The 56,945-nt window shown below is 70.3% G+C and carries 47 protein-coding genes and 1 tRNA gene (2 of these 48 running past the window's edge); 26 read left to right on the top strand and 22 right to left on the bottom strand.

Translation table 11 applies throughout. The features are described 5' to 3' along the window. Positions 1–245, bottom strand: partial view of a hypothetical protein gene (locus WME79_RS28090; RefSeq protein ID WP_437520864.1) — the 5' portion only. Its footprint begins 190 nt before the window's first position; only the first 245 of its 435 coding nucleotides appear in the window; the start codon lies at positions 243–245; its stop codon lies beyond the left edge, outside the window. Between the two features lie 374 nt (positions 246–619). Beyond that, positions 620–2,671 carry a B12-binding domain-containing radical SAM protein gene (locus WME79_RS28085; RefSeq protein ID WP_437520861.1) on the bottom strand — a complete coding sequence of 684 codons (2,052 nt, stop codon included), beginning with the start codon at positions 2,669–2,671 and terminating at the stop codon, positions 620–622. Between the two features lie 409 nt (positions 2,672–3,080). Between WME79_RS28085 and WME79_RS28080 the strand changes: the two genes are divergently transcribed. From WME79_RS28080 to WME79_RS28065, 4 genes are all read left to right on the top strand, one after another. Further along, on the top strand, positions 3,081–3,563 hold the full coding sequence (locus WME79_RS28080) for a DUF6484 domain-containing protein (protein ID WP_437539971.1): 483 nt from the start codon (positions 3,081–3,083) through the stop codon (positions 3,561–3,563). Between the two features lie 51 nt (positions 3,564–3,614). Then, positions 3,615–4,646 carry a synaptic vesicle VAT-1 family membrane protein gene (locus tag WME79_RS28075; RefSeq protein ID WP_437520859.1) on the top strand — a complete coding sequence of 344 codons (1,032 nt, stop codon included), beginning with the start codon at positions 3,615–3,617 and terminating at the stop codon, positions 4,644–4,646. Between the two features lie 499 nt (positions 4,647–5,145). Next, positions 5,146–7,044 carry a protein kinase domain-containing protein gene (locus tag WME79_RS28070; RefSeq protein ID WP_437520856.1) on the top strand — a complete coding sequence of 633 codons (1,899 nt, stop codon included), beginning with the start codon at positions 5,146–5,148 and terminating at the stop codon, positions 7,042–7,044. A gap of 3 nt (positions 7,045–7,047) precedes the next feature. Continuing rightward, positions 7,048–8,310, top strand: a complete 1,263-nt coding sequence (locus WME79_RS28065) for a sigma 54-interacting transcriptional regulator (protein WP_437520853.1) — start codon at positions 7,048–7,050, stop codon at positions 8,308–8,310. Positions 8,311–8,312: 2 nt separating this feature from the next. Here WME79_RS28065 and WME79_RS28060 read toward each other — a convergent pair whose 3' ends face one another. From WME79_RS28060 to WME79_RS28040, 5 genes are all read right to left on the bottom strand, one after another. Next, entirely contained in the window at positions 8,313–8,912 is a 600-nt protein-coding gene (locus tag WME79_RS28060) for a hypothetical protein (protein WP_437520850.1), read from the bottom strand. Further along, positions 8,909–9,859 (bottom strand): nucleotidyltransferase domain-containing protein, encoded by a 951-nt coding sequence (locus tag WME79_RS28055; RefSeq protein ID WP_437520848.1) that lies wholly within the window; start codon positions 9,857–9,859, stop codon positions 8,909–8,911. The genes WME79_RS28060 and WME79_RS28055 overlap by 4 nt, the downstream gene beginning before the upstream one ends. 683 nt (positions 9,860–10,542) lie before the next feature. Next, positions 10,543–10,614 (bottom strand) — tRNA-Thr (locus tag WME79_RS28050). 48 nt (positions 10,615–10,662) lie between these two features. Then, positions 10,663–11,604 carry an alpha/beta fold hydrolase gene (locus WME79_RS28045; protein WP_437520845.1) on the bottom strand — a complete coding sequence of 314 codons (942 nt, stop codon included), beginning with the start codon at positions 11,602–11,604 and terminating at the stop codon, positions 10,663–10,665. Positions 11,605–11,730: 126 nt separating this feature from the next. After that, positions 11,731–12,495, bottom strand: a complete 765-nt coding sequence (locus WME79_RS28040; RefSeq protein ID WP_437520843.1) for a peroxiredoxin — start codon at positions 12,493–12,495, stop codon at positions 11,731–11,733. A gap of 78 nt (positions 12,496–12,573) precedes the next feature. Between WME79_RS28040 and deoC the strand changes: the two genes are divergently transcribed. From deoC to WME79_RS28025, 3 genes are all read left to right on the top strand, one after another. Then, entirely contained in the window at positions 12,574–13,527 is a 954-nt protein-coding gene (gene deoC / locus WME79_RS28035) for a deoxyribose-phosphate aldolase (protein ID WP_437520840.1), read from the top strand. A 64-nt stretch (positions 13,528–13,591) separates the two neighbouring features. Next, positions 13,592–15,145, top strand: coding sequence for an aldehyde dehydrogenase family protein (locus tag WME79_RS28030; RefSeq protein WP_437520837.1), 1,554 nt, complete (start codon positions 13,592–13,594; stop codon positions 15,143–15,145). 131 nt (positions 15,146–15,276) lie between these two features. After that, complete coding sequence (locus WME79_RS28025; RefSeq protein ID WP_437539970.1) at positions 15,277–16,116, top strand: aldehyde dehydrogenase family protein; 840 nt, start codon at positions 15,277–15,279, stop codon at positions 16,114–16,116. Between the two features lie 48 nt (positions 16,117–16,164). On the opposite strand, the gene fmt is transcribed toward WME79_RS28025, so the two are convergent. The 3 genes from fmt to WME79_RS28010 form a co-directional block, all read right to left on the bottom strand. Next, the gene (gene fmt, locus WME79_RS28020) at positions 16,165–17,100 is read right to left on the bottom strand and encodes a methionyl-tRNA formyltransferase (RefSeq protein ID WP_437520835.1); all 936 of its coding nucleotides are present in this window, start codon (positions 17,098–17,100) and stop codon (positions 16,165–16,167) included. 118 nt (positions 17,101–17,218) lie between these two features. Continuing rightward, on the bottom strand, positions 17,219–18,001 hold the full coding sequence (locus WME79_RS28015) for a formylglycine-generating enzyme family protein (protein WP_437520832.1): 783 nt from the start codon (positions 17,999–18,001) through the stop codon (positions 17,219–17,221). A 3-nt stretch (positions 18,002–18,004) separates the two neighbouring features. Next, positions 18,005–18,193 carry a hypothetical protein gene (locus WME79_RS28010; protein WP_437520829.1) on the bottom strand — a complete coding sequence of 63 codons (189 nt, stop codon included), beginning with the start codon at positions 18,191–18,193 and terminating at the stop codon, positions 18,005–18,007. Between the two features lie 248 nt (positions 18,194–18,441). Between WME79_RS28010 and lon the strand changes: the two genes are divergently transcribed. Next, complete coding sequence (lon, locus tag WME79_RS28005; RefSeq protein WP_012237635.1) at positions 18,442–20,895, top strand: endopeptidase La; 2,454 nt, start codon at positions 18,442–18,444, stop codon at positions 20,893–20,895. A gap of 264 nt (positions 20,896–21,159) precedes the next feature. Continuing rightward, positions 21,160–22,314, top strand: coding sequence for an FHA domain-containing protein (locus tag WME79_RS28000; RefSeq protein ID WP_437520826.1), 1,155 nt, complete (start codon positions 21,160–21,162; stop codon positions 22,312–22,314). Positions 22,315–22,327: 13 nt separating this feature from the next. Here WME79_RS28000 and WME79_RS27995 read toward each other — a convergent pair whose 3' ends face one another. Continuing rightward, positions 22,328–23,518: a hypothetical protein gene (locus WME79_RS27995; protein ID WP_437520823.1), complete on the bottom strand. Its 1,191-nt coding sequence runs from the start codon at positions 23,516–23,518 to the stop codon at positions 22,328–22,330. Positions 23,519–23,622: 104 nt separating this feature from the next. Then, positions 23,623–24,333 carry a hypothetical protein gene (locus WME79_RS27990; RefSeq protein WP_437520820.1) on the bottom strand — a complete coding sequence of 237 codons (711 nt, stop codon included), beginning with the start codon at positions 24,331–24,333 and terminating at the stop codon, positions 23,623–23,625. A 146-nt stretch (positions 24,334–24,479) separates the two neighbouring features. On the opposite strand from WME79_RS27990, the gene WME79_RS27985 reads away from it, so the two are divergent. Further along, positions 24,480–25,187, top strand: a complete 708-nt coding sequence (locus WME79_RS27985) for a hypothetical protein (protein ID WP_437520818.1) — start codon at positions 24,480–24,482, stop codon at positions 25,185–25,187. Positions 25,188–25,244: 57 nt separating this feature from the next. On the opposite strand, the gene tssG is transcribed toward WME79_RS27985, so the two are convergent. The 5 genes from tssG to WME79_RS27960 all read right to left on the bottom strand — a co-directional run bounded on the left by tssG (position 25,245) and on the right by WME79_RS27960 (position 29,786). After that, positions 25,245–26,378, bottom strand: coding sequence for a type VI secretion system baseplate subunit TssG (gene tssG, locus WME79_RS27980; RefSeq protein WP_437520816.1), 1,134 nt, complete (start codon positions 26,376–26,378; stop codon positions 25,245–25,247). After that, positions 26,342–28,111 carry a type VI secretion system baseplate subunit TssF gene (gene tssF / locus WME79_RS27975; protein WP_437520813.1) on the bottom strand — a complete coding sequence of 590 codons (1,770 nt, stop codon included), beginning with the start codon at positions 28,109–28,111 and terminating at the stop codon, positions 26,342–26,344. Before tssF ends, tssG begins: the two co-directional genes overlap by 37 nt. 73 nt (positions 28,112–28,184) lie before the next feature. Next, positions 28,185–28,604 carry a type VI secretion system baseplate subunit TssE gene (gene tssE / locus WME79_RS27970; protein ID WP_272093900.1) on the bottom strand — a complete coding sequence of 140 codons (420 nt, stop codon included), beginning with the start codon at positions 28,602–28,604 and terminating at the stop codon, positions 28,185–28,187. A gap of 46 nt (positions 28,605–28,650) precedes the next feature. Further along, positions 28,651–29,136, bottom strand: a complete 486-nt coding sequence (gene tssD, locus WME79_RS27965) for a type VI secretion system tube protein TssD (protein WP_437520809.1) — start codon at positions 29,134–29,136, stop codon at positions 28,651–28,653. 137 nt (positions 29,137–29,273) lie between these two features. Then, positions 29,274–29,786, bottom strand: coding sequence for an Hcp family type VI secretion system effector (locus WME79_RS27960; protein WP_437520806.1), 513 nt, complete (start codon positions 29,784–29,786; stop codon positions 29,274–29,276). 517 nt (positions 29,787–30,303) lie between these two features. Between WME79_RS27960 and WME79_RS27955 the strand changes: the two genes are divergently transcribed. Further along, positions 30,304–31,221, top strand: a complete 918-nt coding sequence (locus WME79_RS27955) for a hypothetical protein (RefSeq protein WP_437520803.1) — start codon at positions 30,304–30,306, stop codon at positions 31,219–31,221. A gap of 402 nt (positions 31,222–31,623) precedes the next feature. Here the strand turns inward: WME79_RS27955 and WME79_RS27950 are convergent, their stop codons facing one another. Both WME79_RS27950 and WME79_RS27945 read right to left on the bottom strand, forming a co-directional pair. Continuing rightward, entirely contained in the window at positions 31,624–32,316 is a 693-nt protein-coding gene (locus WME79_RS27950) for a hypothetical protein (protein WP_437520800.1), read from the bottom strand. Between the two features lie 90 nt (positions 32,317–32,406). Next, positions 32,407–33,699: a type VI secretion system-associated FHA domain protein gene (locus tag WME79_RS27945; protein WP_437520798.1), complete on the bottom strand. Its 1,293-nt coding sequence runs from the start codon at positions 33,697–33,699 to the stop codon at positions 32,407–32,409. Between the two features lie 259 nt (positions 33,700–33,958). Here WME79_RS27945 and WME79_RS27940 point away from each other — a divergent pair, with 259 nt between their 5' ends. The 11 genes from WME79_RS27940 to WME79_RS27890 all read left to right on the top strand — a co-directional run bounded on the left by WME79_RS27940 (position 33,959) and on the right by WME79_RS27890 (position 51,495). Beyond that, the gene (locus WME79_RS27940; protein ID WP_437520796.1) at positions 33,959–35,833 is read left to right on the top strand and encodes a transglycosylase SLT domain-containing protein; all 1,875 of its coding nucleotides are present in this window, start codon (positions 33,959–33,961) and stop codon (positions 35,831–35,833) included. A 36-nt stretch (positions 35,834–35,869) separates the two neighbouring features. Further along, positions 35,870–38,575: a type VI secretion system ATPase TssH gene (gene tssH, locus WME79_RS27935; RefSeq protein WP_437520794.1), complete on the top strand. Its 2,706-nt coding sequence runs from the start codon at positions 35,870–35,872 to the stop codon at positions 38,573–38,575. Between the two features lie 73 nt (positions 38,576–38,648). Then, positions 38,649–39,440 carry a type VI secretion system lipoprotein TssJ gene (tssJ, locus tag WME79_RS27930; protein ID WP_437520791.1) on the top strand — a complete coding sequence of 264 codons (792 nt, stop codon included), beginning with the start codon at positions 38,649–38,651 and terminating at the stop codon, positions 39,438–39,440. A 181-nt stretch (positions 39,441–39,621) separates the two neighbouring features. Continuing rightward, the gene (tssK, locus tag WME79_RS27925; RefSeq protein WP_437520788.1) at positions 39,622–40,983 is read left to right on the top strand and encodes a type VI secretion system baseplate subunit TssK; all 1,362 of its coding nucleotides are present in this window, start codon (positions 39,622–39,624) and stop codon (positions 40,981–40,983) included. A gap of 34 nt (positions 40,984–41,017) precedes the next feature. Next, complete coding sequence (locus tag WME79_RS27920; RefSeq protein ID WP_012237618.1) at positions 41,018–41,695, top strand: DotU family type IV/VI secretion system protein; 678 nt, start codon at positions 41,018–41,020, stop codon at positions 41,693–41,695. A gap of 41 nt (positions 41,696–41,736) precedes the next feature. Then, a complete protein-coding gene (tssM, locus tag WME79_RS27915; protein WP_437520784.1) occupies positions 41,737–45,453 on the top strand; it encodes a type VI secretion system membrane subunit TssM in 3,717 nt (1,238 codons plus the stop codon). Between the two features lie 353 nt (positions 45,454–45,806). After that, positions 45,807–46,781 carry a type VI secretion system-associated protein TagF gene (tagF, locus tag WME79_RS27910; RefSeq protein WP_437520781.1) on the top strand — a complete coding sequence of 325 codons (975 nt, stop codon included), beginning with the start codon at positions 45,807–45,809 and terminating at the stop codon, positions 46,779–46,781. A gap of 142 nt (positions 46,782–46,923) precedes the next feature. Then, positions 46,924–48,603 (top strand): type VI secretion system protein TssA, encoded by a 1,680-nt coding sequence (tssA, locus tag WME79_RS27905; protein WP_437520778.1) that lies wholly within the window; start codon positions 46,924–46,926, stop codon positions 48,601–48,603. 160 nt (positions 48,604–48,763) lie between these two features. Next, a complete protein-coding gene (gene tssB / locus WME79_RS27900) occupies positions 48,764–49,264 on the top strand; it encodes a type VI secretion system contractile sheath small subunit (protein WP_437520775.1) in 501 nt (166 codons plus the stop codon). Between the two features lie 3 nt (positions 49,265–49,267). Continuing rightward, the gene (gene tssC, locus WME79_RS27895) at positions 49,268–50,752 is read left to right on the top strand and encodes a type VI secretion system contractile sheath large subunit (protein WP_437520773.1); all 1,485 of its coding nucleotides are present in this window, start codon (positions 49,268–49,270) and stop codon (positions 50,750–50,752) included. A 152-nt stretch (positions 50,753–50,904) separates the two neighbouring features. Next, positions 50,905–51,495 (top strand): TIGR00730 family Rossman fold protein, encoded by a 591-nt coding sequence (locus WME79_RS27890; RefSeq protein ID WP_437520771.1) that lies wholly within the window; start codon positions 50,905–50,907, stop codon positions 51,493–51,495. Positions 51,496–51,545: 50 nt separating this feature from the next. Here the strand turns inward: WME79_RS27890 and WME79_RS27885 are convergent, their stop codons facing one another. Next, positions 51,546–52,022, bottom strand: coding sequence for a hypothetical protein (locus tag WME79_RS27885; RefSeq protein WP_437520768.1), 477 nt, complete (start codon positions 52,020–52,022; stop codon positions 51,546–51,548). Positions 52,023–52,088: 66 nt separating this feature from the next. Next, entirely contained in the window at positions 52,089–52,649 is a 561-nt protein-coding gene (locus tag WME79_RS27880) for a helix-turn-helix domain-containing protein (protein WP_437520766.1), read from the bottom strand. Positions 52,650–52,739: 90 nt separating this feature from the next. On the opposite strand from WME79_RS27880, the gene WME79_RS27875 reads away from it, so the two are divergent. From WME79_RS27875 to WME79_RS27860, 4 genes are all read left to right on the top strand, one after another. After that, on the top strand, positions 52,740–53,552 hold the full coding sequence (locus tag WME79_RS27875; RefSeq protein ID WP_437520763.1) for an SDR family NAD(P)-dependent oxidoreductase: 813 nt from the start codon (positions 52,740–52,742) through the stop codon (positions 53,550–53,552). Continuing rightward, positions 53,549–54,574 (top strand): S-adenosylmethionine:tRNA ribosyltransferase-isomerase, encoded by a 1,026-nt coding sequence (locus WME79_RS27870; RefSeq protein ID WP_437520761.1) that lies wholly within the window; start codon positions 53,549–53,551, stop codon positions 54,572–54,574. The genes WME79_RS27875 and WME79_RS27870 overlap by 4 nt, the downstream gene beginning before the upstream one ends. Positions 54,575–54,788: 214 nt before the next feature. After that, positions 54,789–55,346 (top strand): chlorite dismutase family protein, encoded by a 558-nt coding sequence (locus tag WME79_RS27865; RefSeq protein ID WP_437520758.1) that lies wholly within the window; start codon positions 54,789–54,791, stop codon positions 55,344–55,346. A 131-nt stretch (positions 55,347–55,477) separates the two neighbouring features. After that, complete coding sequence (locus WME79_RS27860; protein WP_437520755.1) at positions 55,478–56,353, top strand: peptidoglycan recognition protein family protein; 876 nt, start codon at positions 55,478–55,480, stop codon at positions 56,351–56,353. A gap of 228 nt (positions 56,354–56,581) precedes the next feature. Here WME79_RS27860 and WME79_RS27855 read toward each other — a convergent pair whose 3' ends face one another. Beyond that, positions 56,582–56,945, bottom strand: partial view of a hypothetical protein gene (locus WME79_RS27855; protein WP_437520753.1) — the 3' portion only. The gene runs 1,322 nt beyond the window's last position; the window shows 364 of its 1,686 coding nt (coding positions 1,323–1,686); the start codon falls outside the window, past its right edge; the stop codon is at positions 56,582–56,584.

The following is a 56,945-nucleotide window of genomic DNA, read 5'->3' as shown; positions in this document are numbered from 1 at the left end:
GAGATGCCGTTGAGCGGACCGGTGTACATCGTGCCGATCGTCGCTCCGCCGGGCTGGTTGCGGAGCGTGAGGGACTCGGCGCAGGCGGCGTTCACCGCGCCGTTCGTCACCGCCTGCTCGGCGACCTCGGTCTGCTCGTCGACCACCGCGTCGTCCCCCAGCTCCGATGACGAGTCCACATCGACGACGCACCCCGTCAGCGCGAACACCGAACCCAGGATTGCGAATGCATTGAAACTTTTCATTCTATGATGCCTTTGAACTCGACCGCGTGACGACCCGCACGCGGCTTCCCCAAGAAAGCGCGCCGAAGGCGCATGCCCTATCGACTCCCGGAGCCTCCTCCTGTGATTCGCTGACTCGGGGGCTCGGGGCGACGGACCTCCAACGACGGAACTTAACCGATCATGAAGGTTTGTGGGAAGCCCATTTGATTCGTCTTTAATTCAGATTCATCGCCTGTGCGACGAGAGGTCGCTCTCACCTCACGTCGACGACATCGCCGTCGCGGCGTGGCCAGGCAAGCAGCAAAAGTGCATCCTCGGCTGATCCACGCCTCGATGCGCAACGGCGAGCCATCGCGTGATGCGTCGATCGCCGTTCCCGTTCGGGCCGAGGCTCAGCGTGCCGCGCTGGTCGCGTGCGACGGCCGTCGCCCCGACGTCACGGCCGGCGCGGCGCCCGCGACGAACCTGACGCGCACCGGTCTCGGCCGGAGCGGCGGCAACGATCGGGCGAGCTGCTCGTAGGCGTCGCGCCCCACCCGCCGCTCCTCGTGGACGAGCGTCGCCCAGATCTCCGCCTCGCGCGCCTCCGCGTGCTCGGCGGCGCGCGGATCGAAGCGCAGCCCGCGCTCGAGGGTGCTGGCTCCGGGGATGCTGTCGTCGGGGCGGCGCGCCGCGCGATCGCGGAAGACGCCGGGGCCGAAGCGGTCGTACTGGAGGATCGTGTGTGCGGTCGACACGGCGCCGGCCCACGGATAGCTGCGCAAGGTCCAGCCGCGCGACAGGTCGGAGAGCCGCGCGTCGACGTCGGCGCGCTCGGCGTCGGTCTTCCACGGCTCTCGCGGGACGAAGAACAGGCCGAGCCCGAGCTCGTCGCCCTCGAGCGCGAACACCTCGTCGATCCCGAAGCGCTCCGGGGTCTGCGCGACGAGCGAGCCGTGCGTCAGCCCGAACTCGCCGACGATGTACACGGCGAGCGCCTCCCGCCGCGCGCGCAGGAAGTCGAGCGTCTCGACGGCCTCGGCGTGCGTCTCGGTGGGGAAGTCCGTGAAGCACATCGCCTCGGCGGCCACGCCCGCGGACGCCAGGTGGTCGATGACGTCGGAGACGACCTCGACGGGCGCGCCCTTGTCGATGAGGCCGAGGACGCGCGGCGACGCGGACTCGACGCCGAGCGCGCACGCGACGGCGCCCGCGCGGCGCAGCACGTCCGCGCGCTCCCTGGTCAGGTACTTCTCCGGCTTGAGGTCGGTGGCCCACCGCACGTCGAGGCCGGCGTCGAGGATCGCCTGCGCCATCTTCACGAGCGTCTTCGGCGCGACCGAGTCCTGCGACAGGTAGAAGTGGCGCGTGCCGTGCCGCGCGGCGAGGGCCGAGAGGTGCGCCACGATGGTCTCGACGGCGCGCTCGCGGTACGCCGCCGTGCCGACCTCCGCGAGCCCGTAATGGCAGAAGGTGCATTTACCCCAGTAGCAGCCCCGCGTCGGGTCGTACGGGAGCACGAGCGCCGGCGCGAGGTACGCCTCGAGCGGGAGCCCATCGAAGTCGGGCGCGGGGAGCGCTTTCAGGTCCTCCATGCCGTGACCGGACATCCAGCGCGCGCCCATCAGGCGATCGCGCACGACGATGTTCGGCACGTCCCGGAGCGGCCGGCCCTCGTCGAGCGCGCGCGCGAGCGCGAGGAGGGTGTGCTCGCCCTCGAACAGGCACGCCGAGTCGAACGGTCCGAGCGCGCGCGCGAGCCGCTCGCCCGACAGCCGGAGGAGCAGCTGCGTGACGCCGGGGCCGCCGCACGTGACGTGCACGCCGGGCAGCGCCTCCTTGATCTTGTGCGCGAACGCGTACGCGGGCTGGAGCTGGCCCGGGAAGCACACGGAGAGGCCCACGATGTCGGCGCGCGCGTCGCGGAGCCGGGGCACGAGCGTCTGCTGCACCCAGGCGTCGAAGGGATCGTGCTCCGGCCGGCTCGACCGGGCGATCTCGGCCATCGACGTCAGGCCGAACGGCGTGCGGTAGGCCGTGAAGTCGAGCTTGAGCGGGTGGTGCGTGGCGGACACGACGCCGAGCGCCGCGTCGAGCGTCGCGACCGCGCGGGCGTAGGCGTCCGGATCGTAGAAGGCGTCAGGGGAGCGGAGCGTGGCCTTGGCGAGGTCCACCGCCTCCGGGACGGCGTGCGCGTCGCCGCGCGCGCGGGCGAGGGCGAGGTACTCGAGCTGGTCGGCGTGCGGGAGCGCGGGGCGGCGGTCGAGCTCGCCGAGGCGCGCCTCGAGGCGGTCTCGGAGGTCGGCCATGCGCAGCGGCGTGAGCAGCGCGTCGAAGGCCTCGATATTCGCGTCGACGGGCAGGACCTCCACGCCGTTCGCGCGGAGGAAGCCGGTCAGCATCGGCACCGCGAGGTACGGGGCCGTGGGATCGCAGGTCGGCGGATAAACGAGCGCGATGCGCATCGGGGCGGCGGTCTAGCACACCCGGGGGCGGGGCGTGGGGGCGGCGCCAGGTGGGCCAGTCGTGGGAAGGCCTGTGCGGAAAGCTCGACTCGACCGACTCGATCCCCCCGAGGGTTGCCCCGTTTCAACGAGAAATACCGGAGAGCGCTCTGGTAACGTGGAGAACAAGGGGAGCAACGTGGGGGTGAACTGAGGCCGACGGGGGGTTCACGGGCGCGTCGGGGATGAGCGGGAGCAGAGGAGCAGGGCAATGAGGGACGATGGACGGACACCGGCGGCGGAGACGAGCGGCGAGGAAATCGTGATCGAGGAGGGGGAAGGGGAGGCGGCGGCCGCTTGCGGGGAGGGGGCGGACGAGCGAGAGGGGGACGGGGGAGCGATCGAAGGTGTGGAGGGGCTCCTCGAGCTGGTGGTCGCGGCGCACGAGGAGCGCGTCCGGGCGGAGGCCGAGAAGGCTGGGCCGATCGACGGGGTCGTGGTGGGGCGGATCGTCGGGTTCGGCGAGAACGGCGAGCCGCTCGTGGAGGCTGCGGTCCTCGGAGATGGGGCGCGTGGGGGTATTCCGGCGCGGGCGATGACGGCGCTCGGGCCGGAGGACGAGGGGCGGGAGGTGGCGCTGCTGTTCGAAGGGGGGCGGCGCGACAGGCCGGTGGTGATGGGGCGGATGCACGTGGCGGGGGAGAGCGCGAGCGCCGTCGAGCGCGCCGGGGCGACGGCGACGGCGGACGGCGAGCGGCTGGTGTTCACCGCGGAGAAGGAGATCGTGCTCCAGTGCGGGAAGGCCAGCATCACGCTGACGCGCGCTGGGAAGATCTTGATTCGAGGCGCTTACCTGCTTACCCGGTCCTCCGGCGTGAATCGGATCCAGGGTGGCTCGGTGCAGATCAATTGAGCTCCGCGGTGTCCGATCCGCGGTGAGGCAGCGTCAGCAGAGCAGGTATCCATGCGCAAGATCGTCGTCCACGAGCCCGGCAGCCACGACAAACTCCGCGTCGAGGAGCACCCCGATCCGGTCCCTGCGCGCGGCGAGGTGCTCGTCGACGTGCGGGCGGCTGGCGTCAACTACGCCGACTGCGTCGTTCGCATGGGCCTTTACGAGTCGGCGAAGAAGTACGTCGGCTGGCCGATCACGCCCGGCTTCGAGTTCTCCGGCACCGTCGCCGCGCTCGGCGAGGGTGTCACCGATCTCGCGCCGGGGGCGCCTGTCTTCGGCGTGACGCGATTCGGCGGCTACGCTTCGCGCGTCGCGGCTCCGCGCCATCAGGTCTTTCCGCTGCCGGCGCGGCTCACGCCGGAGGAGGCGGCCGGCTTCCCCGCGGTGTTCATGACGGCGTACTACGCGCTCTTCGAGCTCGTGCGGTTGCGGCCGGGCATGTCGTTGCTTGTGCACTCGGCCGCCGGCGGCGTCGGCAGCGCGCTCGTGCAGCTTGGCAAGATCGCCGGCTGCCGGGTGGTCGGCGTGGTGGGCGCGGCGCACAAGGTCGAGACGGCGAGGCGTCTCGGTGCGGACGCGGTGATCGACAAGAGCAGCGAGCCGCTCTGGGCAGCGGCGGAGCGGCTCGCGCCCGATGGCTACGACGTGATCCTCGACGCGAACGGGGTCGAGACGCTGCGGCAGAGCTACCGGCACGTGGCCTCGGCCGGCAAGCTCGTCGTGTACGGCTTCCACACGATGCTTCCGCGGCAGGGCGGACGCCCGAGCTACCCGAAGCTCGCTGTCGACTTCCTCCGGATGCCGCGCTTCAACCCGCTCGATCTCTGCAACGACAACAAGAGCGTGCTGGCCTTCAACCTCTCGTATCTCTTCCACAGGACGGAGATCCTGCGCGAGGCCATGGAGCGGCTCATCGGCTGGGTGGAGGAGGGGCGCCTCTCGGCGCCGCCGGTGAAGACGTTCCCGCTGGCGAGCGCCGGCGAGGCGCACCGGGCGATCGAGTCGGGCAGCACCGTGGGCAAGCTCGTGCTGACGATGTAGGGCGGGAGCACCGGCGGCCGCCGGAGGCCGGCGGGAGAACTGAAGCTCAATCCCGAGCGGCTGCGGCTGGGCCGCGGGCGGGCACGCCGGTAAGGACGGCGAAGTGGGAAGGGGCGGCCGCCGTCATGGCGGCTGTGACGGCGGAAGAGCGGTTGGCGAGGACGGATCCTGGAAGCGGGCGAAGGCCGGCGCCGGCGTGACGGCGACGCGTGCGGCGCTTTCTCGGACGAGGTGGGCGCTGGTCGTGGCGTTGGTGCTCGGTCTCGTGCCGCTCCGTGCCGTTCTCGTGGTTGCGCTCGTGGGGGTAAAAGGCCTTACCATGCCAGCGATCCGCCGATCCACGATGGCCAAGATCAGCGACAGCGGTCCGGTGGTTCTCGCAGGCGCGCTATCTACCGCGCCGGAGGGGGAGGTGCGCAGGCCAGCGGAGGGGGCCGTCATTCTCGTGGCGTGGGGCGAGCAGCTGGCAACGCGGCCAGCGCCCGGGTGAGGGGGCAGCGTGCGGCTCCGCGCAGGCGATCGGGTCGATCACTACACGCTGGTGAAGCCCCTTGGCGAGGGTGGGCAGGGCGCGGTGTGGAAGGTCATCGACCCGCGCCAAGGCGGCGTGGTCCGGGCGCTGAAGCTCGTTCGCCTCGAGGACGCCGGGCGGCAAAGCTTCGATCGCGCCCGGCGCGAGGCCAAGATCCTCGCGTCGGCGAAGCACCCGGCGCTCGTCGCCTGCCACGGCTTCTTCGAGGATCTGCACGCTGGGCTCGTGGGCCTGGTGATGGACTTCGTGCGGGGCCGGCCGCTGGCCGTGGCGGCGAGCGACGGGCAGCTGGACGGCGAGCGCGCGCTGGCCGCGCTCGAGCAGATCGCCTCGGCGCTCGCGTACGTGCACGGCGCGGGGCTCGTGCACCGCGATCTGAAGCCGGACAACGTGCTGCTCGCGGACAGCTTCTGGTCCGACCCGCGGCGGCCTGGCGCAGTCAAGCTGCTCGATTTCGGCATCGCGGCGTCGGCGGGCAATCCGCGGCCGTTGACGTCGTTGGGGGCGGTGGTGGGCACGATCCCCTACATGGCGCCGGAGCTCGTCGACCCGGCGACGTGGGGGCGAGCCGAGGGACCCTCGCGCGATCTGTTCGCGTTCGGCGTCATGGCGTGGGAGGTCCTGTTCCGCAGTCACCCCACCGGCCTTGCGTCAAGCGCGACCCTGGTCGACTACGCACGCGCTTACAAAGCCGCGCAGGCGGGGCGCATCGTGTGGCCGCCGCGGGGGCTCGCCGGGCCATGGGGCGCGGCGGTGGAGGCCAGTCTCGCGCTGTCGCCGCTCCAACGGCCGGCGAACGGGGCGGCGCTGCTGGAGATCCTGCGGACGGGCGCCGCGCCCGCCAACCCGGAGGCAGCTGCCGTACTCGCGGCAGCTGGGACGCTATCACCGCTGCTGTCCGCGCCGACGTTGCCGCACCAGGTGGCGACGTCGCCGATGACGTCGCCGCCGGTCCCGGCCGTGGCCGTCACGCAACCGGAGAACGTGACGCCATCGCGTGCTGCGCCCGTGTCCGCGACGCAACCGGCGAAGATGACGCCGCCGCGTGCTGCGCCCGTGCCCGCGAGGCAACAGGCGAAGATGACGCCGCCGCCGATTGCGAGCGTGATCATCACGCCGCCGCAGAACCTCTCTCCGCCGCCGGCCCCGCCTGCGCATGGCTCATCGCCGGCTGGACGGCGAGCCGGGTGGAGGCTCGCGACGCTCGCTCTCATGATCTCGGTGATCGGCGTCGCGACGGCATGGATCGCGGGCGGCGGGATCGAGCGCCTCTTCTCCCTCGTTGCCTCGCGGGAGGAGCCGATGGCTGGGAGCATCCCGCCGCCCTCGCCGCCGTCTACCGCGTCAGTGACGCTCCCGTCGACCGTGCTGGAGCCACCGCAGGTGCCAGCTGCGAGCAGCCCGGAGATCGAGGCGTGTTGCTCCTGGAACCAGGTATGCAAGGGGCCAACGAAGCTCCGCTGCCCTCGGTGCACCGGCGCGCCTCCACCGCTGCCCAGAGCCACGCGGTGGTGGTTGCGCTTGTCGAGCGTGATCGGTCCCGGCAATCAGGACCTCACCAGGTCCCGCCCTTCCTCCAACGTGTGCATGCGTATCGGCGATCCGCCCGTGTGTGCGCCGTTCTTCAAGATCGGGTCTCCGAGCGGTGACGAGGTCAATCGCCTCGCCGTGACCACCGAGGACGTCGAGGACATGAGGATCCAGTTCTCCATCGACGGCGGCGCGTACCTTCCGGGGCGCGTGAGGAGCCCGCCTGTGCTCGTCTCGGCGCTGTGTGGAGGGCTCTACGTGCACATCGACGACCCCGAGAGGGGCGCTATCAAGCTCGCCGTTTACCTCGATCCCAGGACGAGCGAGGGACCCTGAGCCATGCGCGCAGACAGCCGTTCTCAGCCCACGACCGAGGAGCACCGGCCCCCGTCGGCGGGCGACGGGGAGCGCGGTCACCCCGTTCTCCTCGCGGCCTTCCCCGGGGCCGTGGCCCTGCCCATCCCCGCGTCCGGCGAGGTCGTCGGCCGCGCCTGGCTCGTGTCGGCAGGCCTCCCTGACGCCGAGGTGTCGGGCCGGCACCTCAGCTTCTCCCGGACGGGAGGTCGCCTTCAGGTCGAGGACGTCGGCTCGCGCAACGGCACGTACCTCAATGGCGTTCCGCTCCGCGCAAAGCAGCGGATGGGCCTCGATGACGGCGACGTCGTGCGCCTCGGCAAAACGCTCCTGGTCTACCGCGAGGCCTTCGCCGGCGCCCTGTCGCCGGCGCCGCCGCTCGGTCGCCTCGTGGGCCCATGGGGTCTCACCGTGGTGCGTGCGGAGCTCCTCGCCCTGGTCGCGCGTCGCGAGGTCAACGTGCTCCTCCAGGGCGAGACCGGCACGGGCAAAGAGCTCCTCGCCGAGGCCGTCGTCGAGGCCCTCGGGCGCCGGGGCAAGCCGTTCGCGGCCGTCAACGTCGCGGGGATCCCCGCGAGCGTCTTCGAAGGCCAGCTCTTCGGCTGGAAGAAGGGCGCCTACTCCGGCGCTGTGGGCGATAGCCGCGGTGTGCTCCGGGCGCACCAGGGGGGCGCCGTGTTCCTCGATGAGATCGGCGAGCTGCCGCTCGAGGTGCAGCCGAAGATCCTGCGCCTGCTCGAGAACCGCGAGATCCTCCCGGTGGGCGAGGACCGTCCGGCCCGGGTCGAGGTGGCGCTCATCGCCGCCACGAACCGGGCTCTCGAGGCGATGGTGGAGCGGGGCGCGTTCCGTCGCGACCTCCTGGCGCGGTTCCTCGTTCGGATCGATCTCCTGCCGCTGCGGGAGCGGCCGGAGGACGTCTTTGCCGTGCTCCAGGCGCTGCGCGAGCGGCGGGGGGCGCCCTTCGATCCGCGGGAGACCGAGGTGGAGGCGGTCGAGCGGCTCATGCTGGAGAGGTGGCCGGCGAACGTGCGCGACGTGGATCGCCTCGCGGCGATGATCGGCCCCTCGGCGCCGCTCACGCAGCACGCGGTCGAGCGTGTGCTCGGCCCGCCCGCCGCCCGGGTGGCGCTGACCCGGGAGGCGGCGGAGCAGGTGCTCGCGGAGTGCAGGGACAACCAGTCGGAGGCGGCGCGCCGGCTCGGCGTATCGCGGGGCAAGCTGCGCAGGCTGCTGGGGCTGGCCTGAACTTACGCTGAGGGCGCGGCGAGGGCGGTAGCGCTCGCGAAGTCGCTCGAGAGCTGCCGGGAGACCCGCTCGAAGCGGAGCTGCCCCTTCGTGTCCCGGTCGGTCCAGTACCAGCCGCTGAGCTCCGTGGGATTTGGCCCGTGGACCCGAAGACACACGGCCCCGCGGTGGATACGGCTGCGATCTTGGAGCAGCAGGTGAGGCTCGTTGCGGTAGATGGCCGCGAGCAGGAAGTCACCGTCCACCTTGTCGAGACGCGCGGCGATGCTCGCGGAGCGGGACTCGGCGGTGAAGGTCCGGGTCTCGATCCTGGAGAACGCCTGATCGAGGACGAGGAAGATGGTGCGCGCCTCGCCCTTCGCGGACGTGAGCTCGCCTCGCCAGGTTCCCCGCAGCACAGGCTGACTCACGGGCCAGGGATGCAGCAGGCCGAGCCGCCACAGCCACACCTCCCAGAGCAGAATCACGACGGACATCGCCGACACCACGACCGACAGCGGGGTGAAGAAAGACAGCGGCAGGACCCAGCCATGCCCGCTCAGGGAGAGCGCCCAGATGGCGGCGCCGAGGAGCACGAGGATCGTGAGCGACGCGCGGTTCATCGGGGGAGCGGCTCTGCGCCACGAACCCGCCGCCATGCCGCCTTCATGAACGCATAGGCCTGCTCTGGCGTCCGCCGCGCCGGCCCGTGGAAGAGCGGCTGCATCCCGCTCACCTCGGTCAGCGAAGAGCTGTCGGAGCCGGGCTGGGTGGCGCGCAGCAGCCAGCTCAGGACGGCCTTCGTATCCTTCATATAACCACCATCCTCCTGGTTGAAGTGCGTGTCCGGTACGTTGTGGACGAGGCACTCGAGGACGAACGAGCTCACCTGTCCGGCGGCGCTCTTTTGCTCGGCATCTCCCTGCGCGGCCATGTCGGCGCGCAGGTGCTTGAAGATGCGGACCAAGCGCTTGAATCGCCTGTTGGTCGCGTCGTTCTTCGCGACGCCGCGCTTGTAGTGCTGGTCCGGCCAGTTGATGATGCGCAGTGTGGGCGCGTTGCGGGGGCGCAGCTCGACGCCATCGAAGTATTCCCACTCTCCGACTGCAGTCTTCCTGCCGGTATAGCGGCGGTGTTTCAGGAACACCGCCACGTCGGCGTCGAGCCGAGCGCCGGAAGCACGGACGTCGAAAGCCTTGTTTCCGGCGGCGACGTTGCTGGCGCCGAACTGGGCCCGGAGCGCCGCCTCGACGTCGTTGCGTAAGGAGTCGAAGGAGTAGTCCGAGCCCTGGATCCTGAGCATTTTCTGCGTCACCGAGCCGTCGGCAGGAAATTCGTGGAAGGCAACGTCGTGCAGCACGACGGCCACGTCGATGTCGCTGTCGGTGCGCGTGTTGGTGTTGTTCCGGTAGGAGCCGGTGACGGAGACATCGATCGTCTTGTGCTTCAGGTTCGACGCGCTGCGAAGCGCCTCCTTGATGGCCTCGCGGGCGCGGCTGCCCCGCTCCTCGTCGGTGGCATCGATCGTCTCGGCCCAGTCCTTGAGCGTCTGATCCCAGTTCCTCGACATGGTTCATCCCGTCCTGGGTGCGCGCCGGGCCTGCCCTGAATGCAGAGCGCCCATCGCTCCGGCACAGGCACGCGCCCGTCGCACCCAGCCGGGCTCTTCAGCACCCGTCGTGCCGGCTCGATCGGGGGCGAAATGCACGGAAATGCTCGCCTGGGAGCAGGCTAAAGGCGGATCGCGATCAGGCGGCGAGCTGTCCGCGATCAGCGCAGGCCCGAAGGCGAGATGGCGAGCCGTCGAGGCGATAGATCTGCGACGCCTCGAAAAGGACGCGACAACGGTCGCAAAGTTCCAGCCTCGTGGCCCGCAGCCCTGCGCGCGGCCAGCAGTCTCCCGGCGCGCTTCGTCATGAGCTCCGTCTGCGCTGCGCCCTGACGGGGCTCGCGGTCGCTCTCTGGACGAGCTCGTGAGAGCCTCCGCCTCGGGAGCGGCGGCGAAGTTCTCCACCGCCGGAATGCGACGTCCGCAGGGGGCGCTCGACGTCGCGAGACAAGTAGCGACTACACCAGCGCACCGAGCAGAGGCGCGCTATCCGGAACGCCGGCCGGTAGAGCAACAGTTTCGTGAACCGTAGGTCTCGGGTTCACGAACACCGAAGCTACAGAGCTCGTCGCGTTGCTCAGACCACCAGGGCCAGCGGCCTCCTGCTCACCCACAGGCGAGCGAACACGCTGGCATTCACGTTGAGCCACCTTCGGGATTTGAACCCGAGACCTACGGTTTACGAAACCGTTGCTCTACCACTGAGCTAAGGTGGCATGCCTCTCGTCGAGGAGGCGCGCAGATTACCCACTCGCCCTGCCGAGTCAAGCTCTTTTATTTCCGTCCTCGAGCGACCCGGTTTCGCTCGCTGCTTCGGCTGCTTTCCCGGTTCCGTCGCCCGCCGCGTCCTCGGCGTCTCCCCCCGCGGCGAAGAACTCGCCCAGCCGCTCCGCCAGCTCCGCCGCCGCAGACCAGTGCATCATGTGCCCGGCCTCCGGCAACTCGACGTGCTCCGCGCGCTTGAGCCTCGCCACCCGCTCCGCTTCGTCCTCCGGGTGCCACCCCGTCGGCCCGCCGCTCACGAGCAGCGTCGGGCACGCGATGCGCTCCAGGAACGTCATGAACGCCTCCACCTGGAACAGCAGCGGCGAGGTCGTCCGGTGCATCGGATCGTACGCCCACGCGAGCCCGCCGTCCGGCTCCTCCCGCGTGAGCAGCGGCGCGCGCGTCGCCAGCACGTCGCGCGGCACGCGCGGGTGGTTCGCGACGAGCCGCGCGATCGCGTCCTGCATCGACGAGAGCTTCCGCGGCGCGCGATCGAGCCCCGCCATCTGGCGCAGCCACGCCTCGACGCGCACGACGGCGACCTCGGGCCCGCTCGCCGGCGGCCCCATGCCTTCGAGCAGCGCCAGGCGCTCCACGCGGCCGGGGCACGCGCCCGCGAAGTACACGGCGACCGCGCCGCCCATCGAGTGGCCCACCACGCCGAGGCGCGCCGGCGCGAGCGCGTCGACGAGCGCCGCGACGTCGGCGATGTAGTCGGGGAAGTAGTAGTAGCTGCCCGTGCCGACGCGGGCGCTCCGGCCGAACCCGCGCAGGTCCGGCGCGACGACGTCGTGCCCCGCCCGCGCGAGCGGCTCGGCCACGAGATCCCACGTGCTCCCGGCGTCGAGGAAGCCGTGGAGCAGCAGGAGCGTGAGGCCCGTCGGCCGCGCGTGGTCGTCGCGGAAGCGATGGACGCAGAGATCCAACCCGTTGGTGTTCAAAAATTCCGACGACCTACGCACCACGCGCGCGCTCCCGTGTGCAGATGCTCCTGTCAGACCTCTGCGCGGCCCGCGCGGTCCGCGCGCGACGCGTTGGCGCTCCTGCGCCGCGTGCGCGCGCCGGCGTCAACGCTTCGACGGCGGACCCTTCGCCGGGGGCGCCGCGGGGGCCGCCGGGGGCAGCATGGTCCCCGTCGCCACCGGCGCGGCCGTGGCAGGCTCCGTCGCTCCCGCCGGTGCCGCCGGGGGCGCCGCCCCGGTGGCGGCCGGCGCCGCGGTGTCCGCTTCGGCCGGCGCTGCGCTGCCCGACGCCGCTGGCGCGACCGGGAGCGCGGCGCCCGTGAGCTGCGCGGCGTCCTTCAGCACCTCGTCCGCGTGCACCCCGGGATCCACGTCCGGATAGACCTTCGCGATCTTGCCGTCCGGATCGACGAGGAACGTCACGCGCGCCGTCGTCCCGAGCCGCATCGGCACGCCGAACGCGGTGGCCCACGTGTGATCGGTGTCGACCAGGATCGGGAACGGCAGCTTGTGCTCGATCGCGAACGCCTCGTGCGACTCGCGGGTGTCGGAAGACACGCCGAAGACCTGCACGTTGGCCTGCTTGAAGCGATCCCACGCGTCGCGGAACGCGCACGCCTCCTCGGTGCAGCCCGGCGTCCCGTCCTTCGGATAGAAGTACACGACCACGGCCCGACCCCGCTGGTCGGATAGCCGCTGGATCGCGCCGTGCTGATCCGCGGCGAACACGTCGGGCGCCGTCGCGCCGACCGGGATCAGCCCTTGTCCACCATCGGGTCGCTCGGCCGCGCCACACCCGAGCAGCGAGGCAAAGGCAAAGACGACAGCAAGTACGACAAAAACGACGGCAATCGGGAAGCGTCTCTTCATCAGAGCGCCACGTTAGCACGCACTCGGTAGGATCGATCCGACGCTTCTGGTACGTTCCCGCGCCAGGAGACGAGGCCGATGGCGATCTTCGGAAACGACAGCGGCGCCGCGCCCGGCGTGGTGCGCCAGGGCAGGGAGGTCACCTACCCCGATTTCTCTTCGCCCACCGTGGATAAGGTCATGGTCGAAGAGCGCGCAGCCGGGCTCGGCAAAAGGAGCATCAAAGGCCCCGCCAAGGTCGCCGGCCTCAAGCTCGCCATCTCGATGATGGACCTCACCACCCTGGAGGGGAAAGACTCCCCGGGAAAAGTTGAGCAGCTCTGTCAGAAGGCGCTTCGACCCCACGAGCGCGCGGACATCCCTTCCTGTGCGGCGGTGTGCGTCTATCCCAAGCTTGTCTCCGTGGCGAAGCGAGCGGTCTCGGGCTCGACCGTCAAGGTGGCCAGTGTGGCGACCGCCTTCCCGAGCGGCCTGTCCACGCTCGCCGTCAAGCTCGCCGACGTCCGCCAGGCGGTCGAGCTCGGCGCCGACGAGATCGACATGGTGATCGACCGCGGCGCGATGCTCTCCGGCGAGTACGGCGCGGTCTACGACGAGATCGCCGCGACCAAGGAGGCGTGCGGGCACGCGCACCTCAAGGTGATCCTGGAGACGGGCGAGCTCGGGACTTACGACCGCGTCCGCAAGGCGAGCCGCATCGCGATGCTCGCGGGCGCCGACTTCATCAAGACCTCGACCGGGAAGATCACGCCGGCGGCGACGCCCCCGGTGACGCTGGTGATGCTGGAGGCGATCCGCGATCACGCGCAGGCGACCGGCCGGCGCATCGGGATGAAGCCGGCCGGCGGGATCCGCACCGCGAAGCAGGCGCTCCACTACCTCGTGCTGGTCAAGGAGACCCTTGGCGACGCCTGGCTCACGAGCGACCTGTTCCGCTTCGGCGCGTCGACGCTCCTCAACGACGTGCTCATGCAGCTCGAGAAGGAGCGGACGGGCGCCTACCAGAGCGGGGATCATTTCAGCAAGGACTGACCGCGCCGCGAGGGCGGGTCCGCGTCGGTGTTCAAGGCGCGGCCGCGGGCGTAGAGTGCGCGGCATGAGCGACAACAGCACCGCCGCGGCAGGCGGCGACAGGGGCTCGCCGCGAGACGTGCGGGACGCGAGCGCCGCGCGGGACGCGACCGCGGCGCGCGACGCGGCCGTCGTGTTCGGCGACGCCTGGCGCTACGCGCCGGCGCCCGAGGGCCGCGACCACGTGAAGATCGCGCCGCGGTACGACCTCTTCATCGGCGGCGCGTGGCGCGCTCCGGCCTCGGGCCGCTACCTCGACAGCGTCAGCCCGTCGACCGAGGAGAAGCTCTGCGAGTTCGCCGAGGCCTCCGAGCAGGACGTCGATCTCGCCGTGCAGGCGGCGCGGGCCGCGTACGAGAAGCACTGGTCGCGCATGCGCCCGCTCGATCGCGGCAAGTACATCTCCCGCATCGCCCGGGCCCTCCAGGAGAAGGCGCGCGAGCTCGCGGTCGTCGAGTCGCTCGACGGGGGCAAGCCCATCAAGGAGTCCCGCGACGTCGATCTCCCGCTCGCGGCCGCGCACTTCTTCTACCACGCGGGCTGGGCGGACAAGCTCGACCACGCCTTTCCCGGGCGCGATCCTCGGCCGCTCGGCGTCGCGGGCCAGGTGATCCCGTGGAACTTCCCGCTGCTCATGGCGGCGTGGAAGCTCGCCCCGGCGCTCGCGGCGGGCAACACGTGCGTCCTCAAGCCCGCCGAGACGACGCCGCTCACCGCGCTGCTCCTCGCGAAGATCATCGAGGAGGCGGATCTCCCGCCCGGCGTCGTCAACGTGGTCACGGGCGCCGGCGCGACCGGCGCCGCGGTCGTCGGCCACCCCGGCGTCGACAAGGTCGCGTTCACGGGGTCGACCGAGGTCGGCAAGCGCATCCAGCGCGTGCTCGCCGGCACCGGGAAGCGGCTCACCCTCGAGCTCGGCGGCAAGGCCGCGAACATCGTGTTCGAGGACGCGCCGCTCGATCAGGCCGTCGAGGGGATCATCGGCGGCATCTTCTTCAACCAGGGCCACGTCTGCTGCGCGGGCTCGCGCCTCCTCGTCGAGGAGAGCGTCCACGACGCGCTCCTCTTCAAGCTGCGCGAGCGCATGGCGACCCTGCGCGTCGGCGATCCGCTCGACAAGAACACGGACGTGGGCGCCATCAACTCGCGGGCGCAGCTCGCGAAGATCGAGGAGCTCGTGGCGGCGGGGGAGCGCGAGGGGGCCGCGCGCTTCTCGGTGAGCTGCGCGCTCCCGCAGCGGGGCTACTGGTTCGCGCCGACGCTCTTCACGGGCGTCGCGCAGTCGCACCGGATCGCGCGCGAGGAGATCTTCGGCCCGGTGCTCTCGATCTTGACCTTCCGCACGCCCGAGGAGGCGATCGAGAAGGCGAACAACACGATGTACGGGCTGTCGGCGGGCGTCTGGACCGGCAAGGGCTCGAAGAGCTTCTGGGTCGCGCAGCGCCTCCGCGCCGGCGTCGTCTGGGCGAACACGTTCAACAAGTTCGATCCCAGCGCGCCGTTCGGCGGCTACAAGGAGAGCGGCTTCGGCCGCGAGGGCGGGCGCCAGGGGCTGCTCGCCTACCTCGAGGTGGACTGATGGCGCTCGGCAACCAGGACAGCGGCGGCGACGAGCGGTGCACGTCGATCGGCGAGTGCGCCGGCGCGGCTGCGCTCGACGCTCCTCCGGGCGAGGCGCGCGCGCGGGTCGGCGTGCGCAAGGCGTACAAGATGTTCGTGGGCGGCGCGTTCGTGCGCTCGGAGTCCGGGAGGTACACGCAGGTGCGCGATCACGGAGGCGCGGGCGCGGTCGAGAACATCCCGCGCGCCTCGCGCAAGGACGGGCGCGACGCGGTGCTCGCAGCGGCCGGCGCGCTCGGCGGCTGGTCGGCGCGCACCGCGTACAACCGCGGGCAGATCCTCTACCGCCTCGCCGAGATGCTCGAGGCGCGGCGCGCGGAGCTCGCGGCCTCGCTCGAGCGCGGCGGGCAGGGCGCCGGCGCCGCCGAGCGTGAGGTCCTGGCGGCGATCGATCGCGCGGTCGCCTATGCGGGCTGGGCCGACAAGTACCAGAGCCTCTTCGCGAGCCTGAACCCCGTGTCCGGCCCGCACTTCACCTTCACGGTGCCCGAGCCGATGGGGGTCGTCGTCATCGCGGCGCCGCCGCGGCCGGCGCTCCTCGGCCTCGCGGGCGCTCTCCTGCCGGTGATCACCGCCGGCAACACCTGCGTCGTGCTCGCGAGCGAGGCGGATCCGCGCACGGCGCTCGTCTTCGGCGAGACGCTCGCCACGAGCGATCTCCCGGGCGGCGTCGTCAACGTCCTCACCGGCCAGCTCGCGGAGGTGCTGCCGCACCTCGCCGCGCACATGGACGTCGCCGCGCTCGATCTGCACGGCGTGGACGCGGCGTTGACGAAGCGCCTCGAGGAGGCGGCCGCGGCCAGCGTCAAGCGGGTGCGCGCCCGCTCGCTCAGCGAGGCGGAGTGGTTCGACGACAAGGCGGCGACGTCCCCCCGCTGGATCGAGCGGTTCGTCGAGATGAAGACGATCTGGCACCCGGCCGGGCCGTGACGCGGGCGGCGCTCATCGACCGGGCGCCGTGAACGGCGCCCGGGGCGCTCATCGACCGAGCACCATCCCTGCCTGGAGCGTCCGCCCGGCGACGAGGTCCGCCGCCGCGAGCGGCTTCCGCCCCTCGGCCTGAGCCCGCACGATCTGGATCGCGCCGACGCCGCAGGCGACGACCACGACGCTGCGGCCGGCCATCACCACGGTCCCCGGCGGCGCTCCGGCCTGGTCGGCCTCGCTCTCGACGCGCGCGGCCAGCACCTTGAGCGCCTTGCCATCGATCGTCGTGAAGGCGCCCGGCCACGAGGTCATCCCCCGGATGTGGTCGTGGATCTGCCGGGCGCTCCGCTCCCACCGGATGCGCCCGTCTTCCTTCTTCAGGAGCGGCGCGTGCGTCGCCGCCTCGTGGTCCTGCGGCGTCAGCGCGAGCGCGCCGTCCACCGCGCGGCGGAGGTCCTCGCGCACGACGCGCGCGGCGAGCGCCCCGAGATCGATCGCGAGCTCGTCGGCGGTCGTATCGGGGCCGATCGGCGTCCGGTGCACCGCGTAGACGGGCCCCGTGTCCATGCCCTCGTCCATCTGCATCAGCGAGATGCCCGTCTCGGCCTCACCCCCGACGATCGCCGAGGTGATCGGCGCGGCGCCGCGGTAGCGCGGCAGGATCGACGCGTGCAGGTTCATGCAGCCGCGCCGCGGCGCCTCGAGCACCGCCTTCGGCAGGATGCGCCCGTAGGCGATCACCAGCGCGACGTCCGCTCCAGCGCCGGCGACCCACGCGGCGAACTCGGGTGTGCGGACCTTCTCGGGCTGCACCACGGGCACGCCGAGCTCCAGCGCCTTCACCTTCACCGGCGGCGCCTTCAGCTCGAGCCCGCGGCCGGCCGGCCGATCCGGCTGACAGACGACGCCGACGACGTCCGCGATCGACGCGAGCGCCTCGAGCGAGGGTACGGCGATGGCAGGGGTACCGAAGAACAGGGCGCGCACGCCCTGGCTTCTAGCAGGACCTGCGCCCGTCGCGCCGCCTTCTTCGCTCGCGGCGAGCGCCGCCGTGGAGGCGTGGCCTCAAGGCCCGGTCTCAGCGCCCGCCGCGCACTTCGTTCGCCTAGCGCGCCGCCGCGCCGGCCGTGGGGCGCGGATCGGCGCAGCAGCGGAAGCCGGTCTCATAGAACACGAACTTCGGCTCGTGCGCGTCGTTCGTCCCGCGGCAGCCCGTCCACGGCTTGGCCCAGAAGCCGCCCATGAGCGCGCCTGGCCACCGCCGGCCGCGGCGCGAGGCGACCCACTCCTCGACGTTGCCCATCATGTCGAAGATGCCGAAGGTCGAGGCGCACCCGGGATGGGAGCCGCTCGGCGCGCCCTGCCAGAGCCGCTCGACCTCGCGCTGCGCCACCTCGCCGGAGGCGCCGAGCTTCCGCTCGTCGACCGGCCGCCAGGCCTTGCCGCTGTTGCAGACCGTCTTGTCCACGCGCCAGCCGTAGGCGAGGGGACGCCGCTCGGGGCCCTCGCACGCGAGCTCCCACTCCTGCTCGGCGCACACCCGCTTGCCGTGCGCGGCGCACCACGCGGTCGCCGTCTCGAACGACTGCATGACGAGCGGCTTCGCCCCCCGCTGGTTCGGCGCCTCGAACTGGTCCATGCACACGGAGATCTCGGTCGCCGGTCCTTCCTCGGCCGTGATGTCCTCCCAGTACGCGAAGCAGTGGGTCGCCTTGCCGCTCTTGGCCGGCTCCACGCAAACGTGCTGCACCTCGTCGCGGTGCGTGCCGGTGACGAGCCGCATGTCCGCCGGGCACGCCGGGCTGGGCCCTGGATCGAGCGACGGCGCCGCCGGCAGGCCGAGCATCGCGATCGCGAGCGCGCCGAGGCCGAGCAGGGGATCGATCATCGTTCAGCGAGGGCCAGGGTGTCGCTCCGTGCCGGGCGCAGCCTCGGCCTTGCCGCGCCGCGCGGCAAGGCCGAGGCGCGCCTCCTCGTCGGCGCCGTCGCCGGCCGCGGAGGATCCTGCGCCGCGTCGCGCGCGCCAGGTGGTGACGAGCGTGACGAGCGAGCGCTGCAGGTCGGAGTCGGAGCTGACCACCCGCAGCGTATCCTCATTCAAAAAAATGGCCAGGGCTGTGGCACGCGGCATGCGCCGTGTCTATGGTGAGTTCCCGTAGCCTCGCGGGCTGTCTTCCACCAAGAGCTGCCAGCAGGGCTCCGCGTTGCACCATCCGCATCCGTCTGGATGCAAGCCAAGATGACCGGGGCGCGCGTTGGCCGCGCGGCCCGGCTGCGTGTTGATGAAGGGGTTTACCTCCCCCGGTCGGGTGCCTAGAGGAGATCGCCATGTCCGAGAAAAAGAACCCGCCGATGCCGCCGCGCTCCGAGGAAGAGGTCGTCTTCGGCGACGAGCTGCCGGTTCTGCCGATCCGCAATGCGGTGCTGTTCCCGGGCGCCGTCGCGCCCTTCGATGTCGGCCGCGAGAAGTCGGTCGCGCTGGTGGAGGATGTCGACAACCTCCCCGGCCCGGTCATCGCGATCTTCGCCCAGCGCGATCCGTCGACCGACGATCCCGGGGCGGAGGACCTGTACCCGATGGGCTGCGCCGCGCGCGTGCTGAAGGCGCTGAAGCACAGCTCGGGCAACTACTCGTTGATCTTGCAGGGCCTCACGCGGATCAGGCTCGATAGCGTCACGGCCCACACGCCGTACCTGCGCGCCAAGATCCGCCGCATGGACGAGCCGGCGACGGAGGACGTCGAGGCGGAGGCGCTGGCGATGAGCCTGCGCGACATCGCGAAGCAGGTCATCCAGCTGATGCCGGAGCTCCCGCGCGAGGCGGGCTCGCTCATCGACTCCATCCAGGCGCCCGGCGCGCTCGCCGATCTCGTCGCGGCGAACCTCGACGCTCCGGTCGAGGAGAAGGCGCAGCTCATCGAGACGATCGACGTCAAGGAGCGCATCCGCAAGGTGCTGCGGCTGCTCACGCGGCAGCTCGAGATCCTGAAGATGCGCGAGCGCATCAACTCCCAGATCAAGGAGGAGATGGGCAAGAACCAGCGCGAGTACGTGCTGCGCCAGCAGCTCAAGGCCATCAAGGAGGAGCTGGGCGAGGACGACGGCGATCAGGGCGATCTCGACGGGCTCGAGGATCGCATCGCGAAGGCGAACCTGCCGACCGAGGCGGAGACCGTCGCGAAGAAGCAGCTGAAGCGGCTGCGCACGATGCAGGTCGGGTCGGCCGAGTACACCGTGGTGCGGACGTACCTCGACTGGATCCTCGACGTGCCCTGGACGCAGTCGACGCAGGACAACCTCGACATCGGCAGCGTCCGCAAGGTGCTCGACGAGGACCACTACGGCCTCGAGAAGGTCAAGAAGCGCATCCTCGAGTACCTGGCGGTCCGCAAGCTGAAGCAGGACAAGAAGGGCCCGATCCTCTGCCTGCTCGGGCCTCCCGGCGTCGGCAAGACGTCGCTCGGCCGGAGCATCGCGCGCGCCCTCGGCCGCAAGTTCCACCGGGTCTCGCTCGGCGGCGTGCACGACGAGGCGGCGATCCGCGGCCACCGGCGCACCTACGTCGGCGCGCTCCCCGGCCAGATCATCCAGGGCATGAAGAAGTCGGGGACGATCAACCCGGTCTTCATGATGGATGAGGTCGACAAGATCGGGCACGACTTCCGCGGCGATCCCTCGGCGGCGCTGCTCGAGGTGCTCGATCCGGAGCAGAACAACACGTTCGCGGATCACTACCTGGAGATCCCGTACGACCTGTCGCACGTGATGTTCGTCGCGACCGCGAACGTGGCGGATCCGATCCCGCCGCCCCTCCGCGACCGCATGGAGATCCTCGAGATCCCCGGCTACACGCGGAAGGAGAAGCTCGCGATCGCGCGGCAGCACCTGCTCCCGAAGCAGCTGTCGGAGCACGGGCTCACGACCGAGCAGCTGGAGGTCACGGACAAGGCGCTGGAGGAGATCATCGATCACTACACGCGCGAGGCCGGCGTCCGGTCGCTCGAGCGGCAGATCGCGGGCGTCATCCGCGGCGTGGCGGTGAAGGTCGCCGAGGGCGACACGCAGAAGCGGCGCGTCGACAACGAGGACGACCTGCACGAGTTCCTCGGCCCCGCGAAGTACACGAGCGAGGTCGCGGAGCGCACCGCCGAGAGCGGCGTCGCGACGGGCCTCGCGTGGACGAGCGTCGGCGGCGAGATCCTCTTCATCGAGGCGACGCGGATGTACGGCACGGGCAAGCTCCAGCTGACCGGCCAGCTCGGCGACGTGATGAAGGAGTCGGCGCAGGCGGCGCTGTCGTTCGTGCGCAGCAACGCGTCGAGGTACAGCATCGCGAAGGACTTCCTCGAGAAGAGCGATCTGCACATCCACATCCCCGCCGGCGCGATGCCCAAGGACGGGCCGAGCGCGGGCGTGACGATGTTCACGGCGCTCGTCTCGCTCCTCACGGGGATCAAGGTCCGCCACGACGTCGCGATGACGGGCGAGATCACGCTCCGCGGTCGCGTGCTCCCGATCGGCGGCCTGAAGGAGAAGGTGCTGGCGGCGCACCGTGCCGGCATCAAGCGCATCATCGTCCCCGAGCGCAACCGGGCGGATCTCGAGGAGGTCCCGAAGGAGGTCGTGGACGAGCTGCAGTTCTTCTTCGTCAGCCGGATGGAGCAGGTCCTGGAGGCCGCGCTCGAGCGGCTGCCCGAGCCCGCGCCCGCGACGGAGGAGTCGAAGGACGGCGAGAAGAAGGAGATCGAGAAGTCGGAGAAGAGCTCGATCGCCAGCAACTGATGACGGCCGTCGCCAGCGATCGCTGAGCGACCTATCTCCGGGGCGCCGCGCGGCTTGAACGCGCGGCGCCTTTTTTCGTCGAGAGGCCCGCGCGTCGGCGACGGACACCTTGCCTCTCGGTGAGCTTGGCGCGCCCCCGTGGCAGCGAGTGGCAGCGAGTCCGTATCGCCCGCGCAGCGCACGCCGAGCGCGCGCGGCGTGCTCGCGTCCGCGGGCGGCTTTCGCCTCGACGGATGTCAAGCGAATCGGTAGCCTCGTGATCGCATGAGGCCGTGTCCGAACTGCGCGTGGATGCTCAAGGAGACCGACGCTGCCTGCTCGATGTGCGGTACGAGCGTGGCGGGCGGATCGCCGGGAGCCTCCGTTCCGGTCGCGCCTCCGCCGGTGCAGGCGGGGGCTGGCGCCTATGCTCCGCCTGGCCCGCCGGGCTATCCAGGGCAGCCAGCCGTCTCGGGTTATGGCGGCGCGGCGTCGCCAGGCTACGCGGCAGGGGGCGCGCAGGGCGCCTATCCGCCTCCTCCGCAGGCGTACGGGGTGGGGGGAGGCGGGCTCTCGGTGCCTGCGTCGCCGGGCGGAAGCGTCGCCTTCTCGACGGGCGGGGAAGCGCCTTTCCCGGTCTCTCCCTGGGCCCGAGCGGCCCCTTCTGCGGGGCTCACATCACAGCCGGCGTCTCCTCCGATGAACGCGCCGGGCGTCCCGCCGGCCCAGCCAGCGCTCGGGGCGCCGGGCCCGGGCATGGTGTCTGGCGCGCCCATGGGTGGCGCGATGGGGCAGCAGCCCGTGGCGCCGGCGCCGGTCTTCGGCGCGCCTCCGCAGATGGTTGCGCCCCCGCCGATGGTCGTGCCGACGGGGGCGTCGGGGCTGGTTGCGCCGCCGATGGTGCAGGGGGGCGCGCTCGCGCCGCCGCCGATGGTGCAGGGGGGCGTGCTCGCGCCGCCGCCCATGGTGCAGGGGGGGGCGGTCGCGCCGCCGCCGATGGTGCAGGGCGGGGTGCCGGCGGTCGCTCAGGCCAGGGCGCCTGCGATCGTCGCGCCGCCGATCGTCCAGGGCGCGGTCTCCGGCGCGGTGCCGCAGGTGTCGGCGCAGCCCGCGCGTGTCCTTGTCGGCTTCATCGTGACGTTCCAGAACGATCCCGGAGGCAGCTTCTGGCCGATGTACAGCGGCCGGATGCAGGTGGGGCGCGCCGGGGCGGACGCCGCGACGGAGATCGGGCTCTCCGATGCGAGCGCCTCCTCACGGCATGCGTCGATCCACGCGGACCCGACGACGGGCCAGGTCTTCATCGAGGACGACGGCTCGCGCAACGGCACCTTCGTCAACGAGCAGCGCCTCGGGCAGGGCGAACGCCGGCAGCTGCGCGACAACGACCGGCTGCGCCTCGGGAGCACGACGTTCGTGGTGAAGGTGCTGGTCGCCTGAGCCGAGAGCGGGGCTACTGGCCGCCGGCGCCGCCCGAGCCGCCAGTACCCTCTGCGCCGCCAGCGCCGCCAGCGCCGCCCGCACCGCCAGTACCCTCTGCGCCGCCACCGCCGGCTCCGTCCGTGGGCGCTGCGCATTTGGAGAAGCCATCCACGATGACGCACTCGAACCCATCCGCGCAATCATTGCCGCCCCTGATACAGGACTGCCCATCACCGCACCGCGCGGTGCAGAGCGTGCCGCCACAGTCGATGTCGGTCTCCGTGCCGTCCTTCACGCCATTGAAGCAAAGGGGGAGGGCAGCCGGGATCTCGCAGTTGAAATACTCCACCACCTCAGCCGAGGGGGCCGCGTCGGAGCCCGCTCCACCATCGCCCCCGCCGCCAGTACCCCCACCCTGCCCAGAAGCAACGATAGGTGGGTAGTGGATGCTGAAGGAGATGAAACCATTGTATTCATCGAGATCGTTGGGGTCCGCCTCCGGGGGGGGCTGTTTGCCCAGGCTCGTTTTGAGTATGGCCCTTGGAAGGAGCGCGTCGTAGCCGCCGCACTTCGCTTCGGCTTCGAGCCGGTTGAAGTGGTACTGCGTGCCTTCCGAGCAGCTCACGTCGAGTGTTTCGCGGTCTTCCGGTGTGATAACGGTCACTGTACCGCCGTCCACCTCGGCAGCGTCGTCGCCACCCCCGCCAGTGGCGCCACCCCCGCCGGCACTTGCGTTCTCGCATTGTGGGATGGCACCACCGGCACCGCCGCTACCACCGGCGCCGCCGCCACCATCACCACCGGCGCCGGTGCCATCCCCGGGCTGGACGCATGGATTGATGGTCACCGAGTAGCTGAACTCCCCCGAGTACGTGAAGGAGCCGCATTCCTGCGCCTGGGCGTCGAGGCGCTTGAATGCGATGCTCTTCGGAGGGAATGATGCGATGTCGAGCGGCGGGTCGAAGACGACCTGACCTCCCTCCGTGAGGAAACATATGTCGAGGGTTTCGCGGCTGGCGAACTGGCCGCTCGGCCCGTTTCCTGCGCCAGGCGCACCGCACCGATTCACGACATCGGCATGAAAATCTGCGTAGCAGTTGCTGGTGTCTTCGAGGAACGCGCAGACGTCATCGAATTCCTCTGCGCAGCCGGGCATGGAGACGGCTGCGGTCACGGCGAGGATCGGTGCGACGGCGGCGGCGAGCAAGACGTAACGGCGCATGGGCGCAGTCTACGCGTTCTCCCCGAGCGTGGGCCAGCTTCGCAGTGGTCTGCCGACGGCGCGCCGGCGGCGTGCGCCGCCGCCCCGCGCGCCGCCAGCTCCGCTCACAGCTCGGCGTAGGGCCCGGGGACGACGTACGCGTCGTCGTTGGCCGCGTACGTGAAGACCCCCCAGCAGACGAGCTTGTACTTGATGGCGAACGCCATCGCCTCCCTCAGGCTCGCCTTCGGCGCGAGCACGGCGAGGTTCGAGCGGCGGACGCCCCACCAGCCTGGCCCGTGCTGCAGCACCGCGTCGTGGAGATCCTGCGTCGCGTGCTTGGAGTCCTCGAGCACCGCAAGGCGCAGCCGGACGAACGACTTGTCGCGCGCGGGGAAGTCGAACCAGTACAGGTTCGACCTCGCCAGCTTCGGGGTGATGCTCCCGGCGCCCTGCGCCGCGAGGAAGCGGCTGAGATCCTCGGGCGAGAGCTTCTGCGTGACCGGGTGCGTATCGACGCCGTTGCACGTCTCGGGGCTGATCTTGAACTCACCCAGCGCGAGCGGCGCCTCGGGGCCGTTCTCGGGAGTCAAGAGGTTCCGATCGATCGCGGGCAGGTCGTTCGGGTACTCCACGCCGGCGTCGATGCCGCTGCACGCCGGGGCCCCCAGCGCAAGCGCGAAGGCTGCCGCGAGCGCGGGGCGCCGGGGCGCAGGGCGGCTAGGCGCCGGACGCCCGCGGCCAGGGCTCGTGCTGGTGGAGGGGGGGCTCGGCGCGCGCGCCGCCGGTGCTCCGGCGGGCTCGCCCTTGCGACTCGGTATGCTTTCGTTGGACATGGCTCTCTCGCGGCACGGGGGTACCGCCTCGATCGGCGGGCGCAGCGCTGCCCGGGCCGGGCAATCATTCAATGCCGGGCACCCCGAGGGCAAACTCCTCGGCGAACATTTGGCTGGCGTGCCCTCGCTGGCCTAGAGTTCCCCCGATGAGGCACCTCGGAATGCCGATGCTCGCGCACGTCCCCGCCTTCCGCGCCCGCCGTCCGCTCGCCGCCGGGGCGGGGCGCGCCGGCGCGGCCTGCGCCGCCGTGGTTGCGATCGCGCTGCTCGCCGGCTGCGGCGGCTCGCCCACCGCCCCCAAGCAGGACGACGTCTTCTACCTCCACGGCGCGGCCGGCGCCCTGAGCAAGGACTCGAGCTTCGAGGTGTACTTCCCGCCGCTCGACGCGCCGGCGACGGACCGGGTGCCGCGCAGGATCGGCGTGGGCCTCATGAACGGCGACGTCCGCATGAGCCGCCCGATGGACTGGAACGTCGGCGGCGCCGACTACACGCCCGAGCGCCGCTTCATCACGTACCAGTCCCCGCGGCAGTTCCTGTTCTCCATCTATGAGCGCATCGACAGCCCCGAGGATCCGTGGCCTGACGTGCTCAAGCGCTACGAGGCGGACCTCGAGGAGCAGGGCGCAGAGATCCTCTCCGGTCGCGCGCCCGTGGCCACGGCGAACACGCAGGGGCGCAGCTACCTCGTCAAGGCGAAGATCCCGTCGAAGCCCGTCTCGGATGCCTTCGCCCACGAGATCCTGCTCCGGAGCCCCCGCCGCATCCTGCTCGTGCAGATCGTGCACCACGAGAACGTCGACGCGAACGCCGACGAGATCGCGGCCGCGCTGCAGAGCCTCACCGTTTACTGAGCGCAAGGCGGGCCAAGGCGGGGCCGCGGAGCGAGCGCCGCCGCGCCTCGGCCTCGCTCACATCGGCGGGGGCTCGCCCCGATCGTCGTCGTCCTCGTCGTCGCCGCCCGCGAGGTGCTTGTCGTCGAGGGGGATCGTGATCACGAGCCGCTCCGCCGCAGATCCGCCGATCCACGCGGTGCGCTTGAGCGTCGCGGCGCGCGGCGAGCCGAGCTGGAACCGAGGCGCCTCCTCCGTGTCCACGTGGATCTCGAGCATCACGTCGTGGATGCCCGGCGTGAACGTCTCGATGACGCCGCGGACCAGATCCTGCCGCCGGCCCCCGGGCAGGAAGGAGAGGTACTCGTCGTAGCCGACCGGGCCGAGCACGACCTTGTAGCGGCCGGAGCCGTCGAACACGTAGCGCCCCAGCGTCAGGCTCTCGCCCAGCTGATGGTTCATCACGCCGAGCTTGTTCCTGAACGGCTTCTCGATCTTCGTCCAGTGGCCGACGAACTGCTCGATCTTCACGCCGATGTTGCCGAGCATCTCCGACAGGACCGTCTCCAGGTTCCTCGCCGAGCGCGACTTCGAGGCGAGGACCGACGCGTAGCGGAGGAAGAAGAAGCGATCGAGCGGCGTCTCGTAGCCGCGGAAGCCGTCGATGCCGACCGCGCAGAGCATCCGGCGCGAGAAGGGATCGGCGCCCTGCTTGCGGTACGTGACGGGCAGGCGGTACTTGGTCCACGCGCGGTAGAGCAGCGACAGGAGCCGGTGGTGGAAGACGTCGAGGAGCTCGCGGATCGGCTGCGGGCCGCCCTGGTAGTCGGCCTGCGCGATCTGTTCGATGAAGTACGCCGGCAGCGGCGACACCGAGCCGTACAGGGCGAGGAACGTTGTCGAGACGCGGGCGCGCTCCACGTCGTCAGCGGACTTGACCGGCGCGAGCTCGCTCACGTCGCTCGAGGCGAAGATGAGCGAGGGGTCGCCGCGCAGCCGGACGCGCTCGTCCTGCACCGGCCCGAGCTGGCCCACTGGCGGCGAGGCAGGGAAGAGCCGCTCGAGCAGGTAGATGAGGCGGTAGTACGAGAAGCGCGGCGCGGTATCCGCGAAGCGCCGGAGCGTCTCCAGCGCGACGGGGTCGGCGCTCGCGGCGCCTCTCGGCGCAGCCGGCCTCAGATCAGCGTCAGGCTGCCGCTCTTCGGGTCCCATTTGTGCACCACGCGTGTATTCGTGCCGGTGACCGTCAGCTGCGTGAACGAGTTCAGCGAGACGTAGGACCCGAGCATCTCGTTCAGGATGCTCGCGAACAGGTACATCTCTCCCTCGCCGACGAACCCGCCCTCGTCGAGCTCGATGTCGACCGCGACGCCGCGCACGGGCGCCCCTCGGTACAGCCGATCCGTCGGCCGCACCCGGATCGACTTGATCGCGGCCAGGCGGAGCTGGTTCGCGCGCGCCGCCTGACGATCGACGATCGCCTGGAAATTGTAGAGGTCGACCGTCGCCCGGAGCACCTCGAGCTCGGTGATCGAGCGGTAGCTCATCGCCATATGGGCCAGCACGCGCCACTGCAGCTCGCGCCCGAGCGGCGGCGGGAGCGGTGCGGTGACGCCGGTGAGGTTGGTGAAGCTCGCCACGGCGGGCGAGGTCGCCGTCGGCACCCTGAGATCGCCGAGCTTCAGCTGCGCCGGCAGGCGGCGGTTCGTGCTCGTCGCCTCGATGCTGATCACGTCGAACTCGGGGAGGGCCCCCGCGTCCTGCGGGGATCCGAACGAGAGGTACATGTCGATGCCGTCGCCGATCGCGGCCGGGCGGAGGTGCGCCTGGTAGAAGATCGTCCGCGCGGCGGCCTCGGGATCGAGCTCGTGCTGGAAGCTGAAGAACGAGGGGATCTCGACGCGCTGGCTCGTGCGTCGGGCGATGCCGACGACCTTGTCGATGCTGTGGATCTCGAAGGCCGCGGGCGCCGCGCCCGCCGGGCGGCAGAGGTACTCGTGCTTCGTGGCCTCGGGCTTGATCGGATCGCTCGTGTGCTCGAACAGGTTCACGACGGGCGAGCAAAACAGCCGGATGTTCTCCCTGCTGATCCGCGTCCCCGGCGGGAGCCCGTCCTTGAACTGCAGCAGGATCGCGAACCGGTCGGAGATGCGCTCCGCCGAGAGCGCCTGCAGGCCGGTCACCTCGAAGAACGCGAACTTCTGCGGGAGCGTGAAGAACTCCTGCAGGAGCCGGAACCCCGGGTAGACCGTCTTCGGGTACGGGATCAGCGACTCTTCATCGGAGAAGCCGGTGAGCCGCACGGCGCGCGCCGGGAGCGACGCGATCGTCGTGTCGCGCCCTGCGGCGTCCACCGCCGCGAGCGCGACGGTGTCGACGTGCGCCCCGACCCAGAGGCGGAGGTCGTCCTGCAGCCTGCGCTCGCCGTGGATGTAGAAGCGCAGCGAGGAGAGCGACAGGCCCGACAGCGCGGCTCCGCCGGTCAGACGGAGCTCGATGCGGAGCGTCTGCGCGAGCTGCGCGCCCGTGTCGACGCGCACGTCCTCCACCGCCAGCGGGACGAGCTCGACGTCCTGGGTCGTGCGGAACCGGCACGAGACGCCGTCGACCGGCACCGACCCGACCTCCGCGTCCCGAGCGACGACGAGCTTCTCGCGCACCACGTTCGGGAGCGGGGTGAACTCGATGATCGAGGTCGCCGGGATCTGGCGGAGGTAGTGCGGAAAGAGCAGCGACGCGACCGAGTGGATCACCTCGGGGAGCTCGTCGTCGAGCTTCTGGCGGATCTTGCCGGTCAGGAACGCGACGCCCTCGAGCAGGCGCTCGACGTCGGGGTCCCCGCCTTTCTCCGCGAGCATGGGCGCGATCCCGGGGTAGGCGGCGGCGAACTCGCGCCCCAGATCCCGCAGGTAGGTGAGCTCGTCCTGGTAGTACTTGTTGAACATCCTCTCGCCACCGCCAGTCGACCGCCGAGGCCGAAGGCTGTCAACCGCCGTGAGCCAGGCCGCCGGGCGGGGGCTACGTCATCCGGACATTGCCGCTCTGGTCCACTGCCGCGCCGAGCCGGAGCGCCTGCCGCCGGCCATCGGGAAAGTGGATCTGCGCGGTGATCTCGAACTCGAGGACCATCGACTGGATCGCGTCGGTGCGCAGGTGCCGGACCTGCACGTTCTTCAGCCGCGGCTCGTAGGTCTGGATGCAGTTCTTGAGCGAGCGCTGCACCAGGCCGATCGCCTCGGGGAACTCATGCAGCACCTCCGAGACCTCCATGAGGCCGTAGTCTGGGCAGGTCAGCGAGCTCCCCTGGCGGGTGTTCAGCATGTGCCCGAGGTGCGTCAGGATGGCTGACTCCAGGTCGTGATCCCGGTAGGTGTGCCGCTCCGTCGAGTGCGGATCGGCCGCGTGCGCGATTCGGGTGAGGAGGGAGGCACCGGCCACGGCAGGATCGTAGATCAGCTCGCGCCTCGAGCGGAAGCCCGCCCGCTCAGCGCGGGGTGAGCCAGTCGTCCTCCGCCGACGCGCCGCCGTCGTTCCAGGTCCAGATGACCTTCTGGTACGTGAACGCGACCTCCTCGTGCTCGGGCACGCGCGCCTGCGCCGGGCTCCTCACGTTGAGCATGTGGAACTGGATGCTCGAGATGTTCGCGTTCGTGAGCTGGACCGTGAAGATCGGCTTCTCGATGCCGATCGCGATCGATCGGTAGAACTGGAGCTCCCAGAGGGGGATGCTCTCGTTGTGGCTGAGGACGTTGAGGAGGAGCGGGGTGGACCGATCGAGGTCCTTCGTGACGATGAAGGGCTTGTGCATCCGCTTGCCCGTCGGGCGCCCGGTGACCGGGTCGCGCGGCCCCACCAACGAGTGGAATACCTCGGTGACGAGGATGCTACCTTCTCGCCCCTTCTGGGTGACGGAGCCCCTGATTTCCCCTTGTCTTTCGCCGGTGAGTCTGAGGTAGGCGCTGAGGGGCATGCCAACATTCTGAGCTTGCTGCGCGTGAAGGCCATGCCTGATTTTGAGGAACCCCCGGATGCCCCAACGTCAGGACGACAAACGCAACCGGGCGACCCGAAGGTCGCCCGGTGCGACGAGACCTCAGCTGCTAGACGCTACTGGTTCGGCGTCTCCCAGTCGTCGTCCGCCTGGCGGGCGCCGCCGCCGTCATCGTACGACCACTCGATCTTCTGGTACGTGAAGGAGATCCGCTCGTACTCCGGCCGGTCCTTGCTGCCGTCGGTGAGGCGGGTGTTGTCCATGTGGAAGTCGATGCTCGCGACCGTCGCGTTCGTGAGCTTGACCGTGTAGTGGTTCTGCTCCTTGCCGACGTTGCTGGCCGCCTTGGTGCCCGGAGTATAGAACTTGAGCTCCCACTCCGAGATGCTCTCGTTGTTGACCAGCGCGTTGTAAAGAAGGGGGGTCGCCTTATCGAGCTCCTTCGTGATCACGAAGGGCTTGTGCTGGCGCTTGCCGCTGGGCATCCCGGTCGCCGGGTCACGCGGGCTCACGACCGAATGCTGCACCGCGATGATCGCGATCGTATTCTCGCGACCCTTCTGGGTGACCGAGCCGTCGATGGGGCCCTGGGTAACGCCCTTCAGCTTGAGATGAGATTGCAACGCCATGATCAGATGCCTCTTCCTTCTTGAACTCGCCGCCTGGGCTCAGTCTACGCCCCATTGCGCGCTGGCAGACGGTCCGCCCCGTCGGGACTAGGAGTTTGGAGACGCAGAGATAAGACTCTTATCGTATCTCTACCCCTGTTCGTCTCAGGGAGTCCAGAAGGTAACTCCCTCTTTGGGAGCGTCAAGACTTTTGTGTCCCGAAGCAGCGCGGGTTTCTTGGCATTCGGTTCGCTTTTGGTTCGGGTTTGGTTCGGGTTTGGTTCCTGAGCGCGCGCAATATTCCGTCACGAAGCCATCGCTTCGATAAGAGGGCGCGGGCATGTCCATCGCGTTGCGGACGTGTGGGGAACGTGACGACGCGCGGGGCGGCAGCGTGATCTGGCATGCGCGCGACCGTCGACACGCAGAACGAGGCGAGCTGGCCGGCCAGCGCCGTTGGCCGGCCAGAGCCGTTGGCCGGCCAGAGCGTTAGGTCGCGAACTCGCCTTGGCGACGCCTTGCATGATACGAAGAGCGCGTGAGCATCGTTCGCTTCGGCTCCGTCGTCGGCCTGGGGCTCGCCGCCGCCCTCGCGGGCTGCGGATCGTACCCCGAGCAGCCACACGGCGAGCTCCAGACACGCAAGCAGAATCCGATCCCGGTGTGCACGACCCAGCTGCCGCCTGCGAAGCGCGGGGCAGGCGGCAAGGCGGCCGTCCGCACCCTCGACCCAGACCAGTGGCTGAGCGTCGTCATTCCCGGCTACAGCGAGGAACGCGGGATCGGGCCGACCGACGTCGACTGTACCGGCCACTACGTGTTCGCCAACGAGACCCTGCGCGGCGGCATCTCCAAGTCCGGCTGGCCGCGCAAGATCGACCCCGACGAGGTCGAGATCCGCTCCGGGCCGGAAGGGCTTCGCGCCGTGTGGGTGCGCGTCCTCAAGTTCGAGAACGGCGACGAGGGCGGCCTCGTGGCGCTCGTGCGAGCGGCCGGCGATCGCGCGGACGTCTACGGGGTCGGCAGCTTCCGCGCGCCCGCGAAGGGGACCAAGCTTTCCCCGGTGCGCCTCGGCAACGACAACCTCGTCGTCGCTGAGACGAAGAGCTGCCCAGATCCCGACGACTGCCGACAACGAGCCCACTTCTACCTCGCGCGAAGGGGACGGCTCATCGAGGCGGCATCCGTCGACCTGGAGCGGACGGCGGTGGTGCCCTCCGTCACCGAGCGCGGGCTCTACGCCCGCTACGCGCTGCGCACCGACGTCTCCTACAAGCCGAACGGCATTCAGCTGCTCGAGCAGGTGCGGGTGAAGATCGTGAAGCACGACGACGGCAACCGCGACAGCGACCGCGAGCTCCGCCGCGTCGAGTTCCAGCGATTCCTCCGGGTGGAGCGGGATACGATCTTCTCGTCGAACGATCCGCTCTGGGAGCGCGTCGTCGGACAGGACTAGAGCGACGGTCACCCGCTTCGGATACGGGCCCACCTCGACGTTTTCGGTGCTCAGCGCACCGGAGTGCGCTTGCGCGCCGAAAACGCCGATCTGGGCCCGTCTCCTGTGCGGGAGACCGCCGCTCTGCTCTGCATGGTGCAGAGGTGGGCGGAAACCGCTGTAGAACAGCAGCCGCGGCCAGGGGGTCGTAGAGGGAGCGCGGGGGGCGGGGGGGGGCCCGCCGGACGCGCGTCTTGCCCGCGCATGGCGCGCACGCGGCGCGCGTGATCTGCTCGAACGTCGGCCTGCCCCCCGCTCCCCCACGACCCCTGGCCGCTCCAGCGAGCGAGCGCAGGGAGGCTTGCTAGCGAGGGGAGTTGGGAGGCCTGCGGGAGAGGGGAGGGAGGCCTGCCGGAGAGGCGGCTACCAGCAGAACAGCGCGTTGCCGTAGCCGCAGTTCGGGCGCTGGAGCATCGCGTAGGCGGTGCCGACGGCGAGGCCGCTCAGGAAGCCGGTGACGCCGCCGATCGCGATCTGACCGGCGTTCTCGTGCGGTCGCGTGTCGCCGGGGGCGACGCTGCGGGCGATGGTGGTGACGACCGAGGCGGTGAGGGGGAAGGCCACATTGCCGATGAAGGCGCCGGCGTTGAAGCGGCCAGACGAGTAGCGGAACGTATCGACCACGAAGATGCCCGTCCCCGCGCCCGTCGCGCCCCAGGAGGCGAACGCGTGCGTCGACGGGCCGCCGAACGACTCGCAGCCCGAGTCGGACACCGCCGCATTCGTCTCGTCGATCGAGCAGCCAGGGCGCGTCGACTCGAGCGCGTTCTTGATCGGCAGGTCCACGAGCAGCGTCAGCGCGGTCATCGTCATGGCGGGCGCCATGACCGAGAAATGCCAGCGCCCCTTCCAGCCGACCGTGGCCTCGGGATCGCTGTAATAGACACGCGGCATCAGGAAAACGACGGAGCTTCCCAGCACGAGGCTCACGTCCGAGACCGTGGCCCAGTTCTTATCGCGTTGGACCGTCGTCTGCGCGGCCGCCTCGCGCGGGGCGAGGAGGCACGCGGCGACGGCCAGACAACCTGCTGCTACGACTTTCTCCGTGATTCGCATGAACGGCGCCTCGCGTTCGGCCGCGCCTCCGGCGAAGATCGGCGAGCCCAAGGCGCGGCTCGCCGCGCGGAGCCCCGCCGTTGTGGGGCGCTAGCGTTTGTTCGGATTCCCAGAGCCGGGGAAGCGGACGATGCTCCGGCCTCCCGGCTCGCCGGACGACCCATAGTCCTCTGCGGCGGTCGCAGCGTACGCCCGAGAGAACTGCTCGCCAAATATTTCCCGAAAAGTCTCCTTGTCCTCCCCCGAATAGTCGCCGTGGCGGCGCTCGTAGAGCTTCCAGAGCTCCTCGTACTTGTTCGAGAACAGCCCGCCTTTCTTGCCCGCGCGCTCGAGCTTCTCCTCGAGCGTCTTCGGGGAGAGCTTGACGAGCAGCGACCTCACGCCCCCCATCACGCCGTTCAGGAGCGCGATCTGGTGGCTCATGACATCCACGAAGATCTCGTGGAGGTGCCGCGCGGCGTCCGGGCCCCCGACCGGCGTGAGCAGGACCGTGCCGAGCTCCTTCGCGTCCTGCGCGTTCGCGACCTTGTCCGTCTCCGCGGAGCGATCGCGCGCGAGCACCTCGGCCTCGAACTCCTGATAGCCGTCGCGCAAGCTCACGAAGCACTTCAGGAAGACCTCCATCGTGTCGCGGAGCCGGCGCGCGAAGTTGACGATGCCCGCGACGTCGTCCGGGGGCTTCGTGCCGGGCGCGAGGGCGCTCGCCAGCTCCGAGAGCGCTGCGAACGCCGCGTTCGCCGGGGCCAGCTCGCCGAGCGTGCGGTAGTCCACGCCGTAGTACTGAGAGATCTTCTGGAAATCCCGCTCCGCGAGCACGCTCGGGTGCTCCTCGCCAAGCCGGCGCAGGTAGCTCTGGCGCGCGTCGGGCGGGAGGCGCGCGAGGTGATCCCAGATCATCCGATAGACCGCAGCCCACGCGGTCCGGTACGCCTCCAGGTACGGGACCACCTGACGCAGGTAGGGGTCTTCACCGCCGGGAGCTGCGCGCTTCTGCGGGCTGATCAGCGCGGAGAGGTTGTCTCCGCCCGTGCCGAGCAGCGTGCCGTCGTTCGGGCTCTCGGACTTCAGCGGCGCCTCGATGATCGCGAGCCGGATCTGGATCGGGCCGATCGTGATCTCTGGCTGGCCTGTCACGTCCACCGAGGTGTCGCGCGCCAGCCGGTGCCCCGCGAACATCGTCCCGTTGGTGGAGCCGAGGTCGCGCACGAGGATCCGGCGATCGCGGACGTCCACCGCCGCATGGAACTGGGAGATGTAGGGCCGGTCGATGTGAAGATCGTTCAGCTGATTCCTGCCGATCCGGACAGGGAAGCGCTCGAACGAAGCGTCGAAGCTTTGGTTGGCCTGGGTGTCGGACACGCGGGCCGAGAGCGCCGCCGGCATGGGTGCAGACTAGCAGACCCGCTCCGCCGGACGGGAGTGCCTGACGTCCATCCGCACCATGCGGCCCGCCAGTCGGCGTGCAGCCCACCCAGCGGCCACGCCGAGGCCGGCCCGCGCAGAGGCCCAGAGGCCGCCGAGGCCGGCCCGCCCAGTGGCCACCGAGGCCGGCCCGCCCAGTGGCCCGCCAAGCCCAGCCCACCCGGTCCGGCCGGTTTGTTGACCGGTTTGCCTACATGGTGCGACCCTAAACCACACGCACATGAGCCTCGTCCACAAGATCCCTCCCCTGGTCTCGGCCCTGGCGTTTGGCTACGGGGTCGGGATGGCGGCGCCCCAGTCGGCGATCACGTCGGTTCAGTCGGCGGTGTCGACCTACCAGCTGGGGGCGCCGCGGGCCACGGCGGCGGTCGGGGCGCTCGCCGCGGCGCCGCCCCCGTACGCGGCGCCGGCGCGCGGGCTCGACGGCCCGGCAGCGCCGCCGGGGGGCGAGTCGCGGGAGCTGTGGCGGCTGCGCGAGGCCGCGGGGCGCGACGCGCGGGAGGGCGCCGCGTGCGAGCTCGATCGGCCGAGCTTCTCGCGGCCGCCGCGCGCGTTCTCGGCGGAAGGCAGCTACGCCGATGACGTGGACGACCTCGACTCGGCCGGCGCCGAGGCGCTCTCGAAGCTGCAGCTGCCGGACCTCCGGCTCGCCGTGTCGCGCCGCACCCTCAAGTACGTCCGCTTCTTCACGCGCACCGACCGCGGGCGGCAGATGTTCGAGACGTGGCTGAAGCGGAGCGGGCGTTACCAGGAGATGGTCCAGGCCGAGCTCAGGGAGCGACGGCTTCCGGAGGATCTCATCTGGGTGTCCATGATCGAGAGCGGCTTCGATCCGCGGGCGAAATCGCCGGTCGGCGCCGTCGGGCTCTGGCAGTTCATGCCCGCCACCGGCGCGGTCTACGGGCTTCAGCAGACGCGGCACCTCGACCAGCGGAAGAACCCGCGCCTCGCGACGCAGGCGGCGGCTCACCACCTGCGCGATCTCTACCTGCGCTTCGGCAGCTGGGACCTCGCGCTCGCGGCCTACAACATGGGCTACGAGCAGCTGCTCGACCGCATCGATCGCTACGGGACGTCCGACTTCAACGAGCTGGCGCGCCAGGAGGCGATCCCCTCGGAGACGGCCGCTTACGTGCCGAAGATCGGGGCGGCGGCGATCGTGGCGAACAACCTGGAGCGGTTCGGGTTCGATGAGGTCGCGGTGAGCCGGCCGATCGACGCCGCCGAGATCGCGGTGTCCCCGGGGACGCCGCTCAAGACGCTGGCGAAGGCCGCTGGCGTGGGGACCTCGACGCTGCGGAAGCTGAACCCCGACATCCTGGGGGACCGCGTGCCGCCCGGACGAGGAGACTTCCTCGTGATGCTCCCGTCGGACACGCTGGCGCGCGCGCAGGCCGCCCTGCCCGCGATGCTCTCCACGGAGGTGCTCTCCACGGACGACGCGTCGATCCTCGATCCGGTCGACCTGCTCGGCGGACGCGACTTCGCGCCGCGGAGGGGGAGCCGGGACGATGAGAGCCTGCTCTCGCTCCTCCCGAAGCCCGCGCGGAAGCGGACGGCCGAGACGGCGGAACCGGACGTGGACGACGACGAGCGGCCTGCGCCCGGCAAGCGACGCTCGATGCGCGATCCCGTGGCCACGTCCTCGCTCGACGATGGCGCGGAGGGCTCGTCCGACGACGATGCGGACGATGTCCCGCTGCGGACGCGCGCCGCGCGGTCGCGGTCGCGGTCTGCGCGCGAGGTGATGCTCTACCGCGTCGCGCCCGGCGATACGCTGATCGGCGTGGCGCGGCAGTTCGTCATAGACGTCGAGGACGTCGCGCGCGATAACCGTATTGAGCCGGACCAAAAGCTCCGCGTTGGCGCCCTGCTCAAGCTGCGGATACGGCCCGACATGGTGGACCGCGTCGCGGCCGGCGAGCCGCTCGCCGCGCAGGAAAAGGACGACAGCGCCCGCGACGCCGCGCCGGCGCCGCGCGGCGACGCGACCCGCGGGGGGGCCAAGCCGCCCGAGCGGGAGCGCGGAGAGGCGAGCGGGGCCGAGGGCCGCGCCCCGGAGGTCGCGGAGAAGAAGCGCAAGGGGCGAGGCTGACGAGGCGCTTTCGGACGAGGGCGCGCCTCGGTTAGCATGCCGCGCATGCAGCTCGTCGACACCAAAGCCATCGTCAAGCGACTCACCAAGAACTGCACCTCTGCCCTCGAGGCGGCGATTGGCCAGTGTGTCAACGCGCGCCACTACGAGGTCACGCTCGAGCACCTGCTCCTCGCGCTGCTCGACGACGCGAACTCCGACATCGCGTTTCTCGTATCCCACTATGATCTCGACCCATCGCACCTCCGCGCCGCGCTCCAGCGCAGCCTGGAAGAGCTGAGGAAGGGCAACGCCGGGAGGCCCGTGCTCTCGCCGACGATGCTCGAGTGGATGCAGGACGCCTATCTCGTCGGATCCATGGAGTACGGCTACCAGCGGGTCCGGAGCGGCGTGCTCTTCCAGCGCCTCGTCCAGCAGCCGACCCGGTACTCGGTGAGCAGCATCGGCGCGTACCTCGAGGGCATCTCGAAAGACGATCTCAAGAACAACCTCTCCAAGATCGTCTCCGGCTCCAAGGAGGAGGCCGAGGCCGCGGCGGCAGCGGCGGGCGCAGGCGCCCCCGGGGCCGGGAAGCTGCCGGCCGGGATGGCGAGCGCGGGGCCCGATTCGGCGCTGGCGAAGTTCTGCGTCGACTACACGGGGAAGGCGCGCGCGGGGCAGATCGATCCGATCTTCGGCCGCGAGCGGGAGATCCGGCAGGTCATCGATATCCTCGCGCGGCGTCGCAAGAACAACCCGATCATCGTCGGCGACGCGGGCGTCGGGAAGACGGCGCTCGTCGAGGGGCTCGCGCTGCTCATCGTCGAGAGCACGCCGGAGAACCCGAAGGTGCCGCCGCTCCTGCAAGGCGTCGACATCCTCGGGCTCGACATGGGGCTGCTCCAGGCAGGGGCCGGCGTGAAGGGCGAGTTCGAGAACCGGATGAAGCAGGTGATCGCCGAGGTGAAGGGGTCGTCGAAGCCGATCATCCTCTTCATCGACGAGGCGCACACGCTGATCGGCGCGGGCGGCCAGCAAGGCGGCGGCGACGCGGCCAACCTGCTCAAGCCGGCGCTCGCCCGCGGCGAGCTCCGGACGATCGCGGCCACGACGTGGAGCGAGTACAAGAAATACTTCGAGAAGGACGCGGCCCTGGAGCGGCGCTTCCAGCCGGTGAAGGTCGACGAGCCGAGCGAGCCGGCGGCCGTCGTCATGCTCCGGGGGCTCCGGCCGAAGTTCGAGGCGGCCCACAACGTCATCATCCAGGATGAGGCGGTGACCGCGGCCGTGCGGCTGTCGGCGCGCTACCTGACCGGGAGGCAGCTGCCGGACAAGGCGGTCGACCTGCTCGACACCTGTGCGGCCCGGGTGAAGGTCGCGCTGCAGCAGCGCCCCGCCGCGGTCGAGGACGCCGAGATCCTCATCGTGAACACCGAGACCGAGCTCAAGGCGCTCGAGCGGGATCGGGACAAGGGCGTCCACATCGATCAAGAGCGGGTCGCGGAGCTCAAGGACAAGCTCGCCAAGGCGAAGGCCGAGCTCGAGTCGGTGCGCGCCGATTACGCGAAGGAGACGGCGGGCACGCAGCGGGTCATCGACGCCCGCAAGAAGATGGACGAGGCGAAGACGAACGAGGAGCGGGACGCCGCGCGCCGCGACGTCGTGAAGGCCCTCGACGAGCTCAAGCAGAGCCAGGGCGAGGTGCCGCTGATCCGGCCGGACGTCGACGAGGCCATGGTCGCGAGCGTGGTCGCGGCGTGGACGGGCATCCCGGTCGGCAAGATGGTCCAGGACGACGTGAAGGCGCTCCTCGAGATGGAGGACCGGCTGACCCGGCGGATCAAGGGGCAGACGCACGGCATCGTGAGCATCTCGAAGGAGCTCCGGAGCGCGCGCGCGGGCCTGAAGCCGCTGAGCACGCCGCAGGGCGTGTTCCTGCTCGTGGGGCCGAGCGGCGTCGGCAAGACGGAGACCGCGCTCGGGATCGCCGACCTCATGTTCGGCGGCGAGCGGATGATGACGGTCATCAACATGTCCGAGTTCCAGGAGAAGCACACCGTCTCCCGGCTCATCGGCTCGCCCCCCGGCTACGTCGGCTACGGCGAGGGCGGCATGCTCACCGAGGCCGTGCGCCAGCGGCCCTACACGGTGGTGCTCCTCGACGAGGTCGAGAAGGCCGACCCCGACGTGATGAACCTGTTCTACCAGGTGTTCGACAAGGGCATGCTGAGCGACGGCGAGGGGCGGCTCGTCGACTTCAAGAACACGGTCATCATCCTGACGAGCAACCTCGCGACCGACAAGATCACGAACATGACGGTCGCGGCGCGGGAAGAAGACCCGTCGCGGCGCCTCGACGCGGACGGCGAGTTCATCAAGGAGATCGTCGAGTCGATCAAGCCGACGCTCTCCGCGCACTTCAAGCCGGCGCTGCTCGCGCGCATGACGACGGTGCCGTACCTGCCGATCTCCCCCGACGCGCTCGGCGAGATCACGCGGCTCAAGCTCGACGCGCTCGTCGACCGCCTGCGCAAGAGCCAGCGGATCGAGGCGTCGTACTCGGACGCGCTCGTCGAGACGATCGCGGCGCGCTGCACCGAGGTCGACACGGGGGCGCGCAACATCGACCATATCCTCCGGGCGTCGCTCCTGCCGCTGCTCTCGGTCGCCGTCCTCGAGAAGATGGCGGAGGGGCCGCTCCCCAAGCGGCTCCAGATCGGGGTCGACGCCGAAAAGAACTTCACGATCGCGTTCTCGGACTGAATCGGACCGATCGACGCCGCCCGCGCACCGAAAGTTGTACGGGCCGCAAGACTCCGCATAAATTGGGCGGAGCATGGTCCCGTTCGCCAAGCTCCTACAGCGTTCGATGTGGATCGGGGCGCCGCGTTCGCCCTCCCCCGCAGGGGAGGGCTCGGCGCGCCAGCCGGGGCCTCGACGTCGGCCGGCGTCGCTCCTCCGCGGGGCGGCTCCGGCGAAGGTCGCGGCGGCCATCGCGGCGGCGACCTTCGCCGTCGGCCTCGGCGCCGCGCTGCCCGCCGCGCTCTCGGGCTGCACGTCCGCCGCGCCGCCGCCCGCGGCCCCCGAGCCGTGCGACGTCCAGATCGTGACGCTCTCGATCTACGCGTCCGACAACATCAACCCCAACGAGAACGGGAACCCCCGGCCCGTGGTCGTGCGGCTCTACCAGCTGAAGAGCAGCGCGCGCATGGAGAACGCGACGTACGACCAGATCCTCCTCAAGGACAAGGAGACGCTCGAGGACGACCTCGCCAAGGTCGACGAGGTCGAGGTCTTCCCGAACGACCTCGTCGAGGTGAAGTTCGAGCGCCTGCCAGACGCGAGCCACCTCGTCGGCGCCGCCCTGTTCCACAGCCCGAAGGGCAACAGCTGGAAGACCTTCTACGAGTTCCCGCTGCCGCCCGGAGAGGCGCAGTGCGGCGGCCGCGAGCCCGACGCGGGTCCGCCCGTGGCCGATCCGCGGGTCGCGTTCTTCATCGACTCGACGAAGATCGACAACGGGGTCGAGTTCGACGAGTCGATGTTCCCCAACGCGAGCGCGGTTCGCCGGCTCAGCCTGCCGAAGAAGGTGGCCGCGCCAGAGGCGCCCGCCCGCCCGGGGAAGTGATCGCCGTGGCGCGCGCAGGTCGTTCTCCCAGCGGCAGTCCACGCGACGTGCGCGACGTGACCGCGCGGCCCCCGGCGACGACGAGCGGGCCGATGCGCGCAGCGCAGCGTCGGCGCTCCCTGCGCCCGACCCGCTTTCGCGACGCCGTGCACGGCACATCTGATAAGACTGGACGGGCGACATGATTCACCCGCGCAAGCCGGTCTGGACCGAGGGGCTCTTCATGACCCCTCAGCACCTGCAGCAAACGGACGCCTACCACGAGACGCTGCTCCAAGCGCGCCTCCACGCCGTCGTGGGCTACGACTGGGGCATCACGTCCGCCCAGTTCGATGAGCGCGCGCTCTCCGCCGGGCAGTTCAAGGTGGTCAAATGCCACGGCGTCTTCCCCGACGGCACGCCGTTCTTCATCGGCGATCGCGGTGAAGACCAGGTCGAGGCGCGGCCGCTCGAGGGCGCCTTCCCGGCCGCGCTGAAGACGCTCGACGTCTTCCTCGGCATCCCGAACCTGCGCGAGACCGCGGCGAACATCAGCCTGGACCCGGCGAAGGCAGGCCCCGCCCAGCGGTTCGTCGCCGCCCAGACGACGGTCCCGGACGTGAACTCGGGGCGCAACGAGCAGTCGGTCACCTGGGCCCGCACCAACCTGCGGCTCCTCTTCGGCACCGAGCCGCGCGACGCGTACCAGACCGTGCGCATCGCGCAGCTCGTCCGCGACAGCGCCGGCGCGATCGCCCTGCGGAAGAGCTTCATCCCGTCGGTCCTCCGCATCAACACGTCGGACCACATCATGTCCGGCCTCCGCCGCGTGCTCTCGGCGCTCGTCGGCAAGCAGAAATCGCTCGTCGAGGGCCGCCGCATGCGCACCGCCGCGTCGGTCGATTTCCAGGCCTCGGACCTCACCAAGTTCTGGCTGCTCCACACCCTGAACTCGTACATCCCGATCGTGTCGCACCTCGTTGACCACGGCGGTGCGCACCCGGAGCAGTGTTATGTCGTCCTCGGCTCGCTCATCGGAGAGCTCTGCACCTTTGCGGCCACCGACAGCGATCCGACGACGATCCCCAAGTTCAACTACCTCGAGCTCGATGGCGTCCTCGACCCGATGTTCGACCGGGCCTGGAGGCTCATCAACGAGGTTGTGACGGAACAGTTCGTCATCGTGCCGCTCGAGAAGCGCGAGGACGGCATGTACCTCGGCAGGTTCGACGACCCGAAGCTGCCCCGCAGCCACGAGATGTTCCTCGAGGCGAAGGGCACGGACGAGGCCACGCTGCGCGAGCGGCTCCCGCGCCTGCTCAAGATCGGCTCGTGGACGCAGATCGGGCACATCCTGCACTCCGCGACGCCCGGCGTGAACGTCGCCATCGAGTACCGGCCGCCGGGCGCCATCCCGATCAAGCCGGGCCTCGTCTACCTCCGCGTCAACCAGAACGGCGATTACTGGAACGATATCCTCGGCTCTGGCACGATCGCTATCTACCAGCCGATCGAACCGCAAAAGGTCGATCTCCGGCTGATCGCCGTGCCGGCAGGAAAGTGAACGTGTCAGGCCGCCCCTTCCGGGTGAGGAGCCCATGAGCCTCTCGCAGACGATGTACTTTGTGTGCTCCGACGTGCTCTCGCTGATCCTGCAGCTCAGGAACTCGCGCGACCTCCCGGCGCCCGACATCCTCCAGCGGCGCGTGCTCGGTCTGTTCGACACGATGATGCAGAACGGCCGGGAGGCGCGCATCCCCGAGCAGGACATGATCGACGCGAAGTTCGCGCTCGCGGCCTTCGCCGACGAGGTGATCTTCAACTCGAACTGGCCGGGGAGGACGCAGTGGCTCCAGAACCCGCTGCAGTTCCAGTTCTTCCAGCTGAACACGGCCGGCGACGGGTTCTTCACGAACCTCGACAACCTCTACGGCCAGCGCGGCAGGAACCACGTCGCGCAAATCTACTTCCTCTGCTTGGCCCTCGGCTTCCAGGGGAAATATCGTCTGCGCCAGCAAGAGGGCCTCGGCGCCGTCATCGAGGGCGTGGGCAACCACGTCGCTGTCGCCGAGGGCGGCGGTGAGGTCCTCGCGCCGAACGCGGAGCGCAAGGACGGCGGGGCGAACGCGGTGCGCCGCGAGCTGCCCTACCTGGCCATCGCGCTCGGGCTGCTCGTGCTGGCCGTCCTCGTGGTCATCGTGCTCCGGCTCGTCGTGGCCTCGGACGCGGAGGGCGTGGCCGACCAGATCAAGAAGCTGATCAGCACGGGGACCTAGGCGACTCCGCCGTCCTCTGCTGTTCCCGAGGGAGACTTCCGATGTGGCTGTGGATCCTGAGCGCCCTGTTCCTCACCGCCGTGTGGGGAGTGTGGTTCATGCTGCGCCCGGCGGCAGGGGAGGGGGCCGAGGCGTTCCCGATCGAGATCCCGCTCGTGGCGACGGCGGTCGTCCTCGCCCTGCTCGTCGGGCTGGCGATCTATAGGCGCATCCGCGCGGCGCGCGCCGCGCGAGCGCTCGAGAAGGCGATCGCACAGCAGGCGCAGGAGCAGGTGATCAACGCGAAGCCGGAGCGGCGCGCGGAGATCCAGGAGCTCAACCGGCAGATGCAGGAGGGCATCGCCGCGCTCAAGGCCTCGAAGCTCGGCGGGGGCAAGCGGGGCGCCGACGCGCTGTACGTCCTCCCCTGGTACGTGATGGTCGGCCCGCCCGGGGCAGGCAAGACGACCGCCCTCCGGCACTCCGGGCTCGTGTTCCCGTACATCGACCCCGAGCGCACCGGCGTGCGCGGCGTCGGCGGCACCAGGAACTGCGAGTGGTGGTTCACGAACGAGGCGATCCTCCTCGACACCGCCGGCCGGTACACGACCGAGAGCGACGACCACGACGAGTGGATGGCGTTCCTCGAGACCCTGCTGCAGCACCGCGAGCAGAAGCCGCTGAACGGCGTCATCGTCGCGGTGAGCCTGAGCGAGCTGCTCGACGCGAGCGACGAGCAGATCGATCAGACCGGCAAGAAGATCCGCGCGCGCATCGACGAGATGCAGCAGACGCTGCACATGGTCCTGCCGGTCTACGTGCTCTTCACGAAGAGCGACCTGGTGGCGGGCTTCACCGAGTACTTCGGCGACCTCAAGAAGAGCGAGCGCGCCCAGGCGTGGGGCGCCACCGTGCGGCTCGACGAGAACAAGGACGAGCCCGGGAAGATCTTCGACCGCGAGTTCGACGTGCTCGTCGAGAAGCTCCACGCGCGCCTGACGAAGCGGCTCATCGGCGAGCGCAACCGTGAGGTGAAGGAGAAGAGCTACCAGTTCCCGCTCGAGTTCGCGGCGGTGAAGCGCAACCTGTCGGACTTCATCGCGGCGGCGTTCGCGCCCAAGGCGGGCGCGGCGCCGACGCCGGTCCTGCGCGGGTTCTACTTCACGAGCGGCGTCCAGGAGGGGCGGCCGATCGACCGCGTGGTCGGGGCGATGGGGCGCGCGTTCGGGCTCCGCGCCGGGCTCGGCGAGGGCGAGGAGGACGCCGCGGCCCCGAAGGAGTCGAAGAGCTTCTTCCTGCACGACGTCTTCACCAACGTCGTCTTCCCGGATCAGGACCTCGCCGCGCGCTCCGAGGCGGAGCTCCGGCGGCGGCGGATGCAGCGGATCCTGGTGGCGGCGGCCGCGGCGTTCGTGGCGCTCCTGTTCCTCCTGCCGGCGGTGATCTCGTACTTCAACAACAAGGCGCTCGTCGCCGAGACCCGGCGCATCTCGGACGAGATCGCGTTCGTGGACTGGTCCGGGCGGAGCGGCACGCCGCCGAACGTGCGGGCGAACATCGACAAGCTCGATCGGCTGCAGGAGCACGTGGGGCGGCTCGACGGCTACGTCGAGAACACGCCGATCGAGTACGGCTGGTTCATGTTCCAGGGGGACAAGCTGTTCCCGCCGACGATGGGCCAGTACATCACGAGCCTGAAGCAGGGCTTCGTCAGCCCGGCGAAGGCGCAGCTCGAGGCGAAGCTCGACAAGGTGCGCGATGGGGAGTTCCTGGACGGCTACAACGCCCTGCGGAGCTACCTCCTGCTCGGCAAGGGCTACCAGGACCACATGGATGAGCAGGCGGCGCGGTGGCAGACCGGGCGGCTCGTCCAGGTCTGGGCCGACACCCTGAAGCCGTTCACCGATCTGCCCGAGAGCGAGCTCAAGGAGCGGCTCACGCCGCACGTCGCGTATTACATCGACCTCGTGCGGCGGAAGAAGCTCGAGGCCGAGGAGCTGAACGAGCCGCTCATCGCCCGGGCGCGCGCCGACCTGCTGCGGGTCGACCCGACGAAGCGCTACTACGATCAGTTTGTAACGAGCCTGATCGATCAGAAGTACGACGAGTCGGGGCCGAACACGCCGGAGAACCTGAAGTACCCGCCGGTGTCGCTCAACGAGATGTTCGCGGATCGGTCCGAGGTGCTGACCGTCGTCCACAGCGCGCAGAGGAACCGGGGCGGGACGTGGTTCGAGGTGCAGGGGCCCTACACGGCCAAGGGGCACGCGCAGGTGCTCGAGTCGCTGAAGGAGGGGAGGAAGAAGCTCGAGCGCGAGCTCTGGGTGCTCCCCCTGTCGAGCGACGAGAAGCGGCAGGGCGACCAGATCCAGAAGGAGCTCGACCGCGTCCGGCAGGACTACGACAACGCGTACATCGCGCAGTGGGAGGCGTTCTTCCGCGACATCCAGGTCGACGTCCCGAAGACGAACCGGGACGCGATCCACGAGTTCAGGGTGCTCTCCACGCCCGATTGGCCCTACCGGCGGCTGCTCCAGCGGCTCTCGGACGAGACGCAGTTCGGGAAGGACGAGAAGCCGAGCCTGCTGACGGCGGACGGCGGCCTGCTCGACAGGGCCAAGGACATGATCGCGCAGAAGGTCGACCAGCGGACGGGCGTGCGGATCGACTCGATGCTCGCGGGGAACCAGCGCGAGCACTACGATCCGGTGCCTGACAAGTTCGAGTCGATGGCCAATTTCGGGGTGCCCCAGCAGCCGGCGGGCGAGGGGCAGCCCCCGCCGCCCCCGCCCAAGCTCGGCCAGTACGTGGGCCACCTCGAGCGGCTGGCAGGGGAGATGAGCATCGTCGAGGACGGGCCGCCGGACGCGGACACCTCGAAGGCCACGGAGGCGTTCCAGGACGCGGTGAAGGAGACGCAGGGGCTGCTGCTCTCGATGGACCAGAACGGGCAGCGGCTGATGGAGCCGCTCCTCATGAACCCCCTCCGGCAGGCGTACAAGGCCGTCGTGCGGCGCGCAGGCGGCGCGGCGAGCGGGATCTGGGAGGTCGAGGTCTGGCCGCACTACCGCGACAAGATCAAGGACCGCTACCCGTTCAACCTCGCGTCGTCACGCGACGCCTCGCTCGAGGACGCGATGGCCTTCTTCAAGCCGAAGGACGGGGTGCTCTGGGGCTTCTACGAGACGTACCTCAAGGGCTTCCACTACCAGGTCGGGCACGAGTTCTTCCCGAAGGCGCACCTCTCGGGGCAGCCGCAGGCGGCGAAGCCGTTCACGCCGTTCAGCGCGAACCTCTACAACTGCCTGAGGCGCTCGAACGAGATCTCCGACGCGCTCTTCGGGAGCGGCGGCGGGGAGGGGCCCAAGGTCGTCTTCCACATCAACATGAAGACCGTCAGCCCGATCGTGAGCGAGGTGGTCTTCGAGGTCGACGGCCAGAAGAGGCTCTATCGCAACGAGAAGGAGTTCTGGCACACCTTCAACTGGCCGGGTGACGGCGCGAAGGGCGCAAGGATCCAGGTGCGCGGCGCGGGCGGGCTCGACGAGGAGCTCGTGCGCGAAGGGCCGTGGGGGATCTTCCGGCTCTTCGAGGCCGGGACGACCACCGCCCAGAAGGACAACGACGAGCTGTTCACGGTGACCTGGCAGATGACCGCGCCGCCTGTGACCGTGACCATGGAGATCCGGCCGACCCGCGGGAACCACCCGTTCCCGACGAGCTTCTTCCGGGCGACCAACTGCCCTGCCAGCATCGGCGATCGCTTCGGCAAAGGGTGAGCTAGGCAGCAGCAGCAACGGAGCCAGCGGGGGAGGGGGCGTCGTGCGGGGGGCCGGCGGGGGCCCCTCCCGCGAACTCGCGCCTTTTGGGGGGCTATGGCCGGCTGAACGGCAGAGCCGATCCGGGAGGGCGTCGCACGGAGCGGGCCGGCGCTCGGGTTCGCGGGGCCCTACCCCGCCGGCCCCCCGCACGACACCCCCTCCCCCGCTGGCTCTTTGTGAAAAGGGGGGAGAGAGGGTGAGGGGCGGCGCTGAGCTTCGATGGCATCGTGCGGGGGGCGCTCGCACGTTCCTGCCGCAACCGGGAAGGTGGTAGCGCTCGGTGAGCGGTTCGTGGTTCACTCCCAGCAGTCATGTTCTGGCGCCGCAAGAAGGGCCCTGCCGCTCCGCCGCAGATCGGCTGCTTCGGCAAGCTGCCCGCCACGGGCGATTTCATCCGGCTGAACGCAGGTGGAGAAGAGCTCGCGGCCTTCGACCGCTGGCTGGGCGCGTCCATCGATTTCGCCCGGCGCGCCATGGGCGCCCATTTCGATGCGCACTACCAGACGGCCCTGGGCCTCTTCGTCTTCCACGGCGAACCGAAAGGGGACGAGCCGCCCACCCGCGGGCTCGTGGGCGCCTGGGCCGCCAGCGGCGATAACGCTGGGCGGCTCTACCCGATGGTGGTGTTCGGGTCCTACGATTACGATCAACTCGTCTCCGCCGGGCCGTCGCTCCCCATCACCCTGTTCCCCCTCCTCGCCGCCGCCCACGACGCCGCGACGAACGGCAGGACCCTGCCCGTCGACGCCTTCCTCCACCGCGTATCGCAGATCGTGCCGCCGTCGCTCGACGATCCCGACGCGGCGCACGCCGCGTACCGCGCATGGCTGAAGACCCAGCCGATGAAGGCGCTCTGGGACGCCGGCTTCGGAACCGACGCGAGCCGCTTCTGGGTGCTGCAGAACATCCTCGACTCGGTGATCCCATTCCGAGGTCAAGAGCTCCCGAGGACAGGGCTCGCCCTCAGGCTGCCGCTCGGCGCAGGAGACGCCTACGCCGCCGCCGTGTGGATGGACATGACCCGCCGCCTGTCGAAATGGGGACGCACGCTGATGAACGCGTTCTGGACACCCCAGCGCACCCTGCTCCTCCACCTCGGCACCCCCCACGTGGGCTCGTTCCGCGAGATGATCGCGCCCACCACCCAGGCGGAGCACATCGCGGATCTCTGCGGACCCCCACGGGTCGAGGAGCATATTTCCCGACATGCGCTCGGGCCAGAGCTCGACGCGCTCGTCGCCCGGACCGATCTGTCGCTCGACAGCTTCCTGGAAGCCCTCGGCTGAGCCGATGCCCGAGCCGACGGCACACGCTCCACCCCGCGCGCGGCCGCTCCGGTGCGCTGTCCAGCTCCCCGCCGGAGTCGCCATGCAATCGTCGTCTGATTCGCCGTCCACACCCAGGACGCCTTGATATCCTGCGCGCCCCATGGCCGCTGAAGACGCCATCCAACAATCCAAAGAGCGCATCGAGGCGCTGTTCGCGCCCATCAACGGCGGCGTCGGCGCCGACGTCACCTACGACGAGGCGTTCGAGGGCCTCAAGAACGAGGTCGACAAGCTGCAGTCGCTCGCGGGCGGCAAGGTCGACTGGGGGCGCATCGCGAGCGTCGCCGATGAGCTCCTGAGCGAGAAGTCCAAGGACTTTCGCGTCGCGCTCTACTACGCGGCGGCGAAGTCGCAGGTCGACAAGCTGCCCGGCCTGCTCGACGGGCTCGTGCTCGTGCAAGAGCTGAACAACGCGTTCTGGGACACCATGTATCCCGCGATCAAGCGGCCCAAGGCGCGCGGCAACCTGTGCTCCTGGTTCGGAGACCTCGCGGCAGGGACGCTCACCGGCATCACCGTCTCCGCCGCGGACCGCGACGTGGTGAACGCCATCGACCAGGTGAGCCGCGCCCTGGACGTCGACCTCGCCGACAAACTCGGCGACGCCTACGGAGGGATCGGCCCGCTGCGGAACGCGATCCGCAGCGTCGTCGCGAGCCTGCCCGCGGAGGCGCCGCCGCCTCCGCCGCCTCCTCCGCCCCCGCCGCCTCCTCCTCCGCGGGTCGAGCCACCGAAGGTCGAGGCGCCGCCGGCGGCCACGGTAGCGGCCGCCGCGCCGCCGCCCGCGCCCGCGCGCGTGGCTGCCACGGGCGATCCGGCGCTCAGCCTCGAGGCGATCGTCGACGAAGACGCCGCGCTCACCGCCCTCGGCAAGTGCTCGCTCCTGATGGCGCGCGCGGGCGACGCGCTCCGGGCGGCGGATCCGAAGCGGGCGTCCGCGTACCGCATCCTCCGGGTCGGGCTCTGGGTCGACCTCCTCGACGATCCGGGCGCGTCGTCTCCGACGGGAAGCACGGCGATCCCGCCGCCGCCCGAGCACGTGCTGCAGACGCTCCCGGCGCTCATGACCCAGGGGGCGTTCGCCGACCTGCTGCAGGTCGCCGACGAGTACGCGCAGAGCTATCCTCTCTGGCTCGATCCGCACAGGTACGTCGCGAGCGCGCTCGATCAGCTCGGCGACGACTACGCCGACGCCAAGCGGGCGGTGCTGGTCGAGGTGGGCGCCCTGCTGCTGCGGGCGCCGCTCCTGCCGACCCTCAAGTTCAGCGACGGTACGCCGTTCGCGGACGGCGAGACGCAAGCCTGGCTCTCGTCCGAGGTCGCGGCCGCGCTCGGCGGCTCGGGTGCGAGCGGCGCCGCAGCCCCGGCGAGGGCGCGGAGCTACCTCGACAAGCCGCTCTCCGAGGCCCGAGGGCTCGTCGCGAACCAGCAGCCCATCGACGCGATGGTGCTCCTCGAGAAGGCCGCGGCCGCGGCTCCATCGGCGCTGGACCGCTTCCGCGTGAGGCTCGCGATGGCCCAGATCAACATCGAGCTGTCCCAGTTCCTCGTGGCGCGGGCGCAGCTCGAGGCGCTGGAGCACCTCGTCGACCACCACCGACTCACCACCTGGCAGCCGGATCTCTGCGCGGAGCTCTACGCCGCGCTCCACACGTGCTACCGGGTCCTGAACCAGGGCTACGAGGCCACCCCCGAGGCCAAGGCGAAGGAGACGCTCTGCTTCGAGCGCGTCTGCCAGCTCGACGCGGCGCTCGCCTTGAAGATGTCGCTGGGGGAGTGAGCGGGATGCCGGGGAACCGACGAGGCCGAGGTGGGCGACGAGGGCGAGGAGCGCGGATGCGCGTCGCGCCGAGAAGCTTGCCCGAGGGGCGGGGATTTTGTTCTATGCTCGTTCGGCCTGCGGGCGCTCCGCCCGCTGCTGACGGGGAAAGGAGCCTACGATGAGCGGATCGAAAGAGGGATCGGTCGCGCCGAAAGAGCGCGTGAACATCACGTACAAGCCGGCCACCGGGAACGCGAAGGAGGACGTCGAGCTGCCGCTGAAGCTCCTGATGCTCGGCGACTACACGCAGCGGCCGGATCCGCGGCCCCTTGAGGACCGCAAGCCCATCAACGTGGACAAGGACAACTTCCAGAAGGTCATGAGCGAGCAGAAGCTCGCGCTCACCTTCAACGTGAAGGACGTCCTGTCCGAGCAGGAGAACAGCGAGCTCACGGTCAACCTCAAGTTCCGCCGGCTGAGCGACATGGAGCCCGAGGCGATCGCGAACCAGGTGCCGGAGCTCAAGAAGCTGCTCGATCTGCGCGCCGCGCTGACGGCCCTCAAGGGCCCGCTCGGAAACGAGAAGGCGTTCCGCAGCAAGATTCAGCAGATCCTGAGCGACCCGGCTCAGCGCAACAAGATCGTGAGCGAGCTCGGGCTCGACAAGGAAGGGGAGTAAGCGATGGCGACGGAGACACAGGCCGCGGGGAGCGCGGGCGTCCAGACCCTCGAGGGGGGGTCGCTGCTCGACGAGATCCTCGCCGAGACGAAGATGACGCCCGGCGACGAGGGGTACGAGATCGCCAAGCGCGGCGTGCAGGCCTTCATCTCGGAGCTCGTCGCCCCGCGGCGCGAGGGGGAGAAGGTCGACAAGGCCTTCGTCGACGCGCTGATCGCGGAGATCGACGTCAAGCTGTCGCGGCAGATCGACGAGATCCTCCACAACCCGACCTTCCAGAAGCTCGAGTCCGCGTGGCGCGGCCTCAAGTTCGTCATCGACCGGTGTGACTTCCGCGAGAACGTCAAGGTCGAGATGCTCAACTGCTCCAAGGAGGACCTCCTCGCCGATTTCGAGGACGCCCCCGAGGTGCCGAAGAGCGGCCTCTACAAGATCGTCTACTCGGCCGAGTTCGGGCAGTTCGGCGGCAAGCCGGTCGGCGCGATCATCGCGAACTACGAGTTCGGCCCGGGCCCCCAGGACATCGCGCTCCTGCAGAAGTGCGCCGCGGTCGCGACGATGTCGCACGCGCCCTTCATCGCGGCGGCCGGGCCGCAGTTCTTCGGCCTGAAGGACTTCCAGGGGCTGCCCAACCTGAAGGACCTCAAGGCGCTCTTCGAGGGGCCGCAGTACACGAAGTGGAACGCGTTCCGCGAGACCGAGGACGCGCGCTACGTCGGGCTCGTGATGCCGCGCTTCCTGCTCCGCCTGCCCTTCGGCGCCAACACCGTCCCGGTGAAGGCGTTCAACTACGAGGAGGAAGTGGTCGGCAAGCACGACGCGTACTGCTGGGGCAACGCGACGTACGCGTTTGCCACCCGGCTCGCCGACAGCTTCGCCAAGTACCGCTGGTGTCCGAACATCATCGGCCCCCAGGCGGGCGGCTCCGTGGAGAACCTGCCGCTTCATCAGTACGAGGCGATGGGCGAGATCCAGACGAAGGTGCCGACCGAGATCATGCTCACCGAGCGGCGCGAGTTCGAGCTCTCCGAGGAGGGCTTCATCGGGCTCACGTTCCGCAAGGACTCGGACAACGCCTGCTTCTTCTCGGCCAACTCCGCCCAGAAGGCGAAGTTCTTCGGGCAGAGCGACGAGGGCAGGGCGGCCGAGATGAACTACCGGCTCGGCACGCAGCTGCCGTACATGTTCATCATGTGCCGCATCGCGCACTACCTGAAGGTGCTGCAGCGCGAGCAGATCGGTACGTGGAAGGAGCGCGTCGATCTCGAGAAGGAGCTGAACGACTGGATCGGCCAGTACGTCGCCGATCAGGACGTCGTCTCCGCGGCGACCCGCGGGCGCAGGCCGCTCCGCAAGGCGAGGATCATCGTCACCGAGGTGCCGGGCAACGCTGGCTGGTACAAGGTCGACATGCAGGTGCGCCCGCACTTCAAGTACATGGGCGCCTTCTTCACGCTGAGCCTCGTCGGCAAGCTCGACAAGGAGTGATCCGCCGGCCACGGCACCGCCGCCATGCGGGGGTGCAGGCCGCGGCGCGGGAGTGCCAGGGCGCGCCGCCGGGGGGAAGGTTACTTCCCACGGCGCGCCGGCCCACCGATCCCCGCTTGGACGAGCTCGCCCGCCGGCGTAGGCTCGGGCCCATGAGGACGCTCTCCAGGATCTGCGTTTACTGCGGGTCGAACCCCGGCGCGTCGCCGGCCTACCGCGAGGCGGCCGTGCGGCTCGGTGAGCTCCTCGCGGCGAGAGGGATCGGGCTCGTGTACGGGGGTGGCCGCGTCGGGCTCATGGGCGCGGTCGCCGATGCGGCGCTCGCGCGCGGCGGTGAGGTGATCGGCATCATCCCGGGGTTCCTCAACCAGCGAGAGATCGAGCACCGCGGGCTGACCGAGCTCCGCGTGGTCGAGACGATGCACCAGCGCAAGGCGGAGATGGCCGCCCTCGCGGACGCGTTCATCGCCCTGCCGGGGGGTGTCGGGACGCTGGAAGAGCTGTTCGAGGTGTGGACCTGGACGCAGCTCGGCTCTCAGGACAAGCCGGTCGGGCTGCTCAACGTGGCGGGGTATTACCGCCCGCTGATCGCCTTTCTGGATCACGTCGTGGCCGAGCAGTTCATGAAGCCGGCCCACCGCGCCGTGCTGCAGGTCGCCGAGGATGCGCCGGCCCTCCTGGAGCTGCTCGCGGCGTGGCGCCCGGGCGCCGAGCCCAAGTGGATGGCGCCCGGCGAGCGGTAAGCGCCGCGCGAGGCGCGCCGCGCTGAAACGGCTGCCTTCTGCGATTCTCGTCATCCGAGGGCGCTGCCCGTGGCCTCGGCGCCCCATATACGCCCTGCCATCCACGAGAGCAGCAGCACACCCGCCGTATCCGCCGCGAAATCGGCGAGCGACGAGGTCCGGCGCGGCGACAGCCCCTGCGCGAGCTCCTCGAGGCCGGCGCCGGCGAGCACGAGCGCCGGGCCGAGGCGCGGGAACGGGAGCACGCGGTGCAGCGGGCGGTGGCCGAGCGACCCGTCGACGCAGACGGCGAGCAGGCCGAAGCCCAGCGCGTGCATCGCGAGGTCGGCGTGCGGGACCGACGGAAGGGACGTGGGGAGCAGGCCCGTGTAGGCGCCCGCGGAGGCGGCGGCGACCAGCGCGAGCTGGACGCAGAGCAAGAGACGGAACTGGCTGCTTCGTGCGGTGATCATGCGCCCGGCATAACGGCGCTGCGCGCTCGGGCAATCCGCGGTCAGCGGCCTCCACGGGAATTCCTCGAGCGCCACGGCTCCGCCACATCTCGTCCGCAGCGCCGCCTCGCGCGCCGGTCGCGCTTCGCGATGGCTGCGGGCTCAGAGCACGCGCGCGAGGACCACGACCGAGTAGCCGACCGCCGGCTGCTTGCCGGTGTTGTTGTACGAGTGGCGCTGATCGCCGCGGAACACGGCGACGTCGCCCGCGCCGAGCGTGAACCGCTCGCCGCTGACCACGAGCTGCAGCTCCCCCGACTCGCACGTCAGGTACTCGCGGGTGCCCGGGGTGTGCGGGACGCCCGTCATCCGCCCGCCCGGGGGGATCTCGATGCGATCCATCTCCATGCCCGGGATCGGGTCCGGAAGGAGCTTGCGGACGAGCGCCTGCCCGGGAGAGCGCGTGGGGAGCGCGTCGCGCGCGTAGAGCTGGCACGTGGCGCGGGGCTCGGAGAGCATCTCCTCGATCGAGACCTGGAGCGCGGCGGCGGCCCGGTGCAGCACGCCGAGCGTCGGGTTCGCCGCGCCGGACTCGAGGTGCGCCCAGGTCGCCCGCGGCACGCCGGCGAGCTTGGCCAGCTGCTGCTGCGTCAGCCCGCGCGCCTCGCGCAGCTGTTTGATGTTCTTCGCTAGCCGCCCCGAGAGCTCCGCGTCCTGGTCCATGCCCGGAGATTAGCACTCTTCCAGGATATTGGAGCCCGCTCCAACAGGAGAACCGGCGCGGATTAGGCTGGTGTCGAGGAGGAAGGCACCATGAACGACGAATCGACCGGAAGCGAGGCGCTGATCCAGGCCGAAGCGAGCTCCCCCCCGTCGCTCCCCCGCGCCGCGCGGGGCGAGCGGTTCGCGCCGCGGGCGGCGCTGGTCACCGGGGCGAGCCGCGGGCTCGGCGCCGCGCTCGCCTGGGAGCTCGCCCGGCAGGGCGCAAAGGTGGTCCTCGTGGCGCGCGAGCGCGCGCCGCTCGAGGCCGTCGCGGCGGAGATCGCCGCGCAGGGCGGGGTGGCGCACGCGCTCGCGGCGGACATCGGGGACAAGGGCCAGACGCACGCGATCGCCGGCGCGGCGGCGGCGCTGGTCGGGCCGATCGATCTGCTCATCCACAACGCGAGCACGCTCGGCAAGACGCCGCTGCCGATCCTGCTCGACACCGAGTGCGAGGATCTCGGGCGCGTGCTCGAGGTCAACGTGGTCGGGCCGTTCCGTCTGACGAAGGTGGTCGCCGGCGCGATGGCGCTGCGGCGGCGCGGGGTCGTCGTCCACATCAGCTCGGACGCGGCGGTGAACGCGTATCCGCGGTGGGGCGCTTATGGCGCCTCGAAGGCGGCGCTCGATCACCTCTCGCGCACGTGGGCCGCCGAGCTCGAGGGGACGGGCGTCGCGTTCTATGCGGTGGACCCGGGTGAGATGAACACCCGGATGCACGCGGAGGCCATCCCCGACGCCGATCCAAGCACGCTGGCCGATCCGGCCGACGTGGCGAGGCGCATCGTCGCGCTCGTCGGCCGCGCCGGCGAGGTGCCGAGCGGCGCGCGCCTCGAGGCCGCGCGCCTGCAGGAGGCGCCATGAGCCCCGCCACATGGCCCCGCGACAACCCGCTCGAGGAGCGGCTCCTCCACGTGGACCCGCGAGGGGGGCGCCTGCGCGACGCGCGCATCGCCGATCTGCCCGCGCTCCTCGAGCCGGGTGATCTCCTGGTCGTCAACGACGGCGCCACGCTGCCGGCGTCGCTCCACGGCGCGACCGAGCGCGGCGAGGAGGTGGAAGTCCGCCTGATCGGCGAGCTGTCCGAGGGGCGCTACTCGGCCCTGCTGTTCGGCGCCGGCGACTGGCACACGCGCACCGAGGATCGCCCGGCGCCGCCCGCCCTCGGCCCGGGGGACGCGGTGACGTTCGGAGATGACCTGTCGGCCACGGTCGAGCGCCTGTCTCCGGCCTCGCCGCGCCTCGTCGAGATCGCCTTTCGCGAGCGGGGCGCGCCGCTCTGGTCGGCGCTCTACCGGCGGGGGCGCCCGATCCAGTATGCGTACGTCGCGGCCCCGCTCGCGATCTGGCACACGCAAACGCGCTACGCGAGCCGGCCTAACTGCGCCGAGCTCCCCTCGGCCGGCCGGCCGCTCGTCTGGGGGCTGCTGCTCGAGCTGATCCGCCGCGGCGTGCGCGTCGCCTCGCTCACGCACGCCGCCGGGATCTCGTCGACGGGCGAGCCGGCCCTCGACGCCCTGCTCCCCTTGCCGGAGCGCTTCGACATCCCGGAAGAGACGGTGGAGGCGGTGCGCGAGGCCAAGGCGCGCCGGCGCCGCGTCATCGCGGTCGGCACGACGGTGACGCGCGCGCTCGAGGGCTGCGCTGCCCTGCACGGGGGTGAGCTCCAGGCCGGCCCGGGCGTCACCGATCTGGTGCTCCACCCCGGCTTCCGGCCGAGGGTGGTCGACGGGCTCTTGACCGGCGTGCACGATCCGACAGAGAGCCACTTCCGGCTCCTCGAGGCCTTCGCGCCGGCCTCGCTGCTCCACCGCGCGAACGCCCACGCGGAGCAGGCAGGGTATCTCTGTCACGAGTTCGGCGACTCCTATCTTGTCCTGAGTTGACCCGGGCGACGGAAAATCATCGCGCGGAAACCACGGCGAAACCCCTGTCCGCGCATCGTCGTCGCGGTGTGCGCCGGCCTCGACCGGCGCGGCGGACCCGAGCGCAGCGGCCTTCCCGGCGCGCTCTCGCGCTGAGAGGGCGTGTGGTCGGGCCGCCCCGCCGTCGGGCGGGCGATGGCGTTCGTCCGGCATTGCCGTCGTCTCGGAGCGAGCCATGGAAGGAAATCCGGTTCGGGTGAGTTTCGTCGCGGGTTCCGCCGGGGAGTGGCGGGTCGAGCGGATGATCTCGGTGCGAGGCGAGGGGTTGCCCGCGGCGCCGCGGCTGCAGCGTATCGAGGGGGGCACCTTCGTCGCGGCGCCGGAGGCGACCTGGGTGCTGAGCGGCGTGAGGAGCAACGAGCGTTATGTCGAGCTCGACGAGAGAAAGCGCCTCGTCGCCGTCCAGGAAGACCTCGGCCGGGCGTCGAGCACGCAGGCGGCGCTGATCCCGCTCAGGAAATCGAAGGCGTGGTGGGCGCTCGCGCAGGACGAGCGGCGGGCCATCCTCGAGGCGCGGTCGCGCCACATCAAGATCGGGCTGGAGTACCTGCCGGCCGTGGCGAGGCGGCTCTACCACAGCCGGGATCTCGGCGGCCCGTTCGACTTCCTGACCTGGTTCGAGTTCGCCGAGGGCGACGCCGGCGCCTTCGACGAGCTCGTGGGCAGGCTGCGCGAGACGGAGGAGTGGTCCTACGTGGAGCGGGAAGTCGAAGTGCGCCTGTCGCGCGCGTAGCACGGAGTTGCCGAAGGATGATCCCGCCCGCGCGTCGTGCCAGCGGGACGGGGGGGCAGCCCTGCGACATCCGGGATACTTGTTGAGCTCGCCAGCTCCCTTTGGTACCCTCTGCAGGAGAGGCGGTCGCCATGGGGAACGTCGATTTTGTCTGGGATGGCAGGCAACTCCGCGATATGGCGGCGTTCGATAGCTACCTGTCGACGCTCGGCAAGCGGGGCCCCGCGTGGGTGAAGGGCATCGTCATTCACCACACGGAGGGATTCCGCAAATCGTGGAATGGGAACGTCGACATGCCCAATCTCATGGCGACGTACAAGGCCAAGCCCAACTGGACCGCCGGCCCCCACCTCTTCAATGCGCCGGATGGCATCTGGGTCGGCACGCCTCCGAATCAGGTGGGCATCCACGCCGGGGAGTGGAACGCCCGGACGCTCGGCATCGAGATCGTAGGAAACTACGACAGAGAGACGATGTTGCCGGATCTCCGTAACAGAGCATTTTGCATGATCCGCTCTCTGATGCGGTGGTGCGAATTGCCCTTCAACGATATCACGGCGAACACGGTGCCTGGGCATCGCGAGTGCTCGTGGAAGGACAAGGCGACCGGTGCGATCATGTATCCGCCTACGTGGGACGGCAAAGGGATCAAGACGTGCCCGGGCCGGAACACCGATATGAACGTATTTCGGACCGACCTGGCCCGCTTTCTGAGGACCTACCGAGCGTCGTCCATCGGAGCCAACGTCTACACCGTGGACGCTCCGTCGCGCCCTCGGAAGATCGTCGGCAAGCTGAACCGCGCAGCGCTGGTCCAGGTCACGAGCTTCACCTCCGGTGGCAGCTGGGCGCTGCTCGACCCGAAGATCCCGCGCATGGCGGGCTTGCCCAGCGGCCCCATGTGCGTGGCGAAGAGCGATCTTACGGACATCACCGAGTCCCCTGGCGCTTCGAACGCCGTGATCCTCCAGGCCGACGCCTGGTCCACCTCCCTCTGTGGCCGGTGACACCGCCGGAGGGCGCGGATCGCGGGCAGGCTGCGCGGGACAGAGGAGTGGTCCTACATGGAGCGGGAAATCGAAGTGCGCCTGTCGCGCGCATCGTACCGAATCGGCTCGCGATGGCCGATCCGTCTTTGCGGTCGTTCTCGCCTCGAGGTTTTCTGCACCCTGAGCACGCCGACAAAACGAAGAAGGCGCCGAGGTTGCCCCGGGCGCCCCTCTACGCTGTCGCGATCACTCGCAGACGTGCGTCGTCGTGTTGCAGGTGGCCGGCGAGGTGCAGCTCGAGTTGTCGTTGCACTCGACGCACGTGCCAGCCGCGAGCTCGCTGCCACACACCGTCTTGCCGGGCTGGCCGTCGGCGGTGCAGTCGGTGCCCGCGGGCGCCATCGCGAAGCTCGGCGTGGCCGGCGTGCCCGTGCATGCGGGGTCCCTCAAGCAGACGGTCGCTGACACCGGGGTATCGGTGACGTCTTCGTCCGTCGTCGTGCCACCGGCGCCGTTGCATACGCGCCTCAGGCAATCGCCCGGTGTCTGCCCGGACGGCACCTCCGTGCCTGCGGCGTAGCGCTGGCAGGCTCCCGTACCGCTGCAGAAC

Source organism: Sorangium sp. So ce726, assembly GCF_051521405.1.
In the GTDB taxonomy this organism is placed as follows: domain Bacteria; phylum Myxococcota_A; class Polyangia; order Polyangiales; family Polyangiaceae; genus Sorangium.
The sequence above is the reverse complement of the archived record's forward strand: the minus strand, read 5'-3'. Positions and strand labels throughout refer to the sequence as shown.

Excerpts from the sequence above, each read along its gene's own strand:
- WME79_RS28085 (WP_437520861.1), bottom strand. The coding sequence starts at position 2,671 with ATGCGCATCGCGCTCGTTTATCCGCCGACCTGCGATCCCACGGCCCCG.
- WME79_RS28075 (WP_437520859.1), top strand. The coding sequence starts at position 3,615 with ATGCGCAAGATCGTCGTCCACGAGCCCGGCAGCCACGACAAACTCCGC.
- WME79_RS28065 (WP_437520853.1), top strand. The coding sequence starts at position 7,048 with ATGCGCGCAGACAGCCGTTCTCAGCCCACGACCGAGGAGCACCGGCCC.
- WME79_RS28060 (WP_437520850.1), bottom strand. The coding sequence starts at position 8,912 with ATGAACCGCGCGTCGCTCACGATCCTCGTGCTCCTCGGCGCCGCCATC.
- WME79_RS28055 (WP_437520848.1), bottom strand. The coding sequence starts at position 9,859 with ATGTCGAGGAACTGGGATCAGACGCTCAAGGACTGGGCCGAGACGATC.
- WME79_RS28040 (WP_437520843.1), bottom strand. The coding sequence starts at position 12,495 with ATGAAGAGACGCTTCCCGATTGCCGTCGTTTTTGTCGTACTTGCTGTC.
- deoC (WP_437520840.1), top strand. The coding sequence starts at position 12,574 with ATGGCGATCTTCGGAAACGACAGCGGCGCCGCGCCCGGCGTGGTGCGC.
- WME79_RS28030 (WP_437520837.1), top strand. The coding sequence starts at position 13,592 with ATGAGCGACAACAGCACCGCCGCGGCAGGCGGCGACAGGGGCTCGCCG.
- WME79_RS28025 (WP_437539970.1), top strand. The coding sequence starts at position 15,277 with ATGTTCGTGGGCGGCGCGTTCGTGCGCTCGGAGTCCGGGAGGTACACG.
- WME79_RS28015 (WP_437520832.1), bottom strand. The coding sequence starts at position 18,001 with ATGATCGATCCCCTGCTCGGCCTCGGCGCGCTCGCGATCGCGATGCTC.
- lon (WP_012237635.1), top strand. The coding sequence starts at position 18,442 with ATGTCCGAGAAAAAGAACCCGCCGATGCCGCCGCGCTCCGAGGAAGAG.
- WME79_RS28000 (WP_437520826.1), top strand. The coding sequence starts at position 21,160 with ATGAGGCCGTGTCCGAACTGCGCGTGGATGCTCAAGGAGACCGACGCT.
- WME79_RS27995 (WP_437520823.1), bottom strand. The coding sequence starts at position 23,518 with ATGCGCCGTTACGTCTTGCTCGCCGCCGCCGTCGCACCGATCCTCGCC.
- WME79_RS27990 (WP_437520820.1), bottom strand. The coding sequence starts at position 24,333 with ATGTCCAACGAAAGCATACCGAGTCGCAAGGGCGAGCCCGCCGGAGCA.
- WME79_RS27985 (WP_437520818.1), top strand. The coding sequence starts at position 24,480 with ATGAGGCACCTCGGAATGCCGATGCTCGCGCACGTCCCCGCCTTCCGC.
- tssG (WP_437520816.1), bottom strand. The coding sequence starts at position 26,378 with ATGGGACCCGAAGAGCGGCAGCCTGACGCTGATCTGAGGCCGGCTGCG.
- tssF (WP_437520813.1), bottom strand. The coding sequence starts at position 28,111 with ATGTTCAACAAGTACTACCAGGACGAGCTCACCTACCTGCGGGATCTG.
- tssD (WP_437520809.1), bottom strand. The coding sequence starts at position 29,136 with ATGCCCCTCAGCGCCTACCTCAGACTCACCGGCGAAAGACAAGGGGAA.
- WME79_RS27960 (WP_437520806.1), bottom strand. The coding sequence starts at position 29,786 with ATGGCGTTGCAATCTCATCTCAAGCTGAAGGGCGTTACCCAGGGCCCC.
- WME79_RS27950 (WP_437520800.1), bottom strand. The coding sequence starts at position 32,316 with ATGCGAATCACGGAGAAAGTCGTAGCAGCAGGTTGTCTGGCCGTCGCC.
- WME79_RS27945 (WP_437520798.1), bottom strand. The coding sequence starts at position 33,699 with ATGCCGGCGGCGCTCTCGGCCCGCGTGTCCGACACCCAGGCCAACCAA.
- WME79_RS27940 (WP_437520796.1), top strand. The coding sequence starts at position 33,959 with ATGAGCCTCGTCCACAAGATCCCTCCCCTGGTCTCGGCCCTGGCGTTT.
- tssH (WP_437520794.1), top strand. The coding sequence starts at position 35,870 with ATGCCGCGCATGCAGCTCGTCGACACCAAAGCCATCGTCAAGCGACTC.
- tssJ (WP_437520791.1), top strand. The coding sequence starts at position 38,649 with ATGGTCCCGTTCGCCAAGCTCCTACAGCGTTCGATGTGGATCGGGGCG.
- tssK (WP_437520788.1), top strand. The coding sequence starts at position 39,622 with ATGATTCACCCGCGCAAGCCGGTCTGGACCGAGGGGCTCTTCATGACC.
- WME79_RS27920 (WP_012237618.1), top strand. The coding sequence starts at position 41,018 with ATGAGCCTCTCGCAGACGATGTACTTTGTGTGCTCCGACGTGCTCTCG.
- tssM (WP_437520784.1), top strand. The coding sequence starts at position 41,737 with ATGTGGCTGTGGATCCTGAGCGCCCTGTTCCTCACCGCCGTGTGGGGA.
- tagF (WP_437520781.1), top strand. The coding sequence starts at position 45,807 with ATGTTCTGGCGCCGCAAGAAGGGCCCTGCCGCTCCGCCGCAGATCGGC.
- tssA (WP_437520778.1), top strand. The coding sequence starts at position 46,924 with ATGGCCGCTGAAGACGCCATCCAACAATCCAAAGAGCGCATCGAGGCG.
- tssB (WP_437520775.1), top strand. The coding sequence starts at position 48,764 with ATGAGCGGATCGAAAGAGGGATCGGTCGCGCCGAAAGAGCGCGTGAAC.
- tssC (WP_437520773.1), top strand. The coding sequence starts at position 49,268 with ATGGCGACGGAGACACAGGCCGCGGGGAGCGCGGGCGTCCAGACCCTC.
- WME79_RS27890 (WP_437520771.1), top strand. The coding sequence starts at position 50,905 with ATGAGGACGCTCTCCAGGATCTGCGTTTACTGCGGGTCGAACCCCGGC.
- WME79_RS27880 (WP_437520766.1), bottom strand. The coding sequence starts at position 52,649 with ATGGACCAGGACGCGGAGCTCTCGGGGCGGCTAGCGAAGAACATCAAA.
- WME79_RS27875 (WP_437520763.1), top strand. The coding sequence starts at position 52,740 with ATGAACGACGAATCGACCGGAAGCGAGGCGCTGATCCAGGCCGAAGCG.
- WME79_RS27870 (WP_437520761.1), top strand. The coding sequence starts at position 53,549 with ATGAGCCCCGCCACATGGCCCCGCGACAACCCGCTCGAGGAGCGGCTC.
- WME79_RS27865 (WP_437520758.1), top strand. The coding sequence starts at position 54,789 with ATGGAAGGAAATCCGGTTCGGGTGAGTTTCGTCGCGGGTTCCGCCGGG.
- WME79_RS27860 (WP_437520755.1), top strand. The coding sequence starts at position 55,478 with ATGGGGAACGTCGATTTTGTCTGGGATGGCAGGCAACTCCGCGATATG.